At 53.9% G+C, this 57,671-nt stretch carries 40 protein-coding genes (1 of these 40 running past the window's edge); 21 read left to right on the top strand and 19 right to left on the bottom strand.

The features are described 5' to 3' along the window. On the top strand, positions 1 to 2,506 hold the 3' portion of the coding sequence (locus I9W95_RS12645; RefSeq protein WP_225675437.1) for a tandem-95 repeat protein. The gene continues 716 nt to the left of window position 1, outside the view; 2,506 of the gene's 3,222 nt are visible here — the last part of the coding sequence; the start codon falls outside the window, past its left edge; it ends in the stop codon at positions 2,504 to 2,506. Between the two features lie 13 nt (positions 2,507 to 2,519). Further along, positions 2,520 to 4,985, top strand: a complete 2,466-nt coding sequence (locus I9W95_RS12640; protein ID WP_225675435.1) for a hybrid sensor histidine kinase/response regulator — start codon at positions 2,520 to 2,522, stop codon at positions 4,983 to 4,985. Here the strand turns inward: I9W95_RS12640 and I9W95_RS12635 are convergent. After that, the gene (locus I9W95_RS12635) at positions 4,939 to 5,703 is read right to left on the bottom strand and encodes a sulfite exporter TauE/SafE family protein (protein ID WP_225675434.1); all 765 of its coding nucleotides are present in this window, start codon (positions 5,701 to 5,703) and stop codon (positions 4,939 to 4,941) included. The genes I9W95_RS12640 and I9W95_RS12635 overlap by 47 nt on opposite strands. A gap of 25 nt (positions 5,704 to 5,728) precedes the next feature. Here I9W95_RS12635 and I9W95_RS12630 point away from each other — a divergent pair, with 25 nt between their 5' ends. Beyond that, on the top strand, positions 5,729 to 5,968 hold the full coding sequence (locus tag I9W95_RS12630) for a glutaredoxin family protein (RefSeq protein WP_263866204.1): 240 nt from the start codon (positions 5,729 to 5,731) through the stop codon (positions 5,966 to 5,968). Positions 5,969 to 5,985: 17 nt separating this feature from the next. Here I9W95_RS12630 and I9W95_RS12625 read toward each other — a convergent pair whose 3' ends face one another. Then, positions 5,986 to 6,624: a riboflavin synthase subunit alpha gene (locus I9W95_RS12625; RefSeq protein ID WP_225675430.1), complete on the bottom strand. Its 639-nt coding sequence runs from the start codon at positions 6,622 to 6,624 to the stop codon at positions 5,986 to 5,988. Between the two features lie 190 nt (positions 6,625 to 6,814). Between I9W95_RS12625 and I9W95_RS12620 the strand changes: the two genes are divergently transcribed. The 4 genes from I9W95_RS12620 to I9W95_RS12605 all read left to right on the top strand — a co-directional run bounded on the left by I9W95_RS12620 (position 6,815) and on the right by I9W95_RS12605 (position 13,018). After that, positions 6,815 to 7,972 carry a patatin-like phospholipase family protein gene (locus tag I9W95_RS12620; RefSeq protein ID WP_225675427.1) on the top strand — a complete coding sequence of 386 codons (1,158 nt, stop codon included), beginning with the start codon at positions 6,815 to 6,817 and terminating at the stop codon, positions 7,970 to 7,972. Further along, a complete protein-coding gene (gene cobB / locus I9W95_RS12615) occupies positions 7,969 to 8,670 on the top strand; it encodes a Sir2 family NAD+-dependent deacetylase (RefSeq protein WP_225675425.1) in 702 nt (233 codons plus the stop codon). Before I9W95_RS12620 ends, cobB begins: the two co-directional genes overlap by 4 nt. Positions 8,671 to 8,837: 167 nt before the next feature. Further along, positions 8,838 to 9,947, top strand: coding sequence for an efflux RND transporter periplasmic adaptor subunit (locus I9W95_RS12610; protein ID WP_225675423.1), 1,110 nt, complete (start codon positions 8,838 to 8,840; stop codon positions 9,945 to 9,947). Between the two features lie 2 nt (positions 9,948 to 9,949). Further along, entirely contained in the window at positions 9,950 to 13,018 is a 3,069-nt protein-coding gene (locus tag I9W95_RS12605) for an efflux RND transporter permease subunit (protein WP_225675421.1), read from the top strand. Between the two features lie 52 nt (positions 13,019 to 13,070). Here the strand turns inward: I9W95_RS12605 and I9W95_RS12600 are convergent, their stop codons facing one another. After that, entirely contained in the window at positions 13,071 to 14,249 is a 1,179-nt protein-coding gene (locus tag I9W95_RS12600; RefSeq protein ID WP_225675461.1) for an ammonium transporter, read from the bottom strand. 274 nt (positions 14,250 to 14,523) lie between these two features. Next, on the bottom strand, positions 14,524 to 16,671 hold the full coding sequence (rlmKL, locus tag I9W95_RS12595) for a bifunctional 23S rRNA (guanine(2069)-N(7))-methyltransferase RlmK/23S rRNA (guanine(2445)-N(2))-methyltransferase RlmL (protein ID WP_225675418.1): 2,148 nt from the start codon (positions 16,669 to 16,671) through the stop codon (positions 14,524 to 14,526). A gap of 169 nt (positions 16,672 to 16,840) precedes the next feature. Here rlmKL and rmf point away from each other — a divergent pair, with 169 nt between their 5' ends. Beyond that, entirely contained in the window at positions 16,841 to 17,035 is a 195-nt protein-coding gene (gene rmf / locus I9W95_RS12590; protein WP_225675416.1) for a ribosome modulation factor, read from the top strand. Between the two features lie 84 nt (positions 17,036 to 17,119). Here rmf and I9W95_RS12585 read toward each other — a convergent pair whose 3' ends face one another. From I9W95_RS12585 to I9W95_RS12570, 4 genes are all read right to left on the bottom strand, one after another. Next, the gene (locus tag I9W95_RS12585; protein ID WP_225675414.1) at positions 17,120 to 18,148 is read right to left on the bottom strand and encodes a quinone-dependent dihydroorotate dehydrogenase; all 1,029 of its coding nucleotides are present in this window, start codon (positions 18,146 to 18,148) and stop codon (positions 17,120 to 17,122) included. Positions 18,149 to 18,235: 87 nt separating this feature from the next. Then, positions 18,236 to 18,457 carry a DUF2835 domain-containing protein gene (locus I9W95_RS12580; RefSeq protein ID WP_225675412.1) on the bottom strand — a complete coding sequence of 74 codons (222 nt, stop codon included), beginning with the start codon at positions 18,455 to 18,457 and terminating at the stop codon, positions 18,236 to 18,238. Next, the gene (locus I9W95_RS12575; RefSeq protein WP_225675410.1) at positions 18,450 to 19,547 is read right to left on the bottom strand and encodes a hypothetical protein; all 1,098 of its coding nucleotides are present in this window, start codon (positions 19,545 to 19,547) and stop codon (positions 18,450 to 18,452) included. The genes I9W95_RS12580 and I9W95_RS12575 overlap by 8 nt, the downstream gene beginning before the upstream one ends. 31 nt (positions 19,548 to 19,578) lie before the next feature. Then, positions 19,579 to 24,420, bottom strand: coding sequence for an NAD-glutamate dehydrogenase (locus tag I9W95_RS12570; protein WP_225675407.1), 4,842 nt, complete (start codon positions 24,418 to 24,420; stop codon positions 19,579 to 19,581). 240 nt (positions 24,421 to 24,660) lie between these two features. Here I9W95_RS12570 and I9W95_RS12565 point away from each other — a divergent pair, with 240 nt between their 5' ends. The 6 genes from I9W95_RS12565 to I9W95_RS12540 are packed head-to-tail and all read left to right on the top strand — an operon-like array spanning position 24,661 to position 31,653. Beyond that, on the top strand, positions 24,661 to 25,620 hold the full coding sequence (locus I9W95_RS12565; protein WP_225675405.1) for an AAA family ATPase: 960 nt from the start codon (positions 24,661 to 24,663) through the stop codon (positions 25,618 to 25,620). Positions 25,621 to 25,637: 17 nt separating this feature from the next. Next, positions 25,638 to 26,558, top strand: coding sequence for a DUF58 domain-containing protein (locus I9W95_RS12560; RefSeq protein ID WP_225675403.1), 921 nt, complete (start codon positions 25,638 to 25,640; stop codon positions 26,556 to 26,558). Then, a complete protein-coding gene (locus tag I9W95_RS12555) occupies positions 26,555 to 27,046 on the top strand; it encodes a DUF4381 domain-containing protein (protein ID WP_225675401.1) in 492 nt (163 codons plus the stop codon). The genes I9W95_RS12560 and I9W95_RS12555 overlap by 4 nt, the downstream gene beginning before the upstream one ends. Then, entirely contained in the window at positions 27,039 to 28,058 is a 1,020-nt protein-coding gene (locus tag I9W95_RS12550; protein WP_225675399.1) for a vWA domain-containing protein, read from the top strand. Before I9W95_RS12555 ends, I9W95_RS12550 begins: the two co-directional genes overlap by 8 nt. Then, on the top strand, positions 28,058 to 29,986 hold the full coding sequence (locus tag I9W95_RS12545; RefSeq protein WP_225675397.1) for a vWA domain-containing protein: 1,929 nt from the start codon (positions 28,058 to 28,060) through the stop codon (positions 29,984 to 29,986). The genes I9W95_RS12550 and I9W95_RS12545 overlap by 1 nt, the downstream gene beginning before the upstream one ends. Then, on the top strand, positions 29,980 to 31,653 hold the full coding sequence (locus tag I9W95_RS12540; RefSeq protein WP_225675395.1) for a BatD family protein: 1,674 nt from the start codon (positions 29,980 to 29,982) through the stop codon (positions 31,651 to 31,653). Before I9W95_RS12545 ends, I9W95_RS12540 begins: the two co-directional genes overlap by 7 nt. Here the strand turns inward: I9W95_RS12540 and I9W95_RS12535 are convergent. From I9W95_RS12535 to I9W95_RS12510, 6 genes are all read right to left on the bottom strand, one after another. Continuing rightward, complete coding sequence (locus I9W95_RS12535; protein ID WP_225675393.1) at positions 31,641 to 33,425, bottom strand: PAS domain S-box protein; 1,785 nt, start codon at positions 33,423 to 33,425, stop codon at positions 31,641 to 31,643. The genes I9W95_RS12540 and I9W95_RS12535 overlap by 13 nt on opposite strands. A gap of 120 nt (positions 33,426 to 33,545) precedes the next feature. Further along, a complete protein-coding gene (locus tag I9W95_RS12530) occupies positions 33,546 to 34,205 on the bottom strand; it encodes a transglycosylase SLT domain-containing protein (protein ID WP_225675391.1) in 660 nt (219 codons plus the stop codon). Positions 34,206 to 34,229: 24 nt separating this feature from the next. Then, positions 34,230 to 36,338, bottom strand: a complete 2,109-nt coding sequence (gene ligA / locus I9W95_RS12525) for an NAD-dependent DNA ligase LigA (protein ID WP_225675389.1) — start codon at positions 36,336 to 36,338, stop codon at positions 34,230 to 34,232. A gap of 50 nt (positions 36,339 to 36,388) precedes the next feature. Next, positions 36,389 to 37,711, bottom strand: coding sequence for a cell division protein ZipA (locus I9W95_RS12520; protein WP_225675387.1), 1,323 nt, complete (start codon positions 37,709 to 37,711; stop codon positions 36,389 to 36,391). Positions 37,712 to 37,868: 157 nt separating this feature from the next. Further along, on the bottom strand, positions 37,869 to 41,375 hold the full coding sequence (gene smc, locus I9W95_RS12515) for a chromosome segregation protein SMC (RefSeq protein WP_225675385.1): 3,507 nt from the start codon (positions 41,373 to 41,375) through the stop codon (positions 37,869 to 37,871). Positions 41,376 to 41,388: 13 nt separating this feature from the next. Then, the gene (locus tag I9W95_RS12510; protein ID WP_225675383.1) at positions 41,389 to 42,057 is read right to left on the bottom strand and encodes a GntR family transcriptional regulator; all 669 of its coding nucleotides are present in this window, start codon (positions 42,055 to 42,057) and stop codon (positions 41,389 to 41,391) included. 166 nt (positions 42,058 to 42,223) lie between these two features. Between I9W95_RS12510 and I9W95_RS12505 the strand changes: the two genes are divergently transcribed. Next, a complete protein-coding gene (locus tag I9W95_RS12505) occupies positions 42,224 to 43,342 on the top strand; it encodes an alkane 1-monooxygenase (RefSeq protein WP_225675381.1) in 1,119 nt (372 codons plus the stop codon). Between the two features lie 19 nt (positions 43,343 to 43,361). Here the strand turns inward: I9W95_RS12505 and I9W95_RS12500 are convergent, their stop codons facing one another. Continuing rightward, entirely contained in the window at positions 43,362 to 44,219 is an 858-nt protein-coding gene (locus tag I9W95_RS12500; RefSeq protein ID WP_225675379.1) for a DMT family transporter, read from the bottom strand. A gap of 109 nt (positions 44,220 to 44,328) precedes the next feature. Between I9W95_RS12500 and I9W95_RS12495 the strand changes: the two genes are divergently transcribed. The 3 genes from I9W95_RS12495 (at position 44,329) to I9W95_RS12485 (ending at position 48,671) form a co-directional block, all read left to right on the top strand. Beyond that, entirely contained in the window at positions 44,329 to 45,615 is a 1,287-nt protein-coding gene (locus I9W95_RS12495) for a nitrate regulatory protein (protein WP_225675377.1), read from the top strand. A gap of 402 nt (positions 45,616 to 46,017) precedes the next feature. Next, complete coding sequence (locus I9W95_RS12490; RefSeq protein ID WP_225675375.1) at positions 46,018 to 46,854, top strand: formate/nitrite transporter family protein; 837 nt, start codon at positions 46,018 to 46,020, stop codon at positions 46,852 to 46,854. Between the two features lie 77 nt (positions 46,855 to 46,931). Beyond that, complete coding sequence (locus I9W95_RS12485; protein ID WP_225675373.1) at positions 46,932 to 48,671, top strand: bifunctional protein-serine/threonine kinase/phosphatase; 1,740 nt, start codon at positions 46,932 to 46,934, stop codon at positions 48,669 to 48,671. Positions 48,672 to 48,694: 23 nt separating this feature from the next. Here I9W95_RS12485 and ruvC read toward each other — a convergent pair whose 3' ends face one another. From ruvC to clpB, 3 genes are all read right to left on the bottom strand, one after another. After that, positions 48,695 to 49,213, bottom strand: a complete 519-nt coding sequence (gene ruvC, locus I9W95_RS12480; RefSeq protein WP_225675371.1) for a crossover junction endodeoxyribonuclease RuvC — start codon at positions 49,211 to 49,213, stop codon at positions 48,695 to 48,697. Next, complete coding sequence (locus I9W95_RS12475) at positions 49,210 to 49,653, bottom strand: protease complex subunit PrcB family protein (protein WP_225675370.1); 444 nt, start codon at positions 49,651 to 49,653, stop codon at positions 49,210 to 49,212. Before I9W95_RS12475 ends, ruvC begins: the two co-directional genes overlap by 4 nt. Positions 49,654 to 49,779: 126 nt before the next feature. Continuing rightward, positions 49,780 to 52,371, bottom strand: a complete 2,592-nt coding sequence (gene clpB / locus I9W95_RS12470; protein WP_225675368.1) for an ATP-dependent chaperone ClpB — start codon at positions 52,369 to 52,371, stop codon at positions 49,780 to 49,782. 266 nt (positions 52,372 to 52,637) lie between these two features. Between clpB and I9W95_RS12465 the strand changes: the two genes are divergently transcribed. Together I9W95_RS12465 and I9W95_RS12460 are read left to right on the top strand one after the other, a co-directional pair. Further along, complete coding sequence (locus I9W95_RS12465; protein ID WP_225675366.1) at positions 52,638 to 53,498, top strand: DMT family transporter; 861 nt, start codon at positions 52,638 to 52,640, stop codon at positions 53,496 to 53,498. A gap of 158 nt (positions 53,499 to 53,656) precedes the next feature. Beyond that, positions 53,657 to 54,571, top strand: a complete 915-nt coding sequence (locus tag I9W95_RS12460) for a LysR family transcriptional regulator (protein ID WP_225675364.1) — start codon at positions 53,657 to 53,659, stop codon at positions 54,569 to 54,571. A 47-nt stretch (positions 54,572 to 54,618) separates the two neighbouring features. Here I9W95_RS12460 and I9W95_RS12455 read toward each other — a convergent pair whose 3' ends face one another. Then, positions 54,619 to 55,071, bottom strand: coding sequence for an acyl-CoA thioesterase (locus tag I9W95_RS12455; RefSeq protein ID WP_225675362.1), 453 nt, complete (start codon positions 55,069 to 55,071; stop codon positions 54,619 to 54,621). Positions 55,072 to 55,411: 340 nt separating this feature from the next. Here I9W95_RS12455 and I9W95_RS12450 point away from each other — a divergent pair, with 340 nt between their 5' ends. Beyond that, complete coding sequence (locus I9W95_RS12450; protein WP_225675360.1) at positions 55,412 to 57,532, top strand: carboxy terminal-processing peptidase; 2,121 nt, start codon at positions 55,412 to 55,414, stop codon at positions 57,530 to 57,532. Positions 57,533 to 57,671 lie beyond the last annotated feature (139 nt).

Below are 57,671 nucleotides of genomic sequence, written 5' to 3'. Positions count from 1 at the left end.
GTACGCACCATCGTCTTACAATGAAGGTTCATCCGTCAGTCATTTTGACACAGCCGTTTACCCGAATGAGTTAATGGAACCGCAATACACCGGGTTTCTTGACAACCCGGGGCTGGCCAAATACCTGCTGGCTGATATTGGCTGGACACTGCAAAACAGCGGCAATAACGCCCCCGTATTTACCCCGCTGGCCGATCAGACGCTGAATGAAGACAGCAGTAAAACGGTGACTCTGGCTGCCTCCGACAGCGATGGCGATTCACTCACCTATTCCCTGACGTCGGCCCCCGCTGAACTGGGGGTTTCGCTATCCGGCACAACCCTCACCATCGCACCTCAGGCAGACTACTCTGGCAGTGGCACCGTAGTGGTTGGCGTTTCCGATGGTCAGGACACTGACAGCGATTCTTTTCTGGTTACTGTCACGGCCGTCAATGACGCCCCGGTGCTGACGGCCATCGGTGATAAAACCCTGGCAGAAGACAACACGATCAGTATTACTCTTGCGGCGACCGACGTAGACAGCGGCTCACTGACGTATTCGCTGGACTCCGCCGCCACCGAACTTGGCGCATCGCTGTCCGATAACACGCTGACGATTACACCGATTGCCGATTATTCGGGCTCAGGCAATATCACGGTCAGTGTTTCCGACGGTCAGTTAAGTGATGCAGAAACCTTCCAGGTTACCGTCACCGCGGTAAACGATGCACCAGTCTTTAGCATGTCGACCAGCTACAACATTGTGCAGAGTAACGCTCAGGACATTACCCTCAGTGCCACGGACGTGGAAAACGACAGCCTTACCTACAGTCTGGTCAGCTACGACAGCGGCATGGTAACAGTCTCGCTGTCTGATACTGAGACTACGCTAACGGTTACCGGTGATAGTGAAGGCAGCACCACGATTTCTGTTGCGGTCAGCGATGGCAATATCAGTGTCAGTGCCGATCTGTCGTTCACCATCAGCTCAACACCGAACAGCGCACCGGTATGGTCTGCACCAGCGGCGGTAACTGTGATGGCTGGCGGTGCAGCTGCTGAACAGACACTGGCAGCCAGCGATGCGGATAATGACTCGCTGAGCTTCAGTGTACTGTCGGTTCCTGACGGCCTGTCGGCCAGCGTCAGCGGCACAACCTTGTCGGTAGCCGCAGATGCGGGAACCGCCGGCAACTATGTACTGACACTGTCGGTGACCGATGGCATTGACCCGGTGAGTACCACTGTGGGCGTTACTGTGGTGCCGGAGCTGACTCTTACCAGTGGCGACTCTTCCCTGACCGACGGCGATACCTTCACAGTCAGTAATGAAGCGACAATCTTCACACTGGCCGGCGGTGATAACAGCCTGACTACGACCCTGTATTACGGCGGCAGAGACCGCGATGATCTGATCAGCGTCGATAGCAGCGGCAATTACACTCTGGCAATGCCGGATTCCGGAGCCTTCGCCGGTGTATACACCCTGACCGTTAGCGATGGTAATGGCTTTACTGCCAGTTATTACCTGGAGCGGCCACTGCGACTGATTCCAGCCGTCAGCCCGGTGATGATTAACCCACTGGCCATGCAGATGCTCAAAATTGAAGGCGCGCCTGCTGCAACTACCATCAATCTGGATAGCAGCAACGGTAACCTTAGCTTTGCAGATGATCAGAGTGGAGCCATTACTCAGGTCGTTGCCACTGATGATGAAGACAACTTTAACCCGGCGCTGGTGTATCTGGCGTTGCACAGCGACCTCACTGCGGGTTTCTCAACCGACATCAGCGCACTGGCAAGTAATATCCCGGATTCTGTGCTGACACTGGAAGCGCAAATGCCAAGAACGCTGACGGTAGCGGTGCAGGATACGTCCGGCAGTGCAATAGACAACGCTATTGTCAGTGTGTATGACGAACGCTTCTCTATCTGGGGCTTCGACGATACCGTGACAGCAAGTAATGGACAGGCCAGTATTCACCTGCCTAACGAAGCAATCACTCTGTATACCGATGCCAGCGGTTATCTGGAGAAAGAAACGCAGCTGAATTCAACTCAGACCCTGGCAACCGTTACGCTGACGTCTTCAGCAACTGCCTTTACCCTGTCAGGTATTATTCAGTCATCGGGTTTCAATTTTTCTGAAGAGCTACCCGTCATTGAGCTGTACTTCACCGACGGCAGCAAAGAAACCCTTAGCGCCGAACAAATCAGCGTCAGCTCAGTGCGCTACCGCTGGGACGGTGACCTGGATCAACAGCTACCCGACTATTTACGGGTCAGCCATAGCCTCGGGTCTACAATCGATACAGACGTTGTCACAGCGTACCCCCCCCAAGACCATCAACATTACGCTGATCAACAACGACAATGCAGGTACTACAACGGTTGTGGTGAGTTCCTCCGGCGGTGGTGGTGGCGCCATGGCCGAAATACTCCTTGTGCTGTTGAGTGTCCTCATGTTAACAAGTGTTTATTCCACGGACAGACGCGCATCTGTGTTAAATCGCGAACGGACTGATTAAGAAATACCTATGAAACAAAGGGACTTGGCGGCATTTATCGTTATGCTTGGGCTGGCACTTTTCGTTGTGTGCCTGCCCTCTCGCGCCCTCGCAGGACCAACCGTCGGGGTCGTCACCCTCAGCGACCAGATTACCCACAACAGCAGTGACGGCAAGCTGCTGTATGTTGAAGACCCGCTTGGACAGTGGTCTCTGCCCTACATCCTGAGCGAAAACATCCAGTTCAGTCCTTATCCCAAATCCGTGTTTAACGAGGGGTTCACCTCATCCAGCTACTGGCTGAAAATGGAAATTGATGGCTCAGCCAGCAGCAAGCATCACTGGCTGATGGAAATTAATTACCCACTACTGGATGTGATCAATATATTTATCCTGTCGCAGGATGAAGAGCTGCTGGCCAGTTACGAGCTGGGCGACCTGAAAGCATTTCATGAGCGGTCATTTACCCACCGTAACTTCGTCATCCCGATGGATTTTGATCAGCAGTCAAAGCAGCTGATGTACATTAATGTTCATACCACCAGCTCAATGCAGGTGCCTTTGAATTTCTGGGAAGCCAACCACTTTATCGAGCAACGCAGTACCGAGCAGTACGGACTCGGTCTGTATTACGGCATGATGCTGGTAATGTTTCTCTACAATTTCTTTTTGTGGACCAGCATCCGCGACAACGATTACCTGCATTACATTGGCTACATCGCGGCCTTTGCCGGGTTGCAGCTTGCCACCAGCGGCCTCGGCTATCAGTTTATCTGGGCCGGTTCGCCGTGGTTTGAACAGATTGCTGTGCCACTGACCATTGGCCTTGTTGGTGTATTTGGCACGACCTTTACCCGCGGTTTCCTGCAAACCAGAATCCACCATCGCTACGCAGACTTTTCGTTAAAGTTGTGCCTCGTCCTGTCTGCCCTTATTTGCGTCAGTTCAGTTGTATTCGACATCGCCACCGTGATGAGCACCGGCAAGTTTGTCGTCGTGATATTCCTCGTCACCGTGTTTTATGCATCGGCAGCCATGCTGATGAAAGGACAACGGGAGGCACGTTTTTTCCTGGCAGCGTGGGTAGCCCTGATCGTTGGCGGCATGATCACTATCAGCATGATGCTGGGACACCTGCCTAATAACCTGTGGACCACCCATGCCAGTAAAATTGGCAGCGGAATCGAGATCGTTCTGCTGTCGTTCGCACTGGCTGACCGTATCAAGATTCTGCAGCGTGCCAAATTACATGCCGAATCGCTGGTAAAAAAAGAGCTGGAAGAACGCGCAGAGCGTCTGGCCGAATCCAACCGCTTAAAGAATGATTTTCTGGCCACCATCAGCCATGAATTCCGCACACCATTAAACGGCATTCTCGGGTCGCTGGAACTGGCTCGCGAAGAACGTGGTAACCAATTGCTGTCATCACTGCAGGACGCACGCTCAAGCGCCAGTGACATGCTGGAGCTGGTCGACAACGTTCTGACCTACACCGAGCTGCAGGCTGGTAACCGCATTCTATCGCCGGAAACCACCGAACTGTCGCCGATGATTCGCACCACAGTAGATTTTGTTCGCCAACGCTGCGATGCCAAAAATCTCGAGTTCGAGCTGAAACTGTTACCGGGTTTACCCAACCATATCCGTGCCGATATTAAGTGCATCCGCCACGCCGTTAAGGCATTGCTTGAGAACGCGATTAAGTTTACCGAGCATGGCAAAGTCAGCGTAAGTGTCGGGCTTAACCGCCTCAATGAACGTCCCTGCCTGGAGATATCCATTACCGATACCGGTATCGGTATGACCGCCACTGAGCTGGAGCGCGTACAGGAATATTTCGGTCAGGCAGACAGTTCGATGCAACGCCAGTATCAGGGACTTGGCATCGGCCTGTCGCTGGTTCGTGCTGTCTGCCATGTGATGGAAGGTCAGATCACAATCGACAGTACCAAACATCAGGGCAGCACGATCAATCTCAGGTTACCGGTGCAGCCACTGGGCAACAGCGAGGTTCGACTGGTACGCGATCGACCAGAGACGGTTCATATCACCCCGATTGAACATATCCGCGGACGTGCGCTGATTGTTGAGGACAACACCGTTAACCAGCGTGTGCTCAGTTCCATGCTCAACAAACTGCAGTTGCAGGTCGACGTCGCTGACAACGGCGAAAAGGCGCTGGAGATCCTCAACGGCCCACGCCAGTACCACTACGACATGATCTTTATGGATTGTCAGATGCCGGTGATGGATGGTTTCGAAGCTACCCGTCGTATCCGTAGTGCCAGCATCGCAGAAAAAGATTGTCCGGTTATTGCCGTGACCGCCAATGCCATGTCTGGCGACGAGCAGCGTTGCCTCGATGCTGGTATGAATGACTATCTCAGCAAACCAGTCGCGATGGAAAAAATCCGCACCATGGTGGTGAAGTGGATGCCGGAAGAAAAACTCAGAGGCCAGGCCCCCACAGGAGCTTCAGGCCAACAATCAGTGTAATCACTTCGTACAGCCGCTTAATCGTCAGGTTACCCGACTGTACCGAGGTGTTTGCGCCCAGATAACCACCAATCAGAGAGCCGGCAATCAGCGCCGGTATCCAGTCCCACTGCACTTCAGCGACAGTCCCCATGGTCAGCGCACCAGCACCGTTCCAGCCGAGGCCAACGGCGACCAGCGTTTGCGCCACTGCGGTTTTGTAATCCAGACCAAACCAGTACACCAGCCACAAAGTAACAAATAAGCCACTGCCGGCCGACAGCGCGCCATTGGCAAAGCCAATCAGCAACAGCACCAGTGCACCAACCATAATGCCCTGTGTCGAGCGATTGCGAGCTGTATTCACCAGTCCCAGTTGTGGCTTGAACCAGGAATACAGCGACAGCCCGAGTGTCAGCAAGCCCAGTGCAACTTCGGCTTTACGTGCGTCGACATCGAGAATAAACAGAGCTCCGGTGATAACACCCGGAACGCCCGCCAGCACAATTAAACTCAGTAGCCAGCGCTCCAGATGCTTCTCACGCAGATGGCGCATGGTCGCACCCAGTCCAAGCGCCACCGTGGCAATCTTATGCGTTGCCAGTGCCAGTGGAAACGGCAGGCCCATAAAGATCAGAACCGGTAACTGAATCAGTCCGGCACCGCCTCCCGCCAGAGCCGAAAACCAGTTAGCAACAACAGCGATCAGGAAAAGTATCAGTTGTTCTGTATAATCCATCAGGAAAACTCATCAGGGGATGTTTATGAAATACGCTCTGTACTACTACGATGCCTGCCCTTTCTGTCAGCGAGTACTGGCAGCTCTGCCTAAAGTCACTGTCGACGTTGAAAAGCGCAACGTTATGCAGAACCGTAGTTTCAGTGAACAGCAGTACAAAGCCACTGGCCGTACCACAGTGCCGTGCCTGCTGATCGAAGAAAACGGTAAAGAAACCTGGATGTACGAGTCAGCGGATATTATCCGCTATCTGCAAAGTCGCTGAGGAACGCTTCCGCGTTCCTACTTCAGTGCTGCCACCAGTTGTGCAGCAGTTGCAGGATCAGCCAGCAGACGGCGCACAGTCTCCACTACCGCCTGAGTCTGGCTGTCGACTTCCAGATTGATGCGATCACCCGCCTTCACCTCGCCAAAGGTGGTGACGTCACGGGTTTCCGGAATCAGATGCACGCTGAAGCGCTCACCTTCTACTTCGGCAATGGTCAGACTGCAACCATTCAGAGCAACAAAACCTTTGTCCAGCAGGAAAGGCGCCAGATGCGCAGGACGCTCCATCCACACCACACGATTGTTCGCCGTATCAATCACATCGAGCACACTGACCTGATCCATGATGTGACCAGACAAAACGTGACCGCCGATGTCGTCGCCAAAGCGTGCAGCACGCTCAATATTGACCACATATCCTGCCTGTAATTGCCCGAGATTTGTTACCTTCAGGGTCTGCTCGATGGCATCAAAGCTGACTCGCTGACCATCAATTTCACGCACCGTCAGGCAGGTTCCGTTAATGGCTACCGAAGCGCCGTTCTGTAAACCGGATAACAGTCTTTCCGGAAAATCAAAACGCAACGTGGCAAAATCTCCACGGGACTCCAATGCAGCGACAGGTAATTTGGTCTGGACAATACCGGTGAACATGGTCACTCCCAACAAATCAGAAAAGCGTATTATGCACTATACTGACGCTGAAAGAGTCTCTGAATATCGTGGGTCTGATTACTGTGGTTTGGCCGCCTGCGAAGCAATGGCCGACAGGCTCGGCATAAGCAGAAACAGTGCGCCATTCAGAGCCATCTTATCGCCAATACACTGAATACAGGATTTTCAGTTGGACATAAAAAAAACTGGCCTCATTCTCTCCGGTGGCGGCGCTCGAGCGGCCTATCAGGTGGGTGTGCTGAAAGCCATTCATAAAATTCTCCCCAAAGGACATTACAACCCGTTTGACGTCATTTCCGGTACATCTGCCGGAGCCATTAACGGTGTCGCATTGGCCAGTTATGCCGAAAATTACCGTATCGGCATCCGTCATCTTGAACGCATCTGGATGCATTTCAGTTGCGACCAGATCTATCGCACCGACTTCTGGGGGGTATCCGGCAGTCTCAGCCGCCTGGTACGCAGTCTGGTTATTGGCCGCCGTTATAAGAACGATCCGGTGTCCCTGCTGGACAACCTGCCTCTGCGCAATCTGCTGCGGGAAGTTATTAAGTTCGACAATATTCAGAGCGCCATCGACAACGGCGCACTGCATGCCATAGCGGTTAACTGCTCGGGCCTTGAAAGCGGTGAATCAGTGAGCTTTTTTCAGGGTCACTACAGTATCAACAACTGGCAGCGTCAACGCCGGGTTGGTTTACGCAGCCGTATCACGCTGGACCATCTGATGGCGTCCTCCGCCATTCCGATGATATTTCCGGCAGTAAAAATTCACCGCGAGTTTTTTGCCGATGGCGCGGTACGTCAGCTGGCCCCACTAAGCCCGGCCTTACACCTCGGCGCAGAAAAAATCATGGTCATCGGCGTCAGTGGCTACGCGCACGAGCGCAAGGAACGCCAGCCCAGTAAGTCGTACCCTTCTCCCGCAAAAGTAATGGGACACATGCTGAATGCCGCATTCCTCGACAGTATGGAAACGGATGTTGAACGCCTGCGACGAATTAATCGCACAGTGAGTAAAATCCCTGAAGCTGTGCGTAAAAAAGAAGGTATGGAACTGAAGCACATTGAACTACTGGAGATTAATCCAAGTCAGTCCATTGATGACATTGCGGGTCAGCATGCGCATGAGATTCCTCGTGCGCTTAAACTGGCACTGGGTGGCAGCGGCAATGCCAGCCACAATGGTTCCGGCGTGCTCAGTTATCTGCTTTTCTCACATGGATTCTGCAAGGCGCTGATTGATCTTGGCTACAACGATGCGATGCGGAGAAGTGATGAAATCAAAGCATTCTTTGCTGACCATTTTGAAGGACATACCGAGTGACTTCATATCGCAACATCGTGGTATTAACCGGTGCAGGTATTTCTGCTGAATCCGGCTTGAAAACGTTTCGTGACGCCGATGGCTTATGGGAAAACCATCGCATCGAAGAAGTTGCCACGCCTGAAGCGTTTGTACGCAATCCGGAACTGGTGCAGCGCTTTTATAATGCCCGCCGCCAGCAACTCAGCGAGGTAAGCCCGAACTCCGCCCACATTGCACTGGCGGAATTTGAACAAACCTTTAATGGCCGGTTTCTGCTGGTGACGCAGAACGTAGACGACCTGCATGAAAGGGCTGGCAGCCAGAACTTACTGCACATGCACGGTGAGCTTAAAAAAGTTCGCTGCCTGCTGTGCAACAGCGTCCACCGCTACGCCACGGACATAGAGGCCAGTACAGAATGTCCAGCCTGTGGTCGTACAGCGCTGCGCCCGCATATTGTCTGGTTCGGCGAAATGCCCTTTTACATGGACGAAATTTATCAGGCTCTGGAGCAATGTGACCTGTTTATAAGCATTGGTACTTCTGGCCACGTTTACCCGGCTGCAGGCTTTGTTGAGGTTGCCCGTCAATGCGGAGCACATACGGTTGAAATCAACCTGGAACCGTCGCAAACCGAGGACCTGTTTGCTGAACGACGCTATGGTGCTGCCACTACCGAAGTCGCACGCTTTCTGAATTCACTTCCGGGCCAGTGAGCTCAGTCCTCCCTGCAAGCTAATGAGTTCCGACTCAGTGTCCTGCATGCAGGACAATAAAGCCTCAGAGTCCCGTTCCGCCCTGCCGTTAGTTCGCCTAGAATCCGACATAGCTGCTAGCCTTTATGCCAATGGCCTGCAACTTTGTTCAGAAAATGGGATTAATCATGGCGACATCAATATTCACCGGGCGCATTCAGCTCACTGCTCTGACTGTACTCCTTGTATCTTTTATACAGGGCTGTTCTCAGGAGGCACCAGACGTATCTGACGCCGAGGCCCGGCCTGCACGTCTGTTCACGATTGCACCGCCTTCCGATGCTCAGGTACGACGCTTCCCTGCACAGGTTCAGGCGGCAGATCGCGCTCCCCTTGCATTTCGTATCAGCGGTGAGCTGATGGCAGTGCCGGTTAAAGAAGGCCAGGTTGTAAAGCAGGGACAATTGCTAGCCAGACTGGATCCCTCGGACTACCAGCTGCGCCTGGATGATCGCAAAGCGCGCTACGAGCTGGCTGACTCTCAGTTTCAGCGCATCGATGATCTGTTCAGCCAGGGTCAGGTATCCAAAGCCCAGTACGACCAGAGCAAAGCTGAACTGGATATCAGTCGTGCCGCCTTCAACAGTGCGCGTACCGATTTGTCATACACCAATCTGAAAGCACCTTTCTCGGGTGTGGTTGCAGAAGTCTTTGTCGACAACCATCAACCAGTAGCCGCCGGTAATACCGTACTGGTCATGCAGGCACAGGATCAGCTGGAAATTCGTTTACAGCTACCGGAAAACGTCATGGCCAATATCGCCCGCAACGACAAGGTCGACTACCAGCCACTGGTTGAATTCGAAGCCTTGCCGGGTAAGCAGTTTCCGACGCGCTATAAAGAGCATACGGCGCAGGCCGATTCTGCCACCGGCAGTTTCACCGTAACCCTGACCATGCCACGACCAAGCACACTGAACGTCCTGCCAGGCATGAGTGCCAGTGTATTTGTCGATATGAATCAGATTCTGAGCCAGCAGGCACCGGTTATTTATATCCCGGTCAGCGCGGCATTGCAGAACAGCGAGCAACCAGCTGGCACCGGCGAAGCGCAGGTCTGGATCGTGTCCGCCGACATGACTCTCGCGCCTCGCACGATTCAGGTGGGTCAGATCTCAGCACAGGGGCTGCAGGTGCTCAGTGGCCTGCAACCCGGAGAGGCTATTCTTGCTGCTGGCGTTCATCAGGCAAGCGAGGGGATGCGCGTGCGCCCGTGGGTTAAAGAACGGGGGCTGTGATAATGCAGAAGCAAAACGCAGCGACCTATTTTATCCGCCACACCACCACCAGCTGGATGCTGTTACTCATCCTTCTGGTGGGTGGCAGCATCAGCTATGTTGGACTGGGGCGCCTTGAAGACCCGCAGTTCACCATTAAGGAAGCCATGGTCTTTACCTACTACCCGGGTGCCAGTGCACTTCAGGTGGAGGAGGAAGTCACCGCACCTCTGGAAAGCGCCATTCAGGCTCTGCCCTACATCAAGTACGTCGATTCTGTCTCCAAGGCCGGCTTTTCACAGATTCATCTGATGATTAAGCCAACTTACAAGAGTCATCAGCTGCCGCAGATCTGGGATGAGCTGCGCCGCAAGGTCAATGATAAGCAGTCGAGCCTGCCACCAGGCGCCGATAAACCCATCGTGATGGACGATTTCGGTGATGTTTACGGTGTACTGCTGGCGTTAACCGGGCCTGATTTCGGCTATGAAGATCTCAACGACTATGCGGAATACCTCAAGCGTGAGCTTTCGACACTGGATGGTATTGCCAAGGTGAACATCACCGGCGACCAGCAGGAACAGGTGTTTATTGATATCTCCCGTGAACGCATGACCAACCTCGGCATTCCGGTCTCTCGCCTGTATCAGTTACTGGAAACTCAGAATACCGTGCAGAGCGCCGGCAAGATCCGTATTGGCGATGAATATATTCGTTTCAGCCCAACCGGTGAATTCAACAGCGTACAGGAGCTGGGCGACCTGCTGGTCAGTCAAACCGGCTCAGACAAGCTGATTTACCTGCGCGACATCGCCACTATCTCGTCAGGTATTGCCGAAGTTCCTGCCCACCTGACCAACTTCAGCGGCCTGCCGTCACTGCGCCTCGGCATTTCGTTCAACTCTGGTGTGAACGTGGTGGAAGTCGGCGAACACCTGCGCAGCAAGCTGTCAGAACTCGACCGTAACCGGCCTCTGGGTATTGACCTGCACACTCTGTACGACCAGCCAGCAGAAGTCGATGCTTCCTCTACCGGCTTTGTCGTCAATCTGCTCGCATCTGTCGTTATTGTGGTGCTGGTTTTACTGGTGTTTATGGGAATGCGCGCAGGTCTGATCATCGGTGCCATTCTGATGCTGACGATTCTCGGTACCTTCATTGCCATGAAGGTAATGGACATTGAACTGCATCGTATCTCGCTGGGCGCTCTGATCATTGCGCTCGGTATGCTGGTTGATAACGCTCTGGTGATCACCGAAGGCATCATGGTCGGAATCAAGCGCGGACAGACTCGTCTGCAGGCTGCCTACGACATTGTGCAACAGACCCAGTGGCCATTACTGGGCGCCACGGTCATTGCTGTGACGGCATTTGCACCGATTGGTCTGTCTCCGGATTCCACCGGTGAATTCGTCGGTTCGTTGTTTTATGTGCTGCTGATTTCTCTGCTGTTCAGCTGGATCACTGCACTCAGTCTGACTCCCTTCCTCTGTCACCTGCTGTTCAGTGATGAAACCAGCAGCGACAGCGAAGAAGACAGCGATCCATACAAAGGCTTCATCTACGTCGTCTACGGACAAGTGCTGAGCAAACTGCTTGCTCACCGCAAAGCCACCATGGCCGCAATGTTAGTGGCACTGGTGCTGGCAGTGGTGGGATTCGGTTTTGTAAAACAGAGCTTTTTCCCACCCTCCAACACTCCGATGTTCCTGGTCGATATCTGGTTGCCGGAAGGCTCTGACATTCGTGCAACTCAGGCACGGGCGACGGCACTGGAGCGCTACTTCCGCGAACAACCCGGGGTTGAATTTACCGCGTCCACCGTCGGTCAGGGGGAACAGCGCTTTATGCTGACCTATGCCCCGGAACGACAGTATGCCGCCTACGCTCAGGTGATGGTACGGGCAGCAAGCCGTGAACAGATTCCGGCCCTGATCGATCAGGGCATGCGCTGGACTGACGAAGAGTTGTCAGATGCTTTCGTCAAATTCAAACGCCTGCAGATCGGGCCGGGAACCGCCGCTAAAATTGAAGCGCGCTTTGCTGGTCCCGATCAGGATGTGCTGCGCCAGCTGGCCGTACAGGCAATGAAAATCCTCAACGCCGATGCTGATGCCGCCAATGTTCGTCACGACTGGCGTGAACGGGTAAAAGTCGTTCGGCCGGTATTCAATGAAGACAACGCCCGCCGCGCCGGTATTTCCAAACAGGATCTGGATGATCTGCTGCAACTGAGCTTCTCTGGTAAGGGCATAGGCCTGTACCGTGAGGGAACAACGCTGAAGCCAATCATCATGCGTCCACCAGCCCTTGAGCGCCTGAGTATCGACGGTCTCAATGACCTGCAGGTATGGTCGCCGGTGTTCAGCCGCTATATTCCGATCGGTCAGATTGTAGAGCGCTTCGATATTGTCTTCGAAGACGCACTGATCGCTCGCCGGGACAGAAAACGTACCATCAAGGTATACGCAGATCCGGATCTGAACTCAGATATTACCGCTGACGACCTGTTCCAGCGTATCCGCCCACAGATTGAGGCCATTCCCCTGCCACCGGGCTATGAGCTGAGCTGGGGTGGTGAATATGAGTCATCGCGGGATGCGCAGGCCAGCGTGTTTGCATCGTTGCCACTGGGTTATTTACTGATGTTTATCATCACCGTTCTGCTGTTTAACGAACTACGCAGCTCACTGGTTATCTGGGCCTGCGTACCCCTGGCGATTATTGGCGTTTCCTCTGGCATGCTGGTTCTGGGAGCTGAATTCGGCTTTATGGCCCTGCTGGGATTCCTCAGCCTGACCGGCATGATCATCAAAAATGGTATCGTGCTGGTCGATCAGATTCGTCTGGAGCTGAGTGAAGGTCGTGAACCCTACTTTGCGGTTTATCACGCTTCAGTCAGTCGCCTGCGCCCTGTCACTATGGCGGCACTGACCACCATCCTCGGCATGCTGCCGCTGCTGTTTGATCCGTTCTTCAGTGCTATGGCAGTGGTCATCAGTTGTGGCCTGGGCTTTGCCACCATACTGACTCTGGGGGTTGTGCCCGTTCTGTATGCCATGACCCACCGAATCGACAAGCCACAAGCCTGAAGCAAAAAAAAGCCCGGGGTATCCCGGGCTTTTTATTAACGAATAACTTAACTCAGTCTTCGCTGGTCGAGCCGATTTTGTGAATCGACAAGTCTGCACCATTGAATTCTTCTTCCTCGTCCAGACGGATACCGGAAACAGATTTCACCAGACCATAGACAATAAAGCCGCCGATTACCGCCACCGCGATACCAGCAATGGTACCTACCAGCTGCGCCATAAAGGATACGCCTCCCAGGCCGCCCATCGCTTCTGTGCCGAAAATACCCGCAGCAATACCACCCCACGCACCGCACAGGCCGTGCAGCGGCCATACGCCCAGTACGTCATCAAACTTAGGGAACTTGTTCTGTGCCATAGTGAACACCAGCACGAACAGAGCACCGGCGACACCACCGACGAACAGCGAGCCAACCGGATGCATGATGTCGGAACCGGCACAGACCGCAACCAGACCTGCCAGCGGACCGTTATGAATAAAGCCAGGGTCGTTCTTACCTACCAGCATCGCCACGACGATACCACCGACCATTGCCATCAGACTGTTCACCGCAACCAGACCAGAGATTCCATCAAGAGTCTGTGCAGACATCACGTTAAAGCCGAACCAGCCAACGATCAGAACCCAGGAACCCAGTGCCAGAAACGGGATATTGGATGGCGCAAAGGCCACCACACGGCCATCACGGTAACGACCTTTACGTGAACCCAGCAGAACCACAGCGGCAAACGCGATCCAGCCACCGACACCGTGTACTACTACAGAACCAGCGAAGTCATGGAAGCCTGCACCAAATGTTGCTTCCAACCAGCTTTGGAAGCCGTAATTGCCGTTCCAGATAATGCCTTCAAAGAACGGGTAAACGAAGGCAACAGTCAGCGCCGAAGCCAGCAGAATCGGATAAAAGCGAGCACGCTCAGCAATACCACCCGACACAATGGCAGGAATTGCGGCAGCAAAAGTCAGCAGGAAGAAAAACTTAACAAGGTCATAGCCGTTGTTCTGAATCAGCTGGTCTGCACCCGACATAAAACCTACGCCGTAGGCAATCTGATAGCCGATAAAGAAGTACGCCAGTGTAGAAACACCAAAATCGGTGATGATTTTAACCAGAGCGTTTACCTGGTTCTTATGGCGGACGGTACCCACCTCAAGAAATGCGAACCCCGCATGCATCGCCAGCACCATAATGGCGCCTAGCAGGATGAAAAGCGTATTGGCGCTTTGCATTAAGGTTTCTACTGCGCTGTTTACATCAATCGTTTCCACGCTGACCCTCACTATCTGTTCTTTTAACTGTCCGAAACTCACACCGGTGGGAATCGCCCCGCCACGGTGCACCTGCATCCTGATTGCCCACTTTGTTCTGAGCAGATACCTGTAAGGCGACAGTATTAGCAGATTTCATACCAATTTTGTCATCTTTGGCATGAGAAACCATACAGAAAGGGATAAGCACTGCACAACCCCGGTGCCAAAGGGCCCCAGAGCTGTGCAGAAATTATTAGTCAGGACGACGAATATGATAGCAGTGGTGAATATTTGATCGACGGGAGTAATCAAAAGGCACTGATTTTGCGCTCACATCATGAATGATGAACTCTTTTAGTGCATTTTCATCCATTTCAAAGCGACGCAGGTTGTTCGAGAAGATCAGTAGTCCTCCCGGAGCCAGACAGCGCATCGCGTCACTGATCAGTTGAATATGATCGCGCTGAATATCCAGCACCCCTTCCATGCGCTTCGAATTGGAGAAGGTCGGTGGATCCATGAAGATCAGATCAAACTGTTCGTTGCAGTCTTTCAGCCACTGCATGCAGTCTGCCTGCACAAAGCGATGCTGCTCAGGTTCAATATCATTCAGGCGGAAGTTATCGCGCCCCCAGTTGAGGTAAGTACGGGACATATCGACACTGGTACAGGTTGCTCCAGCCGCCGCCGCATGCACACTGGCCGTCGCGGTGTAACAGAACAGGTTGAGGAAGCGCTTGCCCTGGGCCTGCTGTGCAATACTCAGGCGAGTCGGACGGTGATCGAGGAACAGCCCGGTATCCAGATAATCTTTCAGATTCACCAGCACCTTGATCTGACCTTCACGCACGGCAAAGTAATGCTGGTCGGTATTCTGTTTCTCGTACTGGCGCTTACCGCTCTGACGCTCACGACGCTTCAGCACAATTTTCTGCGAAGGCACACCTGTAACTTCAGGCAAAGCTGCGAGCACATCCAACAGGCGACGCTCGGCCTTTGCTTCATCGACAGACTTCGGCGGCACGTACTCCTGCACGTGCAGCCAGTCCTCGTAGAGGTCGACTGCCACGGCGTACTCAGGAATATCGGCATCGTACAGACGGTAGCAGTGCACGTCCTCACGTTTTGCCCACTTACGCAGCTGCTTGAGATTCTTGGTCACCCGGTTGGCAAAGGCTTCAACCGGTCCACGGATCATACTCTGCTGCGGTTGAGCAGAACGCTCATCGGCCGCTCCAAACACCAGCAGGCGCGTCTGAATCCGACCGTTCATAAAGTTGTACTGCTTGAACAACGGACGACGGATACTTTTGGCCAGATCGGTATTGCCAGTGAACACTGCGAGTTTCCACTCAGGCAACTTCATGGTGGCATCGTGAAACTGCTGATACAGCGGTGCCAGCTGCGGCAGCTCGCTCAGACGCTCACCATAGGGAGGGTTACACACCACCAGGCCGCCCTGCTCAATCACTTCATTGTTTACGCGCAGCTGTTCAATTGAACGACGTTCCAGATGAACACGACCGGCCAGTGCCGAACGTGACAGGTTGTTCGAAGCTGAGTTGAGCTGCTCAGCATCAATATCAAAGCCATACAGACGGTTAGTCATCGCGGCCAGGCCAGCAGTACGGCGTTTACGCGCCTCATCCACTTCACGCTGCCACAAAGCGTTGTCATGCAGTGACCAGCCCTGAAAGCCCCATTGCTGGCGATTCAGACCCGGTGCTATATCAGCCGCCATCATGCCGGCTTCCATCAGTAAGGTGCCTGAGCCACACATTGGGTCGACCAGATGCTTACCTTCTTTCGCCAGTGCCGGCCAGCCAGCACGAATGAGGATAGCGGCTGCCAGATTCTCTTTCAGTGGTGCTTTACCTGGCTGCAGGCGATAGCCACGACGGTGCAGACTGTCGCCACTGACGTTGAAATACAGTAACAGGCGACCTTTTCGCAGCTGGGCTTCCACCCTGACCGCAGCATCTTTACTGACAGACGGACGGGCACCGATATCGTCACGGAACCGATCGACAATGGCATCCTTTACTTTCTGAGCACCGAACTGGGTATTGTTGACGAAATCCGAGCGACCATTGAAATCGATACGGAAGGTCGACTTCAGTGAAAAGACCGCAGGCCAATCGACCGAATACGCCGCTTTGTAGAGATCGTCGACATTGTCTACCTGACTATCCTGTAGCGGATACAGCAGGCGTGACGCCAGCCGACTCCATAAACAGAAGCGATAGGCAGCCTCAAGCGAGCCTTTCCAGTAGACGCCAAGGTGCGTTTCCCGTTCAACTTCACCGCCTAACTCCCTGATTTCCTCGGCCAACAGAGGCTCAATACCCTTGGGACAAGCGGCCAGCCAGCTTATGGTCTGCGCGGACGTCTCATTTTGCATGTCGATAAAACCCGATTCGTCAAATAGCGTCTGGATGTAAGAAACCTGACACTTATAAGTAATAAATAATTAACACTCACCGCCGTGCTTTGGTAGAACTGTTCGTGGTCAGTGAATATTAGTGAAGCACCTGACCGCTCTGCCAATCAAATAAGCGAGGACGCTTTCTATGAAAAAACAGAAACGCGATATGCAGGAAAGAGCTTTTTCACGTGGTTACCGTGCTGGCGTTGAACGCCGCTCCAAAGATCTTGCACCACCAGGCACTCAGCGGGATGCCTGGATGGCTGGATGGCGCTCCGGGCGGGCCGATAACTGGGACGCGCTTACCGGCGTTTCTGGTATTCATAAACTGGTAATGTAGTTTTCGTCTTGCGGACCATGTCCGCCTCTCCGAAGCTTCCTCTCAAGGGAAGCAAAGCCCTGTCTGCGGACAGGGCTTTTTTATTTACTCGGAGCGCAATGCCGCAATGGCATCCACCGCTTCACCGACCAGAGCAGGCCCACGGTAGATAAAACCGCTGTATACCTGCACCAGCTGCGCACCGGCACGAACTTTCTCCGCAGCCCCCTGCCCATCAAGGATACCGCCCACGCCAATCACCGGCAGCTTGCCATCCAGTGCGCGCACCAGAGCAGACACAGTTTCAGTTGCCAGGTCTTCCAGCGGCGCACCGCTCAGTCCACCCGCTTCGTTACCGAAACGAACGCCCTGAACACCTTCACGGGATAAGGTAGTGTTGGTTGCAATCACACCGTCGATGCCGCTGTTGACCAGCGTTTCGGCGACCAGTGCAACTTCATCTTCTTCCATATCCGGAGCGATCTTCACAAACACTGGCTTGTAGCCATGAGTTTCCGCCAGTTGCAGCTGACGCTCGCGGATCGGGTCCAGCAGTTCTCGCAGAGAGTCGCCAAACTGCAGAGTACGTAATCCCGGGGTATTCGGAGACGAGATATTCACAGTGACATAGGTGGCGTGCTCGTACACCTTGTCCAGACACAGCAGGTAGTCCGAGGTGGCATTCTCAACCGGAGTATCAAAGTTCTTGCCGATATTAATACCCAGCACACCATCGTAACGGGCCGCTTTCACACGTTCGACCAGATGATCGACACCTTTGTTGTTGAAGCCCATACGATTGATGATCGCGCGGCGCTCAGGCAGACGGAACAAACGCGGTTTAGGGTTACCCGGCTGAGGACGTGGCGTCACGGTACCAATTTCGATAAAACCAAAGCCGAGGCGCGCAAACGCATCGATATAGTCGCCGTTTTTATCCAGACCAGCCGCCAGACCAACAGGATTCGGAAACTCAATACCAGCGACAGTGGTTGGCAGACCAGCGACCTGAGGTGCCATGTACTTCAGCAGCCCGACACGTTCGGCCGCGCCGAGCATATCCAGCCCCAGTTCATGGGAAGTTTCACCTTCCAGACGGAACATCAGTGCACGACTCAGACTGTACCAATCCATAACCAACCCCTAACAGAATTCAAATCGGGCGGCATTATATGTCAGTGGCGAGCGTCTGTAGACGACCCGGAGCAAAAAAAGCCAGGTTTACAGTCGGACAATGCCCTGAAAACGACCATCCGCCGAAAACTCGATGACGAAGCGCCCGCGAATGCCGTCGTGAGTCACGACTTTCTGCAGGACGTTCGCAGGGAAACGGACCACCCGCCCATCAAGTGCACGGGTCACTACGGTTTTAGCACTACCACTGTAGTAGCGCAGGTATTCTTCAGCACTGATATGCAGGTCGAAAATGATTCGTTCACTCATACTGATCGTCCAGCAGTTGTTGGGCCTGCGTTGTTCGCCACTGCTCGAGCTTCTCACGTAACGAGCGCAGGTGTTCAATCATCTCAGCCGACAAACGCCATTCAATGACTGGCTGGCGCTGTGCCAGAATCACTTCCGGTTGCAGGTGCTCAGGAAGCACAGCAGGCCCCGAGGTGTTCAGCAATCGCAGGCCGTAATCTCCATAGCGGGCCAGTGGCAACTCATCAGCGCGACATTCGGGTGCGTGAGACATGACACGGGATAACAGATCGAGAGTCCGGAACAGAGAGCAATTACGGCTCTCGTCCCAGGCCGCATCAACATAATCCAGCCAGCTGAAGCTACGACTCAGAACCCACTGACCATGGTTACACTCAACATAAGGTTGCACTTCAAGGCCTGTGAGCGGATCCGGCTGTCTTGCCAGAACGCGATTCCAGAAGCGCAGGCCGTTAAAGTTGGCGACCAGATCGGCAAAGGAATAGACCCCCGTAGTCTGGGCACCAAAATACACTGACTCCGACCATTCACCGAACAGCAGCCCCTGTTCCGGGCCACTGCGCAAATAATCGGTCGCGTTAAAGTAACTGAAGCCCTCGGTAAAAAAATGACCCAGTTTGTCGGTACCAATCTCGGTATTGCCTACCCGGATAACCGCGGCCATGCGTTCGCTCAGTACCAGCGATGGCGACTGTGGCCACAGAAAGTCCCGGTAAACCGACTGATTCAGGGGAATTGTTCGCCGTTCAATATCCGCTGCTTTTTCGGCGAAGCTTTCTATCTGGCCAATGACAGGACGCGCAAGATTCCAGCTCATCGCGCTGTACAAACGCGATGTCTGACAGCCGGCAGATTGGCGGGGAAAACGATGACGACGTTTGGGCGCTTGCGGTAACGGCTGATTGGCGCGCGCAACCGACTCAGCAAGGGCCTGATTAACTGCGCGGTTAAGCTGCGGCAAGGCATCCGCCAGTTCTGGCCCGACACGGGTAAACTGGTCCACTTCGGCGGCCTCGACAGCCAGAGACAGTGTAAGCAGAAAGAGAAAAATTCGCATGATGGCAACAGTCGCAAAAACTGCCGCCATCATAAAGCCATCAGCGCGGGCTCTCCAGTCCGTATCAGAGCGGATCAGAAGGCGACAGGTGTCGACTGGCCTGTGCAAGATCAAGCAGCTCACGTAAGGCTACCGACACCATAGGAAACTCAATGGTCTCTGCCGCCTTTAGCTCACTCAGCATCGACTGCCAGCGATTAACCAGCAACTGATGGTCACTCTGCCAGCGGTCGATAGTCGCAGCCAGATCGCAGCCCTGCTGCTTGCTGTTGAGAATGCCAACCGTCAGCGCACGCTGCTGCCAGTCCAGGTCATCGCGCATGGTTTCCCGTGCCAGCGCCTCCCAGTGACTGCTGGTGTTGAGCACATTGATCTGCTGCATAAACCAGTTCAGTGAAAGCTGTTCGCCCATTTCAAAATACGCTTCTGTCACTTCATCCACGGAGCGCCCGGTTGCCGGAGCAGCCTCAATAATGCCCAAAACTGCATACAGGTTACCGGCCCCCGCCGTTAACGCCGCCAGTGCTTCCGGGACCCCGGCATCTACCCGCTGCTGATAAGCATTCTGCCAGCGCTCCAGCTCTGAGCCCTTCAGCATATTGCCCAGGCTGGCAGCGATTTCCTGTACCGCCGGTCGGAAACGGCTGACTTCACCAGCGATATCCATATTGGCGCGGCGGTTACGCAGGAACCAGCGAGCGGCCCGGCGCACCAGACGCATTAAATCGACCATCATCCCTTCCTGTACCTCGGTCGGAATCTGATAATCCAGCGCTGTAACCGCTTGCCAGTGTTCATCCAGTGAGAAAATATCCCTTGCTGTCACATAGGCACAGGCGATGTCGGTCATGGTTGCACCGGTCGAGTCATGCAGACGATTGACGAAAGTGATGCCCATATAATTGACCATGTCATTGGCCAGTTGAGTGGCAATAATCTCGGAACGCAGACGGTGGCGATACAGCGGCTCAGCAAACTGCTCACTGAGCTGCTGCGGGAACGCCGTTTCCAGAATTCGGCCGATGTACGGGTCTTCGTGAATCTGCGGGTGATTCAGCTGCTCTTTCAGATCGGCCTTGGTGTACGAAATGAGCACGGCCAGCTCTGGCCGTGTGAGGCCCAGGTCCGCGGCTTTGCGCTCCAGCAGCAGATCCTCGCCAGGCAGAAACTCCAGCGCCCGATTCAGTTTGCCCTGCCCTTCGTACTCGCGGATCAGACGCGCGTATTCGTCCAGGCGCGACTGACAATCGCGATAGGCCAGTGCAATCGCCTGGGTCTGACGGTAATTATTGTTCAGTACTAACCGTGCCACATCATCGGTAAGTCCCATAAAGATCTCATTGCGCTGCTTGCGGGTCAGATCCCCGCTATCGAGCACATCATTGAGCATGATTTTGATGTTCACTTCATGGTCGGAGCAGTCTACACCACCGGCGTTATCAATAAAGTCGGTGTAAGACGCTCCGCCTTTAAGACCGTACTCTATTCGCCCCAGCTGGGTCATGCCGAGGTTACCGCCTTCGCCAATCACCTTCGCGCGTACATCGCGGCCATTAATACGCAGACCATCATTGGCTTTGTCACCGACCTGCGAATTACGTTCAGTCGACGCTTTGATGTAGGTCCCGATACCGCCATTCCAGATCAGATCAACCGGCGCCTTGAGGATGGCGCTGATCAGATCATTAGGCGCCATGCGATCTTCAGTAATGCCGAAGCACTGCTTCATCTCCAGCGAAATGCCGACACTCTTGGCCGAGCGCAGGAAAATACCACCGCCTTTCGAAATCAGCTTACTGTTGTAGTCCTCCCAGCTGGAACGTGGCAGTTCAAATAAACGCTTACGCTCTTCCCAGCTGGAAGCCGCGTCTGGCTGAGGATCGATAAAAATATGCATATGATTGAAGGCTGCGACCAGACGAATATGTTTCGACAACAGCATGCCATTACCAAATACATCGCCCGCCATATCACCGATACCGACCACGGTGAAATCACTTTCCTGAACATTAATGCCATGCTCACGGAAATGGCGTTGCACGGATACCCAGGCGCCGCGTGCAGTAATACCCATTTTCTTATGGTCATAGCCAACAGAACCTCCGGATGCGAAAGCGTCCCCCATCCAGAATCCACGATTTACCGCAATTTCGTTGGCAATATCCGAAAACGTTGCCGTACCCTTATCCGCAGCCACCACCAGATACGGATCATCTTCGTCATGGCGTACAACATTTCCCGGTGGTACCACAGCACCTTCGACCAGGTTATCGGTCACATCCAGCAAGGCACTGATAAAGGTCTGGTAACTGGCAATCCCCTCAGCCATAAAGGCATCACGACCGCCGTCTTTCGGCAGGCATTTGGCAATAAAACCACCTTTTGCACCAACTGGAACAATCACCGCATTTTTCACCTGCTGTGCTTTGACCAGCCCCAGCACTTCTGTACGGAAATCCTCACTGCGATCTGACCAGCGCAAACCACCACGGGCTACACGTCCGCCGCGCAGGTGTACACCCTCCACTCGCGGAGAATAAACAAAAATTTCAAACATAGGCCGTGGCAACGGCATATCAGAAATGGCTGACGGATTCAGTTTGAATGAAAGGTATGACTTATCCTGACCCTTATCGTCAGTCTGGAAAAAGTTGGTGCGCAAAGTGGCTTTAATCAATTCGATATAGCGACGAATAGTGCGATCTTCATTCAGCTGGTAAACGTGGTCCAGCGCAGCAATCAGCTTTTCCTCGGCCGCATCAACTTCTTCACTGCGTTGTTCAGCGTTAATGTCGCGCAAATCAAAACGACGATGGAACATATCCACCAGCTGAGCACTGACATCAATGTAGCGGCACAGGGTTTCAGCTATGTAAGATTCGGAAATACCAAAGCGAATCTGCTTCATGTAACGCGCATAGGCACGCAGTATCGCAATATCTTTCCAGCCCAGCTCTGCACCCAGCACTAAACGGTTAAAGCCGTCATTTTCTGCCCGACCGTGCCATATGGCGCCAAAAGAATCCTGAAACAGATTCTTAACTGCAGCGATATTTATGCTGTCAGATAAGGTGTAGCGCAGCAGGAAATTGTGAATCCAGATCCTCTGACCATCGGCCAGAATAATTTCATAGGGATGTTCCCCGAGCACGCGCAATCCCAGGTTTTCCAGCACTGGAATAACATCGGACAGAGGTAACAGAGAATCACGATTGAACAGTTTAAAACGCAGTTCGTTTTCACCTTCTTCCAGCTCGCGGTAAAAACTCATTGCCAACTCGCCCGGCTCTTCAGAGCAGAGGTGTTCCATGTGCTGAATATCCGCCACGGCAGTGCGGGCTGTGAAATTTTCCCGATAGCCGGCCGGGAAGGCAGTACGGTAACGATGAAACTGATGATTACCCAGTTCCTCACCCACCTGTTCGACCAGTGCCGACTGAAGATCATCCGGCCAGGAGCGCACCACCTGCTGAATTTTGCGCGCGACTTTCGATTCGTCAAACTGTACCGGCGAGTCCGGATTCAGACGCAGCATAAAATGGGTGCGGGCCAGAATCGACTCCGAGAAATAAGTGTTGAACTCGACATCCAGTGTGTCGAACTCTTCACGCAGTACTGCTTCAACCCGCTGACGTAATTCGGTGTTATAAATATCCCGTGGGGTATACACCAGACAGGAAACAAATTTGCTGTAGGAATCCTTGCGCAGGTACACCCGTGTCTGGCGACGTTCCTGAATATTGAGAATACTGACCGCCGTGCGTTGCAGCTGTTCTGCAGAAGACTGAAACAGCTCATCGCGCGGATACACTTCCAGAATCCGGTTCAGCTCTTTACCACTATGAGTTCCCTGCCCGAACCCAGCCAGCGTGCGCACCGCATTCAGTTTTTCGCGAACAAACGGAATATTATTCGGTGTCTCGATATATACCATCGAGGTATACAGACCCATAAAGCGAATCCCACGACTGACGCGCCCGTCTTTATCGAAAAACTTCACGACCACATAGTCCGGATACGCCGGGCGATGAACCCTTGAGCGACTGCCGGATTTCATAAAGCTGACGATATTGCCGTTAGTGATAAAGTCGCGCACTTCATCTTCAAGGTCAGCCAGTTTCAGACGATTGCGGCTGGCCTTGTTATGCCGGAACAACCCCAGATCGTGCTCGGCGTCACGGACCACAAAGGGTTCCTTGCCGTCATGTTCAATATGGAATTCATCACAGGCGAGGAAGGTGAAGTGGTTATTCAGCAGCCACAGAATGAACTCCCGTGCCTCTTTGTAATCCGCTTTTCTGGAGGCATCAGACGCTTTCGCCAGTGCTTTCGCACATTCTTCCGCCTTGGCGATCATAGTCGGAAAATCTTCAACACAGGCATCCACCTCAGCCAGGACACTGAGGAGATCCTGCTCCAGCCCGGTCAATACCTGCGGGTCGGAATGGTGATCAAATTCAACATACAGAATGGCTTCAGAACGGCTGCCCTTCGCCGCCAGGGTCCAGTCCTCGTCGGTCTTGAGAGCACCCTTTTTATCTCTGGTAGCATGCAGAACACAGTAGTGAATAGAATGCAGTGACAACTGGCTGCTGTTCAGCTGCATCCGCACCGAATCGACCAGAAACGGCATATCCTCACAAACAATCTCAACCACAGTATGCATCGACTGCCAGCCATGATTTTCGTAGTCGGGGTTAAATACCCGTACCTTGGCTTGCCCAGCTTTACGCTGCTGAATGAACTGCCAGCAGGAAATAGTGGCACCGTAGAGATCTTCAACGGCACGTGCCATTAACTCCTCTTCCGGTGCTCCGGAAAAATACAGACTGGCAAAACGTTGTAATACGTCAGCCTGAACCGGCTCATTTCGATCAGCAATCAGGGCTTTCAGGGCGGTCAACATAGCAAAATCCATCTTCTGGCAATTGCTTTCAGCTTAGAACATTCCCGACATTTGTTAACCCGAACGGATCAAATCTTCGCCATTTCAGCGCCGCAACGCCCTGTTGTGCCAATCAAAGTGAACCCTGAGACAAAAGCAGCCAGCCACGGAACTTTAACCGACACAGTCCGTCTGACCATTGACCTTACCCGTGAGGTCAATAAAATCCCTGTTAAATCAATGCTCTGGAAAGACGGAACTATGACAGTACAAGAAGGTTTTGCGCGCCTGAAAAGCTCACTGCAGGAGCAGATCATTGGTCAGCCACATCTGGTTGAGCGCTTGCTGATCTGTCTGCTCAGCGATGGCCACCTGCTGGTTGAGGGCGCCCCCGGCCTGGCAAAAACCAAAGCGATTAATGCACTGGCGCAGCGTATTGAAGGCGATTTCAAGCGCGTACAGTTCACCCCCGACCTGTTACCGGGCGACATTACCGGTACTGAAATCTACCGTCCGCAGGAACAGTCGTTCGATTTCCAGGCAGGTCCTATTTTCCATAACCTGATTCTGGCCGACGAAATCAACCGCGCTCCGGCCAAGGTACAAAGTGCTCTGCTGGAAGCCATGGCTGAGCGTCAGGTTACTGTGGGGGGAGTGACCCGCAAGCTGCCACCGATGTTTATGGTGATGGCAACCCAGAACCCGATTGAACAGGAAGGCACCTACCCGCTACCGGAAGCACAGCTTGATCGCTTTCTGATGCATGTGGTGATTGATTACCCGGCCGCCGATGCCGAGTTACAGATTCTGCGCCTGGCTCGTGGTGAAGCGCTGAATACGCAGCAGCAAGCTGCCATGCAACTGACTCAGGAGCAGGTGTTTGCAGCACGCTCACAGGTTCTGTCGCTGCATATGAGTGAAGCCGTTGAACAGTATATTGTGCAGCTGATCATGGCCAGCCGGCGCCCGGAAAATTATGGCAAGGATCTGGCTGGCTGGATTGAATACGGCTGTAGCCCTCGCGGCACCATCGCTCTTGACCGCTGTGCCCGCGCCCACGCCTGGATTAACGGACGTGATTATGTCAGTCCGGAAGATGTCCAGGCCGTGGCCCACGATGTTCTGCGTCATCGCCTGCTGCTCAGTTTTGAGGCCGAAGCCTCGGGCATGACCGTGAACAAGGTTATTAACGAGCTGCTGCAGCGTGTTCCGGTAATCTGATGACGACGGAAAAACGGATGGAATCGGTTTTTTCTCTGGGGGCAGAAATACGCGCCCAGCAACTGGTTGGCTTGCGTTCACTGGCCCCGTTTCTGCCACTGCAGAAACAGAAAAAAGTGCTTAACGATCTGGCTGGCGGCCATACCTCCGCCATTCGTGGTCGCGGTATTGATTACGCCGAGGTGCGCGCCTACCAGCCCGGCGACGATATTCGCAGCATGGACTGGCGCGTCACCGCACGCACCGGCGATGCCCATATCAAGGTATTTCGCGAAGAAAAAGAACGTCCGGTGATTCTGATCTGCGATCTGCGTTCGCATATGCAGTTTGGCACTCAGCGAGTGTTCAAACATGTGCTGGCCGCCGACCTCACCGCCTTATTTGCCTGGTCGGCTCTGGCCCATGGTGATCGTATCGGCGCCCTGCTGTTCAGCAACGACCAGGAAACCGACCTGCGGCCCAAACCCGGGCGTAAGCAGGTGCTGCAGATACTTAACTCACTGAGTGAACCACGCCCACAGCAGCCCGCCGCCGCCGATCGCATGGCACAGATGTGCCGCCACCTGCGTCGCGTCGTCCGTCCCGGCAGTGCGGTTTACTTTATCAGTGATTTCCATGGCTTTGACGACAACTGCGAGCGCCAGCTTTATCAGATCACTCAGCACAGCGATCTTGTGTGTATTCGCCTGTCCGACCCGATGGAAGCCGAGCTGCCGCCTCCCGGGCGCTACAGCATCCGCCAGGGCGAGCAGACACGCATACTCAACAGCGCCGATAGCACTAACCGAGAGCGCTACCGGCAGAACTGGTTACAGCGCCGCGATCAGCTTAAACAGCAGATGAATCGCCTGCGTGTCCCGTTGCTGGAACTGAGCACCGACAATGCGGATCCGTTACCGCTGCTGCGTCAGGGCCTGGGTATCGGAGGTAAACGATGAATCCGGCACCTCAGCTATCGCTCAACGACATTCTGTTGCCCGAAGCCATCGGCATCTGGCCACTGGCTCCGGGCTGGTGGCTGCTGATTGCACTGGCGGTCATCACCCCGATTATCATTTACGCGCTGGTGCGCTGGCGCCAGCGTATTAAGCAACAGCGTCAACCGCTGCGCCAGGCACTGGCCGCCATTGACGCTCTGGCAGAGCAGAATATGTCACCTGCTTTGTGCGCGGCTCTGAACGAAGTACTGAAAACCTACTGCCTTAAGCGCCAGCCTGCCGCCGTTGCCCTGCATGGTCAGGCCTGGGTAGATTTCCTGCGCAGCCGCGCCGACGTATTCAGTGACCAGCACACACAGTGGCTGGCCCGCGGTGCCTACCTCGCCGACATTCCACAGACAGACAGTGACGCCAGCCGTTCGTTATGCAATGCAGCGCAACGCTGGCTTAAACAAAGCGATCGGCTTAACGGAGGAAACCATGCCTGAATTTCACTGGCCATGGGCCTTTCTGCTGTTGCCACTGCCCTGGCTTGTGCGCTGGCTGCTGCCGGAACTGAAGCGCTCCATGAGCAGTTTACGGGTCCCTTCGCTGGACGACTTTCCCGCCGAGCAAAGTGCAGCCGCGCCGACCTCATCGGTAAACTGGTTCAGTAGCCTGTTGTTGCTGGCCATGTGGATTGCCCTGGTGTGTGCCTGTGCCCGCCCCTATGAAATGGGGGAAGTGGTGGAAATGCCACTCAGCGGCCGTGATCTGATGCTGGCAATTGACCTGTCGGAGAGTATGAAAACCGCCGATATGGTGCTGAATAACCAGTCGGTTAACCGCCTCAGCGTGGTTAAGCACGTGCTCAACGATTTTATTCCACGCCGTCAGGGCGACCGCCTCGGTCTGGTGCTGTTCGGCGATGAAGCCTATCTGCAATCACCGCTGACTTTCGATACCCGCACCGTACAGACGCTGATGAACGAAGCTCAGATTGGCCTGGCCGGTAAGCGCACAGCCATCGGTGATGCCATTGGCCTCACCATCAAACGCCTGCAGGAAAACGATGAAGAAAGCCGCGTCGTCATCCTGCTCACCGACGGCGCCAATACTGCTGGCGAAATAGACCCGCTGAAAGCAGCCGAGCTGGCGGCATCCTATAAGGTAAAAATTTACACCATCGGCCTCGGTGCCGACCGTATGGAAGTACCGAGTTTCTTTGGCTCGCGCACGGTTAACCCAAGCCGCGATCTCGACGAGAATGCTTTGCGCACCATCGCCCAGAGCACAGGCGGCACCTTCTTCCGCGCCCGCGATGTCAAAGAGCTGCAGCAGATCTATGCCTTAATTGATGAGCTGGAGCCAACCGAAAAAGACCCCGAAATTTACCGCCCGCAGCAGAATCTGTATCAGTGGCCGCTACTGGCAGCGCTGATATTCGCTCTGCTGCTGGCACTGTGGCAGACCCTGCCAGATATCAACCTGCGATCTTCGCTGCTGGGAGGCAAACACTGATGGAATGGCTGACAGACTTTCATTTCATCCGTCCGCTGTGGTTACTGGCTATTGTGCCGGCACTGGCCATGATCTGGCTGCTACGCCCGGCCTCTGCCGCTGCGGGCGACTGGCAAAAGGTGATCGACCCGCAGCTGCTGCCCTACTTAATGGACGACAGTTCAGCGCCGACCAGCCGTCGGACATCACCGCTATGGCGCGCGTTGATGGTCATCGCCGCATTGGCAACGGCACTGGCACTGGCTGGCCCGACCTGGGAGAAAATCCCGCAACCGGTTCATAAAAATCAGGATGCGCTGCTGATACTGCTGGATATGTCGTTGTCGATGGGCGCACAGGATCTGAAACCCAGCCGCTATGTACGCGCAACGCAAAAAATTACCGATATTATCCGCGCCCGCCGCGATGGTCAGACCGCGTTAATCGTTTACGCCGGTGACGCCCACACGGTAACCCCCCTGACCGATGACCACAAAACCATCGAGAACCTGTTGCCTGCCCTGTCGCCGTTTATCATGCCGGCTCCGGGCAGCCGCCCGGACAAAGCTATTGAACTGGCACAGCAACTGTCAGCTGCCGCCGGAGTGAACAAAGCAGAACTGCTGCTGATCACTGATGGCTTGCAGAACAAGGACACAGACCGTATTCGCAAAGCACTCGATCCCGCGCGCAGCCATCTGTCCGTTATTGCTCTGGGTACTGCAGAAGGCGCGCCGGTACCGTTACCGGGCTCCGGTTTCCTGCGCGACGGCAGCGGCACCATTGTGTTGCCGCAACTGGATCTGGGACCGATCCGGGCTCTGAATTCCACACTGGGTATCGACTGGCGTACGCTGACGCTGGACGACAGCGACTGGCAGGCACTGCTTGATCCTGATCTGCGCCCGGCAACAGAAGATGACCTGACCTTACGCCAGTTTGATCAGTGGTCTGATCAGGGCTATTGGCTGATTCTGCTGTTACTACCCCTCGCGCTGTTGCTGTTCCGCCGCGGCGTGGTACTGGCATTTGTGCTGGCTATTCCGCTGACCTTCAGTGATAACAGCTACGCCGTGGAATGGCAGGATCTGTGGCAAACCCCGGACCAGAAAGGCCAGGCGCTGTTTGAAAGCGACCCGGAGACTGCTGCCAGAACGTTTCACGATCCGGCCTGGGCAGGATCAGCCGCTTATCGCAGCGGCAATTACCAGCAAGCACTGGAACATTGGTCGACACTGCCGGAAAGCCCTGAAAACCTGTACAACCTCGGCAATGCTCAGGCAATGAACGGTCAGTTACAGGACGCTGAAGCCAGCTACCAGAAAGCGCTGCAGCAACAGCCCGACTTCCCGCAGGCACAGGAGAATCTTGAGCGTGTGCGTCAGGCGCTGAAGCAGCAGGAACAGCAGCAAAATCAGCAGGATTCACAGAGCGGCGACTCTGATCAGCAAGACCAGCAGCAAGGCCAGCAACAGGATCAGAATCAACAAGGCCAAAGTCAGCAAGGTGATGACCAGAACAGTCAGTCTGCCGATGGCCAGCAAAATAAGGATTCGGCACAGCAAGACGCTCAGAGCAGCAAGCAGGACAACGCCCAACAAGACGCTGAACAACAGGGTAAGCAAAGGTCGGCTGAGCAGGACGACACGGAAGAGCCGGCTGACAAAGCAGCCAGCGCTAATGAAAACGGCGCCGCTGAAAACGACGATAAGTCCGAACAGGATGCGGCCGCCAGTCAGTCCGATGAAGACAGTGAAGGTGATCAGCAGGCGGAGAGTGCTCAGCGCGCGATGCAACAAAACAGCTCAAGCCTGAGTCGCGAAGAACAGGAAGCCATGCAGCAATGGCTCAACCGGGTGCCAGATGAGCCCGGCAATCTGCTGCAACGCAAATTCTTATATCAGTATCGTCAGAATAACGATCAGTCTAGCGAGGATGTTTTATGGTAAAGCCACTGCTGACAGGTGTGCTCGCCGCCCTGTTGTCGTTGCAGGTGCTGGCCGCCGATTTCGTTGCCACCATTGACCGTAAACAGGTATCCGAGGGCGATACCCTAACCCTCAGTCTGCGCTATGGCGAACAGGTCGGCTTCGGTTCACCAGACCTGACGCCACTGCAGAAAGACTTTCAGGTCCTCAATCAGCAGCGTTCTAATCAGTTCCGTTCAGTAAATGGCAATACTGAGTCGTTTACTGAATGGGTACTGACGCTGACACCCCGCCGAACCGGCCAGCTGACGATCCCTGCAATTCGCTTTGATGGCGAAGCAACAGACCCTATCCAGCTGAGTGTGGTGGCATTATCAGATGACATCAAAGCGCAGCAGCAAAAACAGTTCTTCTTCGATACCCGCGTACAGCAGCAGGATCACTACTACGTTCAGGGCGAAATTCTGTACACCGAAAAGCTGTATTACAGCGTTAACCACGACAATGCCACCCTGTCCGACTTTGAGGTCACCGATGCCCGGGTTGAACCGCTGGGTGAAATTCAGCGCTACACCACGGTGATTGATGGCGTACGGTTTGGTGTTTATGAACGCAATTATGCGATTTACCCGGAAGTCAGCGGTGAGCTGGTGATTCCCGGCGCACGTTTTAATGCCAGTGTGGTGAATCCCTATGACCGCTGGAGTCGTGGTCGCCAGGCTTCTGCTGTCAGCCAGCCGTTACGCCTCAACATCGAACCAATTCCGGCCAGTTATCCGCAATCGCCCTGGCTGCCAGCGCGTAAGGTCACTCTGAGCGAAACCTTCAGCACTCCGCCGGAGCAGTGGCGTGAAGGTGAGCCGGTAACCCGTACGCTGACGCTGAATGCTGATGGACTGCCGGGCAGCCAACTGCCCGCCATTGCGATGCCGGTGATCGATGGCATCCGCTACTACCCGGATCAGACGCAACAACAACAGAGTGTCGATCTCGATGGTGTGCATGGCACCTCGGAACAGTCGGTAGCCATTGTGCCCACCCGCAGTGGACGTATTGTACTGCCGGAACTCAGCCTCGCCTGGTTCAATACCAGCAGTGGTAAAACAGAGTACGTACGCGTACCAGCACGTACTCTGGATGTAAAAGCGGCGAAAGTGTCGCTGTCCGATGGCAGCGAGTCTGCCCCGATAGCCACAGCAAACCTGAGTGACACACCAGTAGATACGTTCAACAAGGTACAAACCGGTTCAGGCCTGTGGATGATGGTAGCGGCTGCATCCTTGCTCACTAATGTCATTCTGGTGGTGCTTGTGCTGGCGTTATGGCGGCGCCGAAGCCATGGCGAAGTGACAGCGGTAAACACCGCAGAGAAAAATTCAGTGGGACAATACTGGAAAGAACTGAACGAGGCCTGTAAGACATCCGATGCAGCCCGGGCACATACTGCGCTGCTGGCCTGGGCTAACGCTGGCCCACTGGCAGCAACACCGGTCAGCAGCGCCGTGCAGATGATGCACTGCTACGACGCACCGGAACTGCGCCTGGCATTGCAGCAACTGGATGCCACCCTGTTTTCAGCCAGTGGGAATTCCGCCTGGAATGGCAGTGCACTTCCTGCTCTGCTGAAAAAACACAAGCCAGTAAAGAAATCAGATCTGCAGACCTCTGACCGGCTTTATCCAGCCTGATCGTCGTCTGTCTCTGATCGTTTGCGGCGTTTACCGGAAGACGTCGCTTTATCCAGATACATTGCCTGGTCTGCGACTTCCAGCCAGCTGGCGGCATCTTTCACATCCGGATAGCCAACGTAGGCCAGCCCGACACTGAAGTGCACATCAAAGCGTTTGCCGTCTGCGGAATAACTCAGAACATTGTTACGTAAATTACGCATCGCCAGTGACGCCTCGCGAACATTGCTCTGCGGCAGAATCACCACAAACTCATCACCAGCGTAACGAGCCAGTATATCCGTCGAGCGAATGTGGATACTGATATGCTGAGCAAGAGCCCGCAGCGCTTCGTCGCCGGCAATATGACCGTAGGTATCGTTAATTTCCTTAAAGTCGTTCAGATCGATAAACAGAATCGAGCTTGGTGTCTTGTAACGGTTATAAAGCGCCAGCTGATTTTCCAGCTCTTCATACAGTGCCTGACGGTTCAGGCAGCCTGTCAGAGGGTCGGTGCGGACCAGTTGATTAAGTCGCTCTGTGGCTTCTTTTTCCTTAACCAGCGCATCTTCCAGATTAATCTGCGCCTGAACGTTATCGGTAACGTCAGTCGCCAGCCCAATCACATATTCCAGATCGCCCTCCTCATTGCGCACCCCTTTACCAGTATCATAAATGTAACGAGTGCCGCGCTTCGGGTTAACTACCCGGTAACGGACTTCCCAGTGGCCGTGCTTGTGAGCTTCGATCTCGCTGATCACATGAGCGCGGTCATCCGGATGAATACCTTCGATGAAGCTTTGCGGCGAATGATACAAGGATTCACAGCTGCTTCCCCAGATATCCTCGTAGGCCGGGTTGATAAACAACATACGATCAATGCCCGGTGTCGACATCCACACCACACCCTGAATCGTCTCAGCAATGGTGCGGAACTTGGTCTCCGATTGCTGCAGCAGGTTTTCCGATTGCTTACGATCACCGATATCTTCAATCACGGAAATAAAGTAATCCGGAAAATCCTGCTCATCGCGGATAAGCGTCACTGTCAGATTTGCCCAGACCTCACTGCTGTCAGAACGGTGATAGCGTTTTTCTATGCTGTAGGACGACGCTTTTCCCTGCAGCAGAGCATTGACGTTATCGATATCCAGCCCAAGGTCATCGCCATGGGTTATATCCTGAAAGCACAGTTCCAGCAGCTCTTCGCGGCTGTATCCCAGCATTTCACATAAATGGCGATTAACCCTGAGAAAGCGCCCCCCCAGACTGACGGTACAGATACCCACTGCCGATAACTCAAACAACTCATCGTAGGCTTTGCGCTGCTCGCGTAATTTGCGCTCTTCTTTCCAAAGCGCACTGGTGTCACGAATGGTCGCCAGGGCCATGGGCTTACCAGCCAGGTCGACTAACGACAGATGAATTTCGGCATTGAGCTTCATGCCCTGAGCATCATTCACCCAGATGCGATTACTCATACGGCGCTCGCCGATGGTAGAAAAAAACAGAGAAATAAGATGATGATGCTGTGAGCGGGTGTTTTCCGGCACCAGAATCTCAACCGGCTTGCCAACCATACTGCCCGGCTCATAGCCCAGCAGCTGATGAGCGGCATGGTTTGCCTGGCGAATCAGGCCACGGGTATCAACCAGTAGCATCGGATCCGGACTCAGCTCAAACAGCATGTCCCGAACCGCATCAACGCCCGTACGCTTGCGGCCTGCACTGTATGCCAGGCCCACTGCAACAACCACCACTGCTCCCAGCAGCAGCCAGCCCCAAACTTCCATGAATTACTCTCTGTGAAGGCGGGAGAATTCCCGCACCGATATCCACAACCCGGTCTTACATCCTGACCGACTGGTACATGCTAATAATGTTAGCAGTTAGTAAACGTCGTGCCTGAAAGATTATCCGCGAAATGTATGTGGTGTTTGTGGGCCCTGATGGCTGCCAAACAGACTACGCCAGAACCAGTTGCTGTCCAGATTCTCCTGACAGCCCACTAACTGACGCTGATAGCTTGCTGCACGACGTTCAACTTTACGCGCAACATCCTTCAGCCACTGCTTCTTCTTATAGGTTCCACGCAGATAGCCCCCCGCACCTTCGTGGTAGGCGAGGTACATACTGTAAGCATCGTGTGGCCGGATTCCCGTGCGTTTTATCGTGCGCGCGTTGTACCAGCCAATAAAATCGACGGCATCCTCGAAATCATCGCGGTCTGCTCCCCATTGCCCGGTACTGCGCATGTACTCTTCCCAGGTTGAATCCAGTGCCTGGGCGTAGCCATACGCTGTTGAAGGACGCGGGCCGGGGATAATCCACAGGTACCATTTTCTTGGTGGGCGATTATCGTCGATAAACTTCGATTCCTGATGAATAAAGGCCATGGTAACCGACTCCGGAATACCATACTTTTTACGTACCGCTTTGGATGCGTTGTACCAGTCATAGTATTCGTCGTAAATCTCACACACATTGTTGATGTTCTTCGGCTGGGGCGTTGAACACCCTGCCAGAACGGCGAACACCATGACTACGAGCGCTGTTTTTATGGCTTTTATCATCCGCCCTGATCCTCTCCACCCGGCTCAGGCCGGAGTAATCCCATGCTCATTCAACAGCGCCAGAAACGCGGCCTCATCCAGAACCTCAACACCCAGCGACTGAGCTTTGGTCAGCTTGGAGCCCGCCTTTTCACCTGCCACCAGGAAACTGGTCTTTGCAGAAACACTACCAGCGACCTTAACGCCGAGCTGCTCCAGCAGTGCCTTTGCATCATCGCGGCTCATGCCACTTTGGGTCAGTGTGCCGGTGATCACCGCCGTTTGCCCTGACAACGGCAGATCGTCAGCCTGAACCGGTTCTTTCTCCTCCCAGTTCACGCCAGCCAGACGCAGCTGCTCAATCACCGTCAGGTTATGGGGCTCGGCAAAGAAGTTGTGAACGTGAGCAGCTACGATGGCACCTACATCGGGTACTTCAATCAGCTGTTCGGTAGTGGCCTTTTCAATACGTTCAAGGAAACCAAAGTGTGACGCCAGTTGATTAGCCGTCACTGTGCCCACTTCACGGATGCCCAGTGCGTAGAGGAAACGCCCCAATGTTGTCTTCTTAGCTTTTTCCAGCGCATCGAGAACATTCTGCGCTGATTTTTCTGCCATACGTTCAAGGCCCGATAACTGCTCCAGCGTCAGATGGAACAAATCATCGACGGAATCGATCAGTCCGGCATCCACCAGCTGATCGATTAACTTATCGCCCAATCCTTCGACGTCCAGCGCCTTGCGCGAGGCAAAGTGTTTAATCGCTTCTTTGCGCTGCGCCGAGCACACCAGACCACCGGTACAACGAGCGACCGCTTCGCCCTCCACCTTTTCTATCAGCGAATCACACACCGGGCAGTGGTCAGGCATTTCAATATCGCGGGCATCGGCCGGACGCTTTTCGGCAACCACCGACACCACCTGCGGAATCACATCACCAGCGCGGCGAATAACCACGGTGTCACCGATTTTTACGCCCAGACGGCTGACTTCATCCATGTTATGCAGCGTAGCGTTAGACACGGTGACACCCGCCACATGCACAGGATTGAGTCGTGCAACCGGGGTTAACGCACCGGTACGTCCCACCTGAAAATCGACATCCAGCAGTTGCGTCATTTCCTCAACCGCCGGGAATTTATAGGCAATCGCCCATCGTGGGGCACGGGCAACAAATCCTAACTGCTGCTGCAGAGCAAGGTTGTTAACTTTAAATACTGTGCCGTCAATTTCGTACGCAAGCCCGTTACGTTTTTCACCAAGCTGTTCGAAAAATGCCTGAGCAGCCTGCAGGCCCTGCACAACCTGCATTTCTTCATTGATGCGAATGCCCCACCCTTTAACCTGCTGAAGAATGCCACTATGGGTATCGGCTAATTGTGCATCTTCACTGGCAACACCGATGCTGTAAGCACAGAATTCCAATGGACGCTTAGCGGTAATTTTCGGGTCCAGCTGGCGCAAAGAACCTGCCGCGGCATTTCTCGGATTGGCAAATACTTTTTCGTCGTTAGCGCGTGCCTTATCGTTGTAGGCCTCGAATCCTGCGCGCGGCATATACACTTCGCCACGAATTTCGATACGGGCCGGTACAGCATCACCCTGTAAACGCAGCGGTACGTTTTTAATGGTGCGCACGTTCTGGGTAATGTCCTCACCCGTCTGGCCATCGCCGCGGGTTGCAGCACGCACCAGTAATCCGGATTCGTACAGCAGACTGACAGCCAGACCATCCAGCTTGGGTTCACACGCCAGTTCAACCTCGTCTGCCGTTTTCAATCGCTCTTGCAGACGCTGATAAAACGCCGCAAATTCTTCGGCATTCATTGCGTTATCGAGGGATAGCATCTGAATTTCGTGCACTACCTGATCAAATTCTTTCAGCGGCTGCGCTCCTACTCGCTGAGTAGGAGAATCTGCTGTGATCAGCTCAGGATATTCTGTTTCCAGCGCCTGCAGTTCGCGCATCAGGCGATCGTACTCGGCATCCGGAATTGAAGGTTCGTCCATCACATAGTAGCGATGATTGTGCTGGTTAATTTCAGCGCGTAATTCTGTAATTCGCTGTTGTGCAGCTTCCTGAGAGTTACTGCTTTCAGAAGTAACAGAGGAGCCCGTTGGCTCCTCTGAAAAAAGATCATTTTGTTCGTTCATACCTGTTTCCTGACGACCTTAATGTGCAGGTCTCATCGGGCAGGCAGCCGTCAACGGCGTGCCTGTTTTTTCTGCGCCAGTTTCTGGCGACGTTCGTATTCCATAATTTGCTGGCGATCATGTTCAATGGTTTGCGGTGTCAGTGCACTGCGAGCGGAATCGTAAAGATCCGCACGTAATTTACGCGCAACCACCAGCGCCATTTCACTCATTGCCTCATAGGCTTCCATCGGCTTTTTCGCACCCGGCAGACTGAGGAAAAAGCTCAGTCCGCGGAAGTGCTGCTGGGCCATCGCTGCCGGCACAAAGATGCCAGGCTCGTAACTCTGGGCGACCGAAAACTGGATAGTGCCTTTACCATCTGCTTCTTCAAAGCGATGGAAAATCTGTTTCTCGCCAAACCGTAAATCACAGCTGTTAAACAGAAACAGAATATCCTTGCCGGCAAAACCGACAGGGTCATGAGCGATACAGTGAATTTCCAGCACCAGCTCTGCCGCCGGTCGATCATCCAGTGATTCCGCAGCAGGGTCGGCAAAGTTAACCGGCTGAGTCACCAGGTTGTCCGGGATATCTTCTACTTCGCGCTCCAGGTGAGGATCACCGGAATCATCGGCGGGGTACTCAGTATGGTACGACGGTTGCTCACTATTCTGATCCTCGTCAGACAAGAGCAAATCGTCCTCCTGATCCGCAACATCCGCCCCGACCGTTTCCATAATCTCTTCAGAGACAGTTTCAACCGGTTCCACTCCGCCACGCTCTTCTGCCGTTGCATAGACTGGCGCAGGCTCTTCCTCGCCCAGCTCTTCAACATCCAGCAACACCGGAACTTCTTCATCAAGATTGACCGGAAGAGCCTTAGGAATCAGTGGTGACTGTGGAATATCCAGATCATGGATTTTTTCTGCCGGTGTCTCTTGCAACGTATCGTTAACGCGCTCCGGGCTGACGACCCGTGCAGGACCGATATCATCTTCCCATGGAATAACCGGTGCCTGTTCGCTGTAGTCGTCATCGTCTCTGGCAGAAAAGTGCAGATCGCTGGCCACAGTTTCTGCAACAGCTTCATCCTCTGATTGTGGTTCAGATTCTTCCTTCACCAGAGGTTCTGGCTGAATAAAGGCTTCAACCACGTCTTCATCCACGACATGGTCGTCTTGCGGGAACGATTCCCGATCACCCACGACACGGAAACCACCGCCAGGCAGTTCAGGGTTATGACCTTCTTCCGGAAATCTGAAGTCGTTACTGACATCCAGCCGTAAGGCTTCAGCCCGGGCTCGACGCATGCGACGAACGCCATCCAGCAGGATAGCGGCCATGGCAATCAGACCAATCAGAATGAGGACGGTGCGCCAGCTCCATTCCATCGCTTAATAAACCTCGTTTAACTCTCTATTTCAGTACCGGAAAACCACTCGATATTGCATCGGTACTGTGAACACTGCATTGCGCCAGAGTGTTACATATTGGCAGGGGCGAATACAGCCCCCCACGCTAAAAATCAGCCATATAGCCGCGCTCTGATCAGGCTTCGATCATTTGCGCAGCCTCTTCCACATCCACCGACACCAGTCGCGATACTCCGGGCTCGTGCATGGTGACGCCCATCAGCTGATCGGCCTTCTCCATGGCAATCTTGTTGTGAGTGATGTAGATAAACTGCACCTTCTCTGACATCGCTTTTACCAGTCGCGCATAACGGCCGACGTTGGCGTCATCAAGCGGAGCATCGACTTCATCCAGCATACAGAATGGCGCCGGATTCAGCTGGAAGATGGAGAACACCAGAGCAATCGCCGTCAGCGCCTTTTCACCACCCGACAGCAGATGAATGGTGCTGTTCTTCTTGCCCGGAGGACGCGCCATAATGGCCACCCCGGTGGTAAGCAGATCTTCGTCGGTCAGTTCCAGGCTGGCATGACCACCACCGAACACTTTCGGGAACAGTTCAGCCAGACCAGCATTCATACGGTCGAAGGTTTCCTGGAAACGCGTGCGGGTTTCGCGGTCAATCTTCTGAATAGCACCTTCCAGAGTACTCAGTGCTTTCTGCAGATCGTCATTCTGAGCATCGAGGTACACCTTACGCTCCGACTGCACCTTATATTCATCAATGGCTGCCAGGTTGATTGCGCCGAGACGCTGAATGCGTTCAGCAATGCGCGCCAGCTCCTGCTGCCAGGCTTCCGCGTCCGCTTCTTCCGGCATCGCTTCCAGTACTTCTTTCAGCGACAGCTTTTCTTCTGCCAGTTGTTCGACCAGCGCTTGTCGGCGAATATCCAGCGCCTGGCATTCCATCCGTACTTTTTCCAGTTCGTTGCGGACTTCCAGCGCCTTTTTCTCGGCATCGGCGCGCGCCTGCTCCAGTTCACGCAAACGAGCGTCAACGGTTTCCAGCGCATGACGAGCGGCCTGCATCGCCTGCTCGGAATTCAGCCGGCGTTCCAGCAGTTCTTCCAGTTCGGCTTTCAGTTCATCCAGATCAGCGCTGTGATCGCGATTCTGATTCGCCAGAATCTGACTGCGGCGTTCATTCAGGCGCTGCATCTGCTGTGCAAGACGCTCGACCGCCTGCTTCAGTCCCTGCTCGCGACTGACCAGTGCCTGTACTTTCAGTTGCAACTGGTGCGAGCGATCCTGATGCTGACGCGCCTCCATACGGCTTTGCTCCAGTAACTGCTGCACACGCAGACGCTCGGCCTGCAGCCGTTCGCGCTCGTCGGTATCGTCGTTGATAGCGCTCATGGCTTCCTGCCATTGCAGGCGCAGTTCTTCCAGCTGCTCACGCTCCAGTGCCTGCAACTGGCGGGTTTCTTCGATTTCGTTATTGAGCTTATCGCTGCGCAGCGCAAATTGTTCCGCCCGCGCCTGCTTGCCCGACAGTTGTGATTTCAGGGTTATCAGACGCTGACTGACCTGCTGTTGTTCGCGCTGAGCCGTATCGCGCTGCTGCTCCAGCGAACGCAGTTTCAGCTGATCGGCTTCCAGGTCGGCTTCCCATTCTTCCACCTGAATATCCAGCTCTTCGATCTGATCGTCGAGCACTTCAAGCTCCTGCTGGCGTGCCAGTAAACCACCCTCACCCTCAGCTGCTCTGGCAACCCGTAACCACTGACGGCCAATCCAGATGCCATCGCGGGTAATGACCGACTCATTCGCAGCCAGGCTATGGCGCATGGCCAGTGCACTGGCCAGATCGTCGGCGACTTTTACCCCGGCCAGCAGTCCACTGATATCCTGGCGACATTGGACCTTACTCAGCAAACTGTCGGCTGCGGCTGACTGGCTTTCGCCTGTCTGTTGTTGCCATAGCGTCAGTTGACCTTCCTTAAAACTACCCAGCCAGTGCTGCGCCGGATCAAGCTGATCGATCATCACTGCCTGCAAATAATCACCAAGCACGGTTTCGACGGCGATTTCCCAGCCATCCGATACCTGTAGCTGCTCAGCCAGACGCGCTTTACGTGCCAGCTGATGGCTTTCCAGCCAGTGACTCACAGCTTCGCTGCTTTGTCCTAATGCGGCTTTCTGCAGCGCATCCAGCGTCGCTTTACGGTTCATCATCTGCTGCAGGCGGGTTTTGCCTTCGTCGAATTCACGCCGGCGCTGCTCCAGACTTTCGCGAGCCGTCAACAGTTGTTCCTGCAGGCTTTCAAAGCGCTCCTGCTGGGATTCGGCCTGCAATTCCTGCTCGCTGACTTCTTCGTTAAGCAGCTGAATTTCTTCCAGCTCCGGATTATCGGCCAGCTCTTCCAGCTCTTGCTGTAGGCGACGCGCCTGCTGATCGAGACGGGTAAGCTGCTGCTCGGTATTCTGAATACGGGTACGCGCCACTTCCGCCTGACGGGTTGGCTCGCTGGCGCGCTGGGTAAAGCTGTCCCACTGATCCTGAAAACGTGCCTGTGCCTCTTCGGCTTCCAGCATGCGTGCAGCGCCCTCTTCTTCGGCGGCCAGCAGCATTTCCATTTCCGGTTCGAGGTGCATGCGTTCTTCACCCACCATTTCCAGCTGTAACTGGTCTTCTTCCAGCGCTTTCTGGCTTTCCAGAATGGCTTTTTCGGCTTCGGCTAAATCCTGATCGAGTTGCAGCGCCAGCTGGCTCTGGTGCTCGATTTTCTGTTCGTGACGGGCAATATGTGCCCCCACTTCGTAGTAGCGGCTCTGGGCAGAATTGAACTGGTCGCTTTTTTCCTGATGCTCAAGACGCAGACCTTCGATTTCCGCATCGGCAGCACGCTGTTCAGCCATATGCGCTTCGAATTGCGTCTGATGACGGGCAATCTGTAACTCACGTGCCTGATAGTCGGCATCCAGTGCCTGCCATTTCAGTGCCTGCAACTGGGCTTTTTTCTCACGTTCCTGCGCTTTCAGCTCTTTATAACGCTCGGCCGCCTGGGCCTGACGATGCAGATGCGCCAGCTGGCGTTCCAGCTCTTCGCGGATATCACTTAACCGTTCAAGGTTCTCGTGGGTGCGGCGCATGCGGTTTTCGGTTTCACGGCGGCGCTCCTTGTACTTGGAAATGCCCGCCGCTTCTTCCACATAAACGCGCAGCTCTTCCGGCTTGGCTTCGATCAGACGCGAGATCATGCCCTGTTCAATAATGGCGTAGGAACGTGGCCCCAGACCGGTACCAAGAAACAGATCGGTGATGTCTTTACGGCGGCATTTGGTGCCGTTCATAAAATAGGTGGACTGACCGTCACGGGTGACCTGACGACGCACGCTGATTTCGTTGTAGCCAGCGTATTCGCCGCGCAAGGTACCATCGGAGTTATCAAACACCAGATCAACACTGGCCTTACTGACAGGTTTACGCTCCGACGAACCATTAAAAATAACATCGGTCATGGCGTCGCCACGCAGGTACTTGGCCGAACTTTCGCCCATCACCCAGCGCACGGCGTCGATGGTGTTGGACTTACCACAGCCATTGGGGCCGACAATACCCGTCATATTGCTGCTGAAAGGAACCGTGGTCGGATCGACAAAGGATTTAAATCCCGCCAGTTTGATGGCTTTTAAGCGCATGTACGGTTTCCTGTTATGACTGTGTGGAGTGATTGTGCAGAGCGCGCAAGACCAGATCGCACTGGTGACTGCCGTATTCTCTGACCAGCTTGCGGATAGTATCTTCATTGCCTGCAGCCGCGGCAGCAATCAGACCGGAAATAAAGTGCCCGGCAAAGCCCGCTTCCTGCGGTGAAAAACGAATAGCCAGCGCCGACGTACGATACAGCGCAGGCTGCATATCCTGCATGATGGTCAGCAGATACTCGTTACCCGCCAGCTGCAGAGCACAGTCCATGACAGCAAAGCCGGCTTCAATGAAGCGATAAGGGTCCTGCTCCGCCGCCAGTTTTTCTGCCATAGCAGCCTTTTCATTCAGCGTTCTGGCTGTTTCATCCGACCAGTTCTGCGCCAGTAATGTCGCCAGCATGGTCAGCAACGTGACATACAGGTCATAGATACTGCGCACACGCACTTCGTTCAGTTCGGAAACAAAAGCCCCACGGCGCGGCAGAATCGTAACCAGATGACATTTTTCCAGCAGCAACAGCGCTTCGCGCACGGAGCCACGGCTGACGTCCAGCGCACTGACCACACGGGCCTCCTGAATCCGTTCACCGGAGCGCATATTGCCGCGAATGATTTCCTGTGAAAGGTAACCGGCTATCCGCGCAGCAAGGCTCTCACCCGCCTCAAATGTCATGACGTACTTACCTGACCTGTAAAAACGCTGAGTGTACCACTCCTGCAGATTGTCGGACAAAGCTCGACCGGGAAGCCTCTGAGGCCGATGGCTCGATTTGTCCTTTTACTACTCAATATCACAATCGTAGGATTGTAGGACAATAAAACAAAAGGAAGACTCAGCCATGACCACCACACCCCAGCACATGCTGTTACTGAAAAAGTACGCTTATCTGCTGATCATCATTCCACCGGCGCTGATTTTTTTATCCGAACAGCTGTGGCTGGCCTTTGGCCATCACAACCTGTTTGCCTTCTCAACCCTGATTTTTGTCTACCTGATGGTACCGGTGATGGATCACATCATTGGTAAAGATGCGGTGAATCCGGATGAAGAAAAGGAAGTGCCCGCACTGTCCGGCCAGCGCTACTATCGCTGGCTGACATTGCTGGTATTGCCACTGCAACTGGTCGCACTGGTGTATGGCGGTTATCTGTTTATGACAACGGACTTCAGCTGGATCGGTGCGATTGGCTGGTTGCTGTCGGTTGGCACCTGCAGTGTGACACTGGCGATTAATGTTGCCCACGAGCTGATCCACAAAGACACCAGAACAGAGCAATGGAGTGGTGGCTTATTACTGGCAACCGTGTGTTATTCCGGTTTTAAGGTTGAGCATATTCGCGGCCATCATGTGCACGTTTCAACGCCCGAGGACGCTTCCTCGTCGCGCTACGGCCAATCGCTGTACCAGTTTCTGCCACATGCGATCGTGCACAACACCGCCAATGCCTGGAAGCTGGAAGCGCAGCGTCTGCGCAAAGCCGGGCACTCACCGTTAAGCTGGCACAATGAGCTGATCTGGTGGAATGTTATCAGTATTGCCTTCGCCGCCATGTTTACGCTGACCTGGGGCTGGATGGGGCTGGTGTACTTCCTGGGCCAGAGTCTGGTCGCCATTACTCTGCTGGAAATCATTAACTATGTTGAGCACTACGGCTTACACCGTCGCAAACTGGATAACGGCCGTTATGAGCGCACAACCATTGAGCACTCCTGGAACAGCAATTACCTGCTGACCAATCTGTTCCTGTTTCAGTTACAGCGCCACTCAGATCACCATGCCAATCCGAAGCGTCGCTATCAGGTACTGCGCCATCATGAAGAGAGTCCGCAGCTACCGAGTGGTTACGCCACCATGGTGGTGCTGGCCCTGCTACCACCACTGTGGTTCCGGGTGATGAACCCGCGCGTTGAACACTACTATCAGGGCGAGGAGCATCAGCTGACGAACGCCAGCTGATCAGCCCGGTTAGCGAGAATCAGGTAAGGGACAGCACAGCCGTGGCAACAATGATAACGCCCATCAGCAACAACTGAATCCGGCCTACCTGCTCCCTGAACAACCATGCCCCCCACAACGCGGCACCGAGAATCCCGGTGCCGCGTTTAATGGTTTCCAGTACGCCCGCATGCACGTGCGCCAAGGCCAGCCACTGCAGACTGACCGCTGTTGCAAAGGTCACCACCGCCAGCATTAACAAACCGATATGCCCCTGGTACACAGGTACACCGACAACCCTTCGTTGCTCACCCGGCCGCACAGCAAGCGCCAGACACAATAGCAGCACCATACCCGCACTCTGCAGAAATCCGTGAAAGGCCAGCGGCGCCGAAGCCAGCGCCCATTTATCGAGTACAATAACCATTCCCCAACACAGCGATACCAGCAACATAAGACCAAACCCCGGGCCTGCGTGAGTCGGATCTCTGAGCAGATTCCAGCCACCGTTGAGCACAAAGATGGTGACAACGATGACAGCCATCGCCGCCAGCTGAACATTGTCAGGAATGTCACCCAAAAGGACCCAGCTCAGTATGGCTGCAACCACGGGTGTAAATGACAACACAGGAATGAGTATGGCCATGCGCCCGATACTCAGTGCTTTGATAAACGAAAAGCTCGCCACGGCCGCTGCCAGCACCGACAAACTACCCGGCAACCAGTAATCCGATTCAGGCATGGCGCTACCTGAGGCAACCCAGCTGACGGCGTATAAGGGTGTAACCCCCAGGGCCAGCCACACCGCCAGAGACAGTGGCGTAGTTTGCGAAGACAGGTACTTGCGCAGCAGGTCGAGCAACGACCAGGCGAGCGCAGACAACAAGGCAAAGATCATAATTCCTCCAGATGGAAGCCATTATGCCATGCTGCAGGACCGAAACGCTGTGGCAACTGAATACAACTTGGTATCCTTAGCGATAGTTTTCACCCTGCCGGCTCAAGCAATGACCTCTCACTTAACCACCGAAGATTTTCTGTTAGCAGCCAAGCGTTCTGAAATCAGTACGCTGAAACAATTACTGATCAGCTGCGGACTGGTGACCAAAGTCACTGAATTTATTCATGAACTGCAACGTGAACGCGGTCTGTCCAATACCTACCTGGTATCTGCCGGGCAACGCTTTGCTTCCGAGCGCGACAATGAACTGAAAATGGTCAGCGGAGCAGAAGATCGCTTTCGCACCGCGCTGAGTGAACTGAATATTTCAGAATGCTCGGCAAGCTCCGCCCGACTGTACAGCAGCCTGGCGTTCGTACTTCATTGCCTGGACGACCTGCCAGCGCTGCGTGCGCAGATTTCAGCCCGTCAGTTAAGTGCCAAAGACAGCACCCGACTGTTTAATCGGCTGGTTGCGGGCTTGCTGGCGGTGGTCTTTGAAGCAGCCGATATCGCCAGCGACCCGGATATCACCCGTGCTCTGGTTGCTATGTTCAACTTTGTTCAGGGTAAGGAATACGCCGGTCAGGAACGTGCCTGGGGTCTTATCGGCTACACCGCCGGCGAGTTCACCAGCAACCAGCAGGACCAGCTTAAGTCTCTGCAGGAAGCTCAGAACCGCTGCTTTGATATATTCAACGATTTTGCGCAAACCATCCCCGCCGCCCAGTGGCGTCAGGCAGAAAGCAGTGATGCCAGTGCAGAGCTGGATCGTATGCGGCAGATGATCACCCGCTACCGTTCCGGTGACACACTGCCGACGGCTATCAGCGAAGTCTGGTACGAAGTCGCCACACGCCGAATCGACGAGATGCAGAAAATCGAGGCCGAACTGGCCAGTCAGCTGCTGTCGCTGTGCGAAGGAAAAATCGCTCAGGCAGAAGAAGACCTCAGATTGCACAGCGAACACCTGAAGCAACTGGCAGATATTGAAGAACCACCGATGTCTCCTCTGTCTTCACTTCCAGATAATGAAAAAAGCAGCAACACGGTGAACGTGCCCCCCGGCGTGAACATTAAACTGGCCCGCTCCATCTCAGATCTGGTACAGGGCCAGGCAGAACGTCTGCAGCGTATCAGTGACGAACTGACTGAAGCCCGTCAGGCTCTGGACGAACGTAAACTGATCGAAAAAGCCAAGGGCCTGCTAATGCAGAATCAGGGCATCAACGAAGAACAGGCCTATAAGCAGATTCGCCAGGCGGCAATGGATGGCAATAAGCGTATCGTTGATGTCGCAGCGAATATCATCAGCGTTGCCGACATGCTGCAGCTAACCTCCCCTGCGCGTTAACTCATCGCCCGGCCCTGCAGCATTCAGCAGGGCCACAGATCTCCCCTTGTTATCTCAGCCAGCCCGAACCATATACGGGCCCCGCCGCCAAAGCGCGCACCACATTCGTGCACACCTTCGGTCAAACAGAGCCGGATTCCGCCCAAAACAACATAAAAGCCCTGTAATTTCAGCTTATCCGGAAAATGGCACAGCGGTTGCTAAAACATCCATAAGGCTAATGGCGGCCTGCTCTACAAACTGAAGATTCTGGATAACGGCGTCCACTCCTGACTGCAACAGCAGATCGGGGTGCGATGCCGTTTTTCGTTTTTCGGCCGCCAGAAGTGTTGTTGGGGAAGTTCAGAATCCGTACAGACGAACATCTGTACATACCGATTTTTTAACGAGAGAGGTGAGACTATGTCTTATTTGATGCCATCCGAGTTCGCCACCAAAATGGTCGATTCCGGTGAAGAAAAAATCCACATGTCGACCAAAGACACCCTGATCCGTGCCTTTATGGCCGGCGCGATTCTGGGTCTGGCGGCGGTATTCGCCATTACAGTCGCAATGAAAAGCGGTTCACCGATTCTCGGCGCATGTCTGTTCCCGGTCGGTTTCATCATGCTTTACCTGATGAAATTCGATCTGCTGACCGGTGTATTTACGCTGGTTCCTCTTGCCCTGCTCGATAAACGCCCGGGTGTTACCATCGGTGGTCTGCTGCGTAACTGGGGCCTGGTTTTCATCGGTAACTTTGCCGGTGCACTGACCACTGCGGTGATGGTTTCTTTTATTCTGACCTATGGCTACAACACTGACGGCGGCGCTCTGGCAGCTAAAGTCGCCAGCATTGGTGAGTCTCGTACCCTGGGTTACGCTTCCCACGGTGTTGATGGCTGGTTCACCATTTTCATCCGCGGCATGCTGTGCAACTGGATGGTGTCCATGGGTGTTGTTGGCGCGATGATCTCTACTTCTGCAACCGGTAAAATGGCTGCAATGTGGATGCCGGTAATGCTGTTCTTCTTCATGGGTTTCGAACATTCCATTGTGAATATGTTCCTGTTCCCATTCTCCATGATCATGGGCGGTGACTTCACCTTCATGCAGTATCTGGTTTGGAACGAGCTGCCAACCGCTCTGGGCAATCTGGCCGGTGGCTTCCTGTTTGTTGGTCTGCCACTGTATTACACTCACGTTCGCCAGAGTGCTCCTCGTAAACTGGCTGCGGTAGAAAGCAAAAAAGCAGCCTGATTTACCGTGTGAAGAAGAGCCCTGGATATCCAGGGCTTTTTTGTTTCTGACAACGTTTAACGGACAGGTATTCCTGTATGGCAAGCCGACTGACAGTTTCCGTAGGACAGGCATCTGATAAAGGCGTGAAAGCCGTCAATCAGGATTTCTTTGGCACACGTATCCCGGAAGATCATTTACTGGAATCCAAAGGCATTGCAATTGCGCTGGCCGATGGTATCAGCAGCAGTGATGTCAGTCAGATCGCCAGTGCTGCTGCGGTAAGGGGGTTTCTGGACGATTACTACTGCACATCTGAAGCCTGGTCAGTAAAGAAATCGGCCCTGCAGGTTCTGTTGGCCAGCAATTCCTGGCTGTATGCTCAAAGCCGTCAGAGCCAGTATCGTTCCGACATGAATCGTGGCTATGTCTGCACCTTTTCCGGCCTGATCGTTAAATCTGCAACGGCGCATTTATTTCATGCCGGCGACAGCCGGATATACCGTATCCAGGGCAATACTCTGGAACAACTGACAACTGACCACCGTTACTATATCTCAGAAGATAAAAGCTACCTGACCCGGGCTATGGGTATGGGCCAGCAGCTTGATCTCGACTATCAGTCCTTCGCTCTTAACAGCGGTGATACCTTTATTTTTGCCACCGATGGCATCTATGAGTTCGTCAGCCATAGTTTTGTGACTGATACTGTTAAAGCATTATCTGAAGACTTAAATGCCGCAGCACAACAGATTCTGACTACGGCTCTGGACAATGGCAGTGACGACAACCTGACCATTCAGATTGTTCGTATTGATCAGCTGCCCGCCGCCAGCAACGAAGATATTTACCAGCAATTAACCGAACTGCCTTTCCCGCCGGAACTGAATCCGCGCGACGAATTCGATGGCTACCGCATTGAACGGAAAATACACTCCAGCCCCCGTAGTCATGTGTATGTCGCCAGCGACAACGAAACCGGACAGAAAGTAATTCTGAAAACACCATCTGGTGAGCTACGAGAAAACGCTGCCTATCTGGAGCGTTTTCTGATGGAGGAATGGATTGCCCGCCGCATAGACAGCGCCCACGTTCTGAAACCGGTGAAAAACAACCGTCGTCCGAATTTTCTCTATGTCGTAACTGAATTTATTGAGGGTATTACCCTCGATCAATGGATGCGCGACAATCCTGAACCCTCGCTACAGGCAGTACGCGAAATAATTGAACAGGTGGCGCGTGGCTTACGAGCGTTTCACCGTCTGGAGATGCTGCATCAGGATCTGAAGCCCGACAACATTATGATCGACAGCACAGGCACGGTAAAAATCATTGATTTTGGTTCGACCCGGGTGGCGGGCATTATGGAAATTGACACCCCCATTGAGCGGCTGGAATTGCTGGGGACGGCTCAGTACGCAGCACCTGAATACTTTCTTGGCCACAGTGGTTCGGTGCCATCGGATGTGTTCTCACTGGCGGTGATCACCTATCAGATGCTGAGCGGACGTTTGCCTTACGGCCTGGACATTGCCAGAACGCACACTGCAAAAGCGCAGAACCGCCTGCGATATACGCCAATTCATCACCTCGATGAAGAAACTCCGGTTCCACGCTGGGTCGATGAAACCCTGCGTAAAGCGCTGGAATTAGAGCCACACAAACGCTACCAGGATGCCGATGAATTTGTCTTCGATCTGAGCCATCCGAACAAGACCTTTCTCAGTCAGAAAAAGCCCCCACTGATCGAGCGCAATCCAGTGCAATTCTGGCAAGGTATTTCATTAGTACTGGCTATTGCAGTGATATTGTTGCTTTACCGCGACCTGACAAGTTAACACCAGCCATCTTATAAGTTGGGTTACAAGCGCATGCGCCCACGGCTGACACCGCGTACGCCGGCCTGGGCGACCAGACTGGCACTGGTGTGGGCGTGACAGATGGCAATGGCCAGTGCATCCGCCGCATCGGCCTGAGGTTTACCCGGTAATTTGAGCAGATGCTGCACCATATGCTGTACCTGCTCTTTGTCTGCACTGCCTTTACCGACCACTGCTTGCTTAACCGAGCGTGGAGCATATTCCGCCACCGGCAGATCTCTCAGGCTGGCCGCCAGAATAGCAACGCCACGGGCCTGGCCCAGCTTCAGCGCAGAGTCCGCGTTCTTACCCATAAAGACCTGCTCGATAGCAAATTCCTGGGGCTGATACGTTTCTATGATTTCACTGACGCCTTCGTATATTTTACGCAACCGATCCGGCAGCGAACCATCACCGGTACGAATACAGCCACTGACGATGTATTCGGTTTTCTGGCCAACGCGGCGAATTACCCCAAAGCCGGTTAAGCGCGACCCCGGGTCGATACCGAGAATAATCATTGCGCCGTTTTTTCCGTCGCCTGACGAATATCATTCAGTCGTGAGCCACGATCATCCACAGGAGTCAGAATCGTCTGATCGCCGGTTTGCTGATTCTTAACCGTTACCTTGTGCCACCCTTTCGGCAAAATGACCTGCAAACAAGGCTGGGTGATAACCTGCGCATAATTACGGCCCGGTTGAGGGCGGGTCTCGCGATAAATCAGATCGAACTCGCCATCACGCTCACTCTGGCCAACCAGTTCAAGGCCGTAGCCTGTATTGGGTCGTTCACCCAGCGCGATGGTGAGCGTTCCGTAACGCAGTGTCAGGCCTTCAGCCTCGGCACAGTGGTTCATTTTACTCATGGGAAGACGTACCTCCTGTGATGCCACAGTAGTACAGCCACCGTTCAGCAAAACAGCGGATGTGGCCAGGGCTATCAGTATTGGTTTCATCATTATTCCTCCCATCGACTGAGTGTCGATTATACATATCCGCGGCGGCTTTTAATCGGATCGGATCGCACGCAATAAAAAACCCCGCCACAGCGGGGTTTTTAAGTGGTTCAGTTCTGACCGCGCTGATCAGCCAGCGCGGAATACCAGTGCATCACCATCAGTGTCTGCCACGATATTCGTGCCCGGCATAAATTTACCGGACAGAATGTCCTGTGCCAGCGGGTTTTCGATCCATTGCTGGATAGCCCGTTTCAGCGGACGCGCCCCATACACCGGGTCGTAACCGACATCCACCAGCTTCGTGACCGCCGCTTCTGACAGTTCCAGCGTCAGTTCACGTTCTTTCAGTCGGCCACGCAACAGATCCAGCTGAATATCGGCAATACCGCGAATCTGATCCTTCAGTAACGGATGGAATACCACCGCCTCATCAATACGGTTGATGAATTCCGGCCGGAAATGCGTGCCGACAATTTCCATCACCGCATTGCGCATGGTTTCGTAGCTGGATTCATCGTCACCTGCCAGCGTCTGAATCACGTCAGACCCCAGGTTTGAAGTCATCACCAGCACGGTGTTCTTGAAGTCCACCTTGCGCCCCTGACCATCGGTCAGCTGGCCATCATCCAGCACCTGCAGCAGAATGTTAAACACATCGGGATGGGCTTTTTCCACCTCATCCAACAGGATCACGGAGTAAGGCTTACGACGCACAGCTTCGGTCAGCAGACCACCCTCTTCATAGCCTACATAACCCGGTGGCGCACCGATTAAACGCGCTACGGAATGCTTCTCCATGTACTCCGACATATCGATGCGCACCATGGCGTCTTTGCTGTCAAACAGGAAAGTCGCCAGCGCTTTGCACAGTTCCGTTTTACCAACACCGGTTGGCCCGAGGAACAGGAACGAACCATTCGGACGGTTAGGGTCCGACAGTCCGGCACGGGACCGGCGCACGGCGTTGGACACCGCTTTAATCGCCTGGTCCTGCCCCACCACGTAATCGTGCAGCACGTCTTCCATACGCAGCAGCTTGTCGCGTTCACCTTCCAGCATTTTGCTGACTGGTACACCGGTCCACTTGGATACCACTTCGGCAATTTCATCTTCTGTTACTTTATTGCGTAACAGCGTGAATTCCTGCGTACCGGTGTTTTCCGCTTCATTAGCCGAGGCCAGCTGTTTTTCCAGCTCAGGAATACGGCCATACTGCAGCTCAGACATCTTCTGCAGATCACCGGCACGGCGAGCAGCTTCCAGCTCAATACGGGCTTGTTCCAGTTCTTCCTTAGCTTTACTGGCACCTTCCAGCAGTGCTTTTTCTTTCTTCCACACTTCTTCCAGTTCAACGTAGGCACGACCGGCTTTGTTGATCTCTTCGTTGAGACCGCTCAGGCGTTTTTTCGCTGCCTCGTCCTGTTCTTTTTTCAGTGCTTCACGTTCAATTTTGAGCTGAATAAGACGGCGTTCAAGCTTATCCATTTCCTGCGGTTTGGAATCAATTTCCATGCGGATAACTGAGGCCGCTTCGTCCACCAGATCGATCGCTTTATCCGGTAAACGACGATCGGTAATGTAGCGTTGCGATAATTTCGCTGCGGCAATAATAGCGCTGTCGGTAATCTGCACACCGTGGTGCACTTCATAGCGCTCTTTCAGGCCACGCAGAATAGCAATGGAGTCTTCAACGCTTGGCTCATCAACCACAACCTTCTGGAAACGACGCTCCAGCGCGGCATCTTTTTCAATAAATTCACGGTATTCGTCCAGCGTGGTGGCACCGACACAATGCAGTTCACCACGCGCCAGCGCAGGCTTCAGCATGTTACCAGCGTCCATCGCACCTTCACTCTTACCGGCACCGACCATGGTATGCAGTTCGTCGATAAACAGAATGATGCTGCCTTCTGCTTTACCAACGTCCTTCAGTACCGACTTCAGTCGTTCCTCAAACTCACCGCGATATTTGGCACCGGCCAGCAGCGCTCCCATATCCAGAGACAGAATACGTTTATGCTTCAGATTCTCCGGCACTTCGCCGTTGATAATTCGCTGTGCCAGGCCTTCCACCACGGCGGTTTTACCGACGCCCGGCGGGCCGATTAATACCGGGTTATTCTTAGTGCGACGCTGCAGTACCTGAATGGTGCGGCGGATTTCATCATCACGGCCGATCACCGGATCCAGCTTGCCCGCCTCTGCCCGTTCGGTCAGATCAATACAGTATTTATCCAGCGCCTGACGGCTGTCTTCGGCATTGGCATCAGTCACCGCTTCACCTCCGCGGATATCTTCAATGGCCTTGGCCACGTTGTCTTTATTCAGTCCCGCATCAGCCAGAGCCTTACCGCCAATACCACGATCCTGCAGTGCCACCAGCAGGAATACCTCACTGGAAACAAACTGATCACCGCGCTTCTGCGCTTCTTTATCAGCCAGATTCAGCAGACGGCCCAGCTCGGGAGCAATCTGAATATTGCCATCCGGCGTACTGACCCGTGGCAGATCTTTCAGCAGGTTGCGCAGGGCTTTTTCCAGCGCCGCCACATTGCCTCCGCAACGGCGCACAATTTCCTTAACCGTGCTGCTGGTCTGCTCCATCAGGGCGAGCAGAACATGCACAGTATCAATCTGATTGTGATCCTGTCCCAGCGCGATGCTCTGGCTTTCGGCCAGTGCGTTCTGCAGACTGGTTGTCAGACGATCCATACGCATAAATGTATCTCCTCATGGTTCCCGTCGACTCAGCGCGGGGATGACTATCGTTAACCTGTTAGATGCGGGCTTATTAATTAATTTCAATACCTTCTATATAAAATTTAGAAAAACTAATAAAAAATGCATTGATTCATGACAAAGAACCGATTCATCGGCAAAGCCGACAGCCTTCACGTATACTCGCCGCCCGCTCAGTAACTTGTGCTATATGGTGCTGCGCGCGACGATTTAAACCTCTTGCCATCGAATTACTGGCTCCGATCATGACTGACAATATCCGCACCGGTGCACTTTACCTGCTGCTTGGCGAAGCCCTGCTGGCCATTATGGGCGCCCTGATCAAACACCTGTCGGATGACCTCAGTACCGAGCAGATCGTCTTCTTCCGCAACATTGCCGGGCTGCTTGTACTGGCGCCACTGCTACTGCGTACCGGACTGAGCGAACTGAAGACACAGGTCTGGCACTGGCACCTGATGCGTGGTCTGGTCGGCGTTACCGCTATGTACTGCTATTTCTGGGCTCTGGCCCATATGCCACTGACCGAAGCCTTTCTGGTGAAACTGTCAGCGCCGCTGTTTATGCCTCTGCTGGCGTTGTGGTGGCTGAAAGAGCCCGCTGGCAAGTATAGCTGGCTGGCACTGGTCATCGGCTTCGCTGGCGTCGCCTTTATTCTGCAACCCGGAGGGCACGGAGCAGTAACGACTGCGGTGTTCATTGGCCTGCTCGGTGCTTTCCTTGCCGCACTGGCGAAAGTAACCATCCGCCGTATGTCGGCAACCGAATCGAGCCAGCGCATCGTGTTTTACTTCGGCGTCATTGCCGCTCTGGTCTCAGCCCCCGGCGCCGTTATGACCTGGCAACCGGTACCACTGACCAGCTGGCTGTGGATCGCCGCACTGGGTGTTGTTGCTACCCTGGGACAGCTGGCACTGACCAAAGCGTACCGTATTGCACCTACCGGAAAGGTCGGTGTTTATGTTTACAGCGCGGTCATCTACGGTGCTCTGATGGGATGGTGGTTCTGGGATGAAGTACCCGGCTGGACGACTGCCGCCGGTGCAGCGCTGATCATCGCCGCAGGGATCATTAATCTGCGCGGCGGCAAGCGCTCTAAGGCCTGATAACGACTGCGCTATTTGATCCGCCTGCGCACAACTCTTTTCAAACAGCCCCTGGCATTAGATATAAGTCTAATTCTTGATCAATTCAGGCTTATTATTTCCTCAAAATTAAATATACTGCTCGTCTTAATGGATTAGACAAGAACGAGTCACAAATAATGTCCCGTATAGACTCCCTGCAGACCTTTGTTTCCGTGGTCCGCGCCCGCAATTTCACTTCCGCTGCCGATACCCTGGGTGTTACCCCATCGGCGGTGAGCAAGCAGATCAGTGGTCTGGAAGAGCGCCTGGGTGTGCGCCTGCTGAATCGTACCACCCGCTCTGTCAGTCCGACCGAAGCTGGTCAGATGTTCTATCAGCATTGTGAGAATATTCTCGAATCGATCACCGAAGCAGAAAAACTGGTCACCGACTTCGACGTAACCCCCCGTGGCCGACTGCGCATCACCGCTATGTCTAACTTTGGCCGGCGTGAACTGGCGCGCATATTTACCGACTTTGCCCAGCAATACCCGGATATCAGCTTCGACCTTCATATTTCAGATCGCCCGCTGGATATCGTTAAGGAAGGCTACGACTTTGCTCTGCGCCTGGGCACACTGGAAGACTCGCGTCTGATCGCCAAGCCGGTGGCTGAGCAGAAAATTGTGATCGTCGCCTCGCGGGAATACATTCAGCGCTGGGGCATGCCACAACGTCTGGAAGACCTGCTGGAACACCGGGTTCTGGTGGTAAACAACGCCGAATATGCACGTTCAAACTGGCTGCGTCAGTTTGAAAAAGACCATGGTTTCAGCATTTCCAGTATTGAACGCAAGCTGACGGTGAATGATATCGATCTGGTGTATGAAGCCTGCATGGCTGGCATGGGCATCACCGCCCTGCCGACCTACATCGCCGACCGCCACCTGCAGAATGGTGAACTGGTACAACTCTTCAGTCAGGTAGATATTCCGATTCGTACCATCAAGGTTGTGTTCCCACAGAACCGCTATCTGGCTAACAAAAGCCGGGCATTTCTGGACTTCATCACGGCCTACTTCGAAGACGAAGGTGTCACAGAGCAGAATTAAGACTAAAAAAAGCCGGAGACATGCTCCGGCTTTTTTATGTCCGACGATCAGTTCTGTTCGTCGTTTTCCAGCTGCTGTGGTGCGCAGCGCTCCAGAAAGATCCGCGGCACCCGGGCAATTTTACGCTCATCGTAATCGAAGAAGACGATTCCGGTTTTAGCTTCCGCGACCAGACGATCCTGTTCAGTATTGTAAACACGGTAAATGAAGTCACAACCGTACTTATTGAAGTCGGTCACACCAACATTAAAGGTCAGTACATCGCCGACAAAAGACTCGGCTTTGAAGGTAACGACCAGATCCGTCACCATCAGACCAATGCCAGCAATATTAAACTCACCAAAGGCGTGTTCACGCAGGAAACGGAGGCGGGCTTCATGCAGCAGAGAAACCATACGGTCATTGCCAACATGGTTGCCGTAATTAATCTCTGTGACGCGTACATCCAGCGTTGTTGTGAAAGTGAACTCGTCCGGAAGCTCAAGTTTTACTCGCGCCAAAGCAACCTCCATTGGTCAAAACGGGCATTACGACCCCCGTATCCGGCCAATTCAGCTACAATCACAGGGAATTAAAGTAGCGTGACGGTGTCAGATAGGTTCTACTATTGCCTGATAACCACGACCAGCGGTGGTCATGCGTCAGGGGCCGGTTCAGAATGGCCGGCATGATAGCGATGCGGAAGCCTGAGCACAAATGGCTTTATACCCGTGAAGGAAGTTTTGAAGCGGCCTCCATAAAGCGGAGGCTGCAGAAACCCGGCGATGAACACCGACCAACAATAACAGGGCCACGCACACCGTCTTACAGGCCCCGATAATTAGGACACTGGCCAGCACTATGTTTTCCAGAAAATTGCGATTTATCCGTCCATTACTGTTTTCTGTTTCGCTGCTTGCAGCACCTCTGAGTTTTGCCACCGTTGAAGAAATAGCCCCAGGCACCCCCTTCAACCCGCTGGAACCCACCCGCGAACACGCTATGACGACTCAGCAGATCATGAACAACCTGCTGCGCGGTCACTATGAACACCAGCGCCTCGACGACAAATTGTCGTCGCGCGTACTCGACGCCCTGTTCGACGATATCGACAGTACCCGCAGCTACCTGCTGCAAAGCGACGTCGACAGCTTCGAGAAATACCGTTTTGTGCTCGACGAAGCCCTCAGCCGTGGCGATATGCGCCCTGCTTTCGAGATATACAACCGCTTCCAGCAACGCGTTTCAGAGCGCCTGTCGTTCCTTCTGACTGAGCTAAAGAATAAAGCGGACGACTACTCCTTCGATAAAGACGAACGCCTTGACCTCGATCGTGAGAAAGCACCATGGGCAACGACCAGTGCTGAGCTGGATGTGCTGTGGCGTAAGCGCCTGAAAAACTCGATGCTGAATCTGAAAATGGCTGGTAAGGAAAAAGACGCCATCCTCGAACTGCTGAGCAAGCGCTATCAGAACCAGTTGAATCGAGTGCACCAGTCCAAGCCGGAAGATGCCTACCAGACCTTTATGAACGCGGTAACCCGTTCTTTCGACCCGCATACACAGTACTTTTCTCCGCGTAATACCGAGAACTTCAACATCAATATGAGCCTTTCTCTGCAAGGCATTGGTGCCGTACTGCAAACTGAAGACGAACACACCAAGGTTGTACGCCTGGTGCCGGGTGGCCCTGCAGCAGCGGCGGGCAACCTTGAGCCAGCCGATAAAATTGTCGGGGTTGGTCAGGACGACGGCGATATCGTTGATGTTATTGGCTGGCGCCTGGATGAGGTTGTCGATCTGATCCGCGGCCCGAAAGGCACCAAAGTGCGCCTGGAAATTCTGCCAGCCAACAGCTCCGGCAGTGACAGCAAGGTAGTCACCATCGTACGTGATGAAGTGAAGCTGGAAGAACAATCGGCTCAGAAGGAAATCATTGAAGTTCAGGATGGTGACCATACCCGCAAGCTGGGCGTGATTGATATCCCGACCTTCTATATCGACTTCCAGGGTCGTATGGAAAACAAGCCTGATTACCGCAGTACCACGCGTGATGTCACCAAGCTTATTAACGAATTGAAGGACGAAGGCATCGAAGGTCTGATTATCGACCTGCGCAACAACGGTGGCGGCTCACTGGAAGAAGCAATCACTCTTACCGGTCTTTTCATTCCGCAAGGCCCGGTGGTTCAGGTACGCAGCACCCATGGTCGCGTTGAAGTGTTACCGGATACCGACCCAGCCGTTTTATACGATGGTCCGATGACGGTTCTGGTAAACCGTCTCAGTGCCTCTGCCTCGGAAATTTTTGCCGGTGCCATTCAGGATTACGGTCGCGGTCTGATCGTCGGCGGGCAGACATTTGGTAAGGGTACGGTGCAGTCACTGCGTCCCCTGCGCTCTGGTCAGCTGAAAATCACCCAGGCCAAGTTCTACCGTGTATCCGGTGACAGCACCCAGCATCAGGGGGTTATCCCGGACATTCTGTTCCCGTCGCTGTTCGACAAGGAAAAGATCGGCGAGAGCGCCCTGGAAGAAGCATTGCCGTGGGATACCATCCGCCCGGCTGAGTTTTCACACAGCGGTAAAGTCGACAACGATCTGCCAATGCTGCGCGATGAACATCAGAAACGTATTGAACACAATCCGGACTTCCGCTTCCTGCGCGAGCAAAAGGCACTGATCACTGAGCTGCGTGACAAGACCAAGGTGTCTCTCAATGAAAAAATTCGTGAAGAAGAGCGCAAAGCCAACGACGATAAACGCCTGGCGCTGGAGAACGAGCGCCGTAAAGCAAAAGGCATGGAGCTGCTGAGCAGTCTCGATGACGAAGCAGAAACTGAAGATGCAGCCTCTGATTCCGCCAAAGAGAAAGAAAAAACCGAGGAAGAAGATGCACTGCTGATAGAAGCAGGTCACATCCTGGTCGATTTCATGAACATCGAAAGTCAGCGTCTGACTGCACAAAGAGCCGGTTCCTGACTCTGCATAAAAAGCCGGCAATCGCCACTAGTGTCCCACAGTTTTAAAGATATCGGTTTTCTATAAACGACTTTTAAATCCGCAATGCCTTCTGCCTCCCAGGGGAACTTATCCCCTGGCCGGCAGGGCCGACCCCAGC

Source organism: Thalassolituus marinus, from assembly GCF_020320395.1.
GTDB classification, from domain to species: domain Bacteria; phylum Pseudomonadota; class Gammaproteobacteria; order Pseudomonadales; family Oceanobacteraceae; genus Venatoribacter; species Venatoribacter marinus.
The sequence above is the reverse complement of the archived record's forward strand: the minus strand, read 5'-3'. Positions and strand labels throughout refer to the sequence as shown.

Coding starts and splice junctions, on each gene's coding strand:
- I9W95_RS12530 (WP_225675391.1), bottom strand. CDS start 34,205: ATGATAAAAGCCATAAAAACAGCGCTCGTAGTCATGGTGTTCGCCGTT.
- clpB (WP_225675368.1), bottom strand. CDS start 52,371: ATGCGTATGGATCGTCTGACAACCAGTCTGCAGAACGCACTGGCCGAA.
- rlmKL (WP_225675418.1), bottom strand. CDS start 16,671: ATGCAAAATGAGACGTCCGCGCAGACCATAAGCTGGCTGGCCGCTTGT.
- I9W95_RS12520 (WP_225675387.1), bottom strand. CDS start 37,711: ATGGAATGGAGCTGGCGCACCGTCCTCATTCTGATTGGTCTGATTGCC.
- I9W95_RS12570 (WP_225675407.1), bottom strand. CDS start 24,420: ATGTTGACCGCCCTGAAAGCCCTGATTGCTGATCGAAATGAGCCGGTT.
- I9W95_RS12600 (WP_225675461.1), bottom strand. CDS start 14,249: ATGCAAAGCGCCAATACGCTTTTCATCCTGCTAGGCGCCATTATGGTG.
- I9W95_RS12475 (WP_225675370.1), bottom strand. CDS start 49,653: ATGATGAAACCAATACTGATAGCCCTGGCCACATCCGCTGTTTTGCTG.
- I9W95_RS12605 (WP_225675421.1), top strand. CDS start 9,950: ATGCAGAAGCAAAACGCAGCGACCTATTTTATCCGCCACACCACCACC.
- I9W95_RS12630 (WP_263866204.1), top strand. CDS start 5,729: ATGAAATACGCTCTGTACTACTACGATGCCTGCCCTTTCTGTCAGCGA.
- I9W95_RS12625 (WP_225675430.1), bottom strand. CDS start 6,624: ATGTTCACCGGTATTGTCCAGACCAAATTACCTGTCGCTGCATTGGAG.
- I9W95_RS12560 (WP_225675403.1), top strand. CDS start 25,638: ATGGAATCGGTTTTTTCTCTGGGGGCAGAAATACGCGCCCAGCAACTG.
- I9W95_RS12545 (WP_225675397.1), top strand. CDS start 28,058: ATGGAATGGCTGACAGACTTTCATTTCATCCGTCCGCTGTGGTTACTG.
- I9W95_RS12610 (WP_225675423.1), top strand. CDS start 8,838: ATGGCGACATCAATATTCACCGGGCGCATTCAGCTCACTGCTCTGACT.
- ruvC (WP_225675371.1), bottom strand. CDS start 49,213: ATGATTATTCTCGGTATCGACCCGGGGTCGCGCTTAACCGGCTTTGGG.
- I9W95_RS12550 (WP_225675399.1), top strand. CDS start 27,039: ATGCCTGAATTTCACTGGCCATGGGCCTTTCTGCTGTTGCCACTGCCC.
- I9W95_RS12450 (WP_225675360.1), top strand. CDS start 55,412: ATGTTTTCCAGAAAATTGCGATTTATCCGTCCATTACTGTTTTCTGTT.
- ligA (WP_225675389.1), bottom strand. CDS start 36,338: ATGAACGAACAAAATGATCTTTTTTCAGAGGAGCCAACGGGCTCCTCT.
- I9W95_RS12565 (WP_225675405.1), top strand. CDS start 24,661: ATGACAGTACAAGAAGGTTTTGCGCGCCTGAAAAGCTCACTGCAGGAG.
- I9W95_RS12575 (WP_225675410.1), bottom strand. CDS start 19,547: ATGATGGCGGCAGTTTTTGCGACTGTTGCCATCATGCGAATTTTTCTC.
- I9W95_RS12510 (WP_225675383.1), bottom strand. CDS start 42,057: ATGACATTTGAGGCGGGTGAGAGCCTTGCTGCGCGGATAGCCGGTTAC.
- I9W95_RS12490 (WP_225675375.1), top strand. CDS start 46,018: ATGTCTTATTTGATGCCATCCGAGTTCGCCACCAAAATGGTCGATTCC.
- rmf (WP_225675416.1), top strand. CDS start 16,841: ATGAAAAAACAGAAACGCGATATGCAGGAAAGAGCTTTTTCACGTGGT.
- I9W95_RS12535 (WP_225675393.1), bottom strand. CDS start 33,425: ATGGAAGTTTGGGGCTGGCTGCTGCTGGGAGCAGTGGTGGTTGTTGCA.
- I9W95_RS12555 (WP_225675401.1), top strand. CDS start 26,555: ATGAATCCGGCACCTCAGCTATCGCTCAACGACATTCTGTTGCCCGAA.
- I9W95_RS12640 (WP_225675435.1), top strand. CDS start 2,520: ATGAAACAAAGGGACTTGGCGGCATTTATCGTTATGCTTGGGCTGGCA.
- I9W95_RS12505 (WP_225675381.1), top strand. CDS start 42,224: ATGACCACCACACCCCAGCACATGCTGTTACTGAAAAAGTACGCTTAT.
- smc (WP_225675385.1), bottom strand. CDS start 41,375: ATGCGCTTAAAAGCCATCAAACTGGCGGGATTTAAATCCTTTGTCGAT.
- I9W95_RS12580 (WP_225675412.1), bottom strand. CDS start 18,457: ATGAGTGAACGAATCATTTTCGACCTGCATATCAGTGCTGAAGAATAC.
- I9W95_RS12540 (WP_225675395.1), top strand. CDS start 29,980: ATGGTAAAGCCACTGCTGACAGGTGTGCTCGCCGCCCTGTTGTCGTTG.
- I9W95_RS12465 (WP_225675366.1), top strand. CDS start 52,638: ATGACTGACAATATCCGCACCGGTGCACTTTACCTGCTGCTTGGCGAA.
- I9W95_RS12495 (WP_225675377.1), top strand. CDS start 44,329: ATGACCTCTCACTTAACCACCGAAGATTTTCTGTTAGCAGCCAAGCGT.
- I9W95_RS12585 (WP_225675414.1), bottom strand. CDS start 18,148: ATGGATTGGTACAGTCTGAGTCGTGCACTGATGTTCCGTCTGGAAGGT.
- I9W95_RS12635 (WP_225675434.1), bottom strand. CDS start 5,703: ATGGATTATACAGAACAACTGATACTTTTCCTGATCGCTGTTGTTGCT.
- I9W95_RS12460 (WP_225675364.1), top strand. CDS start 53,657: ATGTCCCGTATAGACTCCCTGCAGACCTTTGTTTCCGTGGTCCGCGCC.
- I9W95_RS12500 (WP_225675379.1), bottom strand. CDS start 44,219: ATGATCTTTGCCTTGTTGTCTGCGCTCGCCTGGTCGTTGCTCGACCTG.
- I9W95_RS12485 (WP_225675373.1), top strand. CDS start 46,932: ATGGCAAGCCGACTGACAGTTTCCGTAGGACAGGCATCTGATAAAGGC.